Raw genomic sequence first — 56,216 nt, 5'->3', positions numbered from 1 at the left:
AGGCCATCCGCGACAAGGGCGTACGCGTCCTCTACGACCAGCCGCGCACCGGTTCGATGGGCTCGCAGATCACCTTCCTGCACCCCAAGGACTGCCACGGCGTGCTCACCGAACTCGTCACTTCCGCACCCGAGGGCACCACCACCCACTGAGCCCACACAGTGGAGGCCGGACCTCCGGATACTCGGCCCGGTACAGTGGGCGGTTCCGGGCCGGGGTCGGGTCGGGGCCTGGGACCCACGCCCCTGTTTTGATCTGACACCATTCACCGGGGGCCCGTCCGCTGTTACTCGCGGTCGGACGGCGCTCGTACGGGCAGTGTTCGCGACCAGGGGACGGATGGGACCGCGCAGTGCGGGGCTACGAACGCCAGGAGAGCCAGAGCCACCGGCCTGACGACCACCTCTCGCGGTTCGAGGCCGAGATGGAGCGGCTGAAGACCGAGCGGGAGAAGGCCGTTCAGCACGCCGAGGATCTCGGCTACCAGGTCGAAGTGCTGCGCGCCAAGCTCCACGAGGCGCGCCGCAATCTCGCGACCCGTCCCGCCTACGACGCGGCGAACGTCGGCTACCAGGCCGAACAGCTGCTCCGCAACGCCCAGATGCAGGCCGAGCAGTTGCGTACGGACGCCGAGCGCGAGCTGCGCGACGCCCGTGCCCAGACCCAGCGGATCCTCCAGGAGCACGCCGAGCACCAGGCCCGCCTCCAGGCCGAGCTGCACGCCGAGGCCGTCAACCGCCGCCAGCGCCTCGACCAGGAGCTGGCCGAGCGCCGGGCCACCGTCGAGTCGCACGTCAACGAGAACGTGGCGTGGGCCGAACAGCTGCGCGCCCGCACCGAGTCGCAGGCCCGCCGCCTGCTCGACGAGTCCCGCGCCGAGGCCGAGCAGTCGCTCGCCGCGGCCCGCGCCGAGGCCACCCGCATCGCCGAGGAGGCCCGCCAACGGCTCGGCGCCGAGGCCGAGTCGGCCCGCGCCGAGGCCGAGGCCACGCTGCTGCGCGCCCGCAAGGACGCCGAGCGGCTCCTGAACGCGGCCTCCGCACAGGCCCAGGAGGCCACCTCCCACGCCGAGCAGCTGCGCACGACCACCACCGCCGAGTCCGACCAGGCGCGCCAGCAGGCCGCCGAGTTGAGCCGGGCCGCCGAGCAGCGGATGCAGGAGGCGGAGGCCGCGCTGCGCGAGGCGCGCAGCGAGGCCGAACGGGCCGTCACCGAGGCCAAGGAGGCCGCAGCCAAGCAGCTCGCGAGCGCCGAGTCGGCCAACGAGCAGCGCACCAGGACCGCGAAGACCGAGATCGCCCGCCTGGTCGCGGAGGCCACCAAGGAGTCCGAGACCCTCAAGGCCGAGGCCGAGCAGGCTCTTGAGGACGCGAAGGCGGAGGCCGAGCGGCTGCGCACCGAGGCCGCCGAGTCGGCCCGCACCAGCGCCGCCGAGGACACCGCGGCCCAGCTCGCCAAGGCCGCGCGTACGGCCGAGGAGGTGCTGACCAAGGCGTCCGAGGACGCCCGGGAGACCACGCGCAAGGCGTCCGAGGAGGCCGAGCGGATCCGCCGCGAGGCGGAGGCCGAGGCGGAGCGGCTGCGCGGCGAGGCGGCCGAGCAGGCCGACGAGCTCAAGGGCGCGGCCAAGGACGACACCAAGGAGTACCGGGCCAAGACGGTCGAGCTCCAGGAGGAGGCCCGCCGGCTGCGCGGCGAGGCCGAGCAGCTGCGCGCCGAGGCGGTCGCCGAGGGCGAGCGGATCCGGGGCGAGGCGCGGCGCGAGGCCGTCCAGCAGATCGAGGAGGCGGCCAAGACCGCCGAGGAGCTCCTCGCCAAGGCGAAGGCCGACGCGGACGAGCTGCGGACGACCGCGGGCAACGAGTCCGAGCGCGTACGGAACGAAGCCGTCGAGCGGGCCACCACGCTGCGCAAGCAGGCCGAGGAGACCCTGGAGCGCACCCGCGCCGAGGCCGAGCGGCTGCGCGCCGAGGCCGAGGAGCAGGCCGAGCAGACCACAACGGGCGCCGAACAGGCGGCAGTTGAGCTGCGCGCGGAGACCGAGCGGGCGATAGCGGCCCGTCAGGCCGAGGCCGCCGAGGAACTGACCCGCCTGCACACCGAGGCCGAGCAGCGGCACGCCGCCGCCGAGCAGGCCCTCACCGACGCCCGCGCCGAGGGCGAGCGGATCCGGCGCGAGGCCGCCGAGGAGACCGAGCGGATCCGCACCGAGGCCGCCGAGCGCATCCGTACGCTCCAGGCGCAGGCCGAGCAGGAAGCCGAGCGGCTGCGCACCGAGGCCGCTTCCGATGCTTCGACCGCCCGTTCCGAGGCGGAGAACGCGGCGTCCCGGCTGCGTTCCGAGGCGTCCGCGGAGGCCGAGCGGCTCAAGTCCGAGGCGCAGGAGACCGCCGACCGGATGCGCGCGGAGGCCGCGGCCGCCGCCGAGCGGGTCGGCGCCGAGGCCGCCGAGGCGCTCGCCGCCGCCCAGGAGGAGTCCGCCCGGCGCCGCCGCGAGGCCGAAGAAACGCTCAACTCGGCGCGCGCTGAGGCCGATTCGGAGCGCGCCCAGGCCCGCGAGCAGAGCGAGGACCTGCTCGCCTCCGCCCGCAAGCGGGTCGAGGAGGCGCAGGCCGAGGCGCAGCGGCTCGGCGAGGAGGCCGACCGGCGCGCCACCGAGCTGGTGTCGGCGGCCGAGCAGACCGCCAAGGACGTACGGGATTCGGTGTCCGGGCTCCGCGAGGAGGCCGAGCAGGAGATCGCGGGTCTGCGCAGCGCGGCCGAGCACGCGGCGGAGCACACCACGACCGAGGCGCAGGAGGAGGCGGACCGGGTCCGCGCCGACGCGCACGCCGAGCGGGAGCGGGCGGGCGAGGACGCGGGCCGGGTCCGGGCGCGCGCCCAGGAGGAGTCCGAGGCCGCCAAGGCGCTGGCCGAGCGGACCGTGGCGGACGCCATGGCCGAGGCGGAGAAGGCCCGTTCGGACGCCTCCGAGTACGCGCAGCGCATGCGCACCGAGGCCTCCGACGCGCTCGCCTCCTCCGAGCAGGACGCGGCCCGCACCCGGGCCGAGGCCCGCGAGGACGCCAACCGGATCCGTTCCGACGCCGCGAGCCAGGCCGACCGCCTGGTCACCGAGGCGACGGCGGAGGCCGAGCGGCTCGCCGCCGAGTCGACCGCCGAGGCCGAGCGCCTCACGACCGAGGCCCAGCAGGTACGGGTCGAGGGCCAGGCCGAGGCCGACGCGCTGCGCGCCGAGGCCCGCGAGGAGGCCGACCGGGTCACCTCCGCGGCCCTCGCCGAGGCCGAGCAGGTCACGGCGGCGGCCCGGGAGCAGGCCGAGCGGGTCACCAGCAAGGCCGAGGCCGATGCCGAGCGCACCACCAACGAGGCCAACGCGTATGCCGAGTTGGTCACCACGGAGGCGCGCGCGGACGCGGGTTCCACCCTTGGCGCGGCGAGCGCCGAGGCCGAGCAGACCATAAACGAAGCCCGCGCCGAGGCCGACCGGGTCCTCGACGAGGCGCGCCGGGCCGCCGACAAGCGGCGTACGGACGCGGCCGCCCAGGCCGACCAGCTCATCGCGGAGGCGAGCGGTGAGGCCGAGCGGCTGCGTGCCGAGGCCGCCGACACGGTGGGCTCGGCCCAGCAGGCCGCCGAGCGGATCCGGGCCGAGGCCGAGAAGAACAAGGCCCGTACCGAGGAGGCCGCGGAGAAGACGCGCACCGAGGCCCGCGAAGAGGCGGACCGGCTGCTCGACGAGGCCCGCACGGCCGCGGCCAAGCGGCGTGCGGACGCGGCCGAGCAGGCCGACCAGCTCATCAACAAGGCCCAGGAGGAGGCGCTGCGCGCCGCCACCGAGGCCGAGGAGCAGGCCGACACGATGGTCGGCGCGGCCCGCAAGGAGGCCGAGCGGATCGTCGCCGAGTCGACGGTCGAGGGCAACTCCCTGGTGGAGAAGGCCCGTACGGACGCCGACGAGCTGCTGGCCGGCGCGCGCGCGGACGCCACCGCCATAAGGGAACGCACCGAGGAGATGCGCGCGCGCACCGAGTCGGAGGTCGAGGAGCTGCACGACCGGGCCCGCCGCGAGAGCGCCGAGCAGATGAAGTCGGCGGGCGAGCGCGTCGACAAGCTGGTGAAGGCCGCCACGGAGCAGGCCGCCGAGGCCGAGGCCAAGTCCAAGGCGCTGGTCTCCGACGCCAACTCCGAGGCGGGCAAGGTCCGTATCGCCGCCGTGAAGAAGGCGGAGGCGCTGCTCAAGGAGGCCGAGACCAAGAAGGCCGAGCTGATCCGCGAAGCCACCGCGCTGCGCGACGAGGCGGCCGCCGAGGCGCGCCGCACGGTCGAGGAGGGCAAGCGCGAACTCGACGTTTTGGTACGGCGGCGCGCGGACATCAATGCCGAGATCTCCCGCGTTCAGGATGTACTTGAGGCACTGGAGTCGTTCGAGGCGCCGACCGGGGGTGGCAAGTCCGCCTCCAGCGGCGGTTCCTCCGCAGGTGTGAAGGCGGGTGCGGCCGCTGGGTCAACTCGTTCGAGTGGCAAGTCCTCCGAGGGGTAGCCACTCAAAAGGCTGGACATTCTCCAGATCAAACGGGCATCCGCTCGATGACACGCCGCTTGGGCCCCTAGGATTCCCCCTATCACCTCACCGGTCTCATTCGACAGGAACCCCATGAGCGACACTTCCTCCCCCTTCGGCTTCGAGCTCGTGCGGCGTGGTTACGACCGCGGTCAGGTGGATGACCGCATTACCAAGCTCGTCGCCGACCGTGACAGTGCTCTGGCACGGATCACTTCTCTGGAAAAGCGCATCGAGGAGCTCCACCTCGAAACGCAGAACGCCCAGGCTCAGGTGAACGACGCGGAGCCGTCGTACGCGGGTCTGGGTGCGCGTGTCGAAAAGATCCTGCGGCTCGCCGAGGAAGAGGCGAAGGACCTGCGCGAGGAGGCCCGCCGGGCCGCCGAACAGCACCGCGAACTCGCCGAGTCGGCCGCTCAGCAGGTGCGCAACGACGCCGAGTCGTTCGCCTCCGAGCGCAAGGCGAAGGCCGAGGACGAGGGCGTACGGATCGTCGAGAAGGCGAAGGGTGACGCCTCTCAGCTCCGTTCCGAGGCGCAGAAGGACGCGCAGTCCAAGCGCGAGGAGGCGGACGCGCTCTTCGAGGAGACCCGCGCCAAGGCCGCCCAGGCCGCCGCGGACTTCGAGACGAACCTCGCCAAGCGCCGCGAGCAGTCGGAGCGCGACCTGGCGTCGCGTCAGGCCAAGGCCGAGAAGCGCCTCGCGGAGATCGAGCACCGCGCGGAGCAGCTCCGCCTGGAGGCCGAGAAGCTGCGTACGGACGCGGAGCGCCGGGCGCGCCAGACGGTGGAGACCGCCCAGCGCCAGGCCGAGGACATCGTGGCCGACGCCAACGCCAAGGCGGACCGGATCCGTTCGGAATCCGAGCGGGAGCTGGCGGCGCTCACCAACCGCCGCGACTCGATCAACGCGCAGCTGACCAACGTCCGCGAGATGCTGGCGACGCTGACCGGTGCGGCCGTGGCCGCCGCCGGTTCCCCGGTCGACGACGAGCCCGTCTCGCGCGGCGTCCCGGCGCAGCAGGCCCGCTAGTCCCCGCAGCCCTTCCCCCGTGGGCTGCGGTCGAAGGTCATGAAGCCCCCTGCCACTCCAGTGGCAGGGGGCTTTGTCCGCACTTAGCGTAGTCGCATGATCGAGCTAGAGGGCCTCACCAAGCACTATGGCAGCAAGGTCGCCGTCGATCACCTGTCCTTCCAGGTCAGACCCGGTGTGGTGACCGGATTCCTGGGGCCCAACGGGGCCGGCAAGTCGACGACCATGCGCATGCTGCTCGATCTGGACAACCCGACCAGTGGGACCGTACGCATCGACGGCAAGCACTACCGCGAGCTGGCCGAGCCGCTGAAGTACATCGGGGCGCTGCTCGACGCCAAGGCGATGCACGGCGGCCGTACCGCGTACAACAACCTGCTGTGTCTCGCCGAGTCCAACCGGATTCCGGCCGCGCGGGTCTCCGAGGTGCTCGACACGGTCGGGCTCTCCGCGGTGGCGAAGAAGAAGGCGAAGGGCTTCTCGCTGGGTATGGGGCAGCGCCTGGGAATCGCCTCGGCGCTGCTCGGCGACCCCGAGATCCTGATGTTCGACGAACCCGTCAATGGTCTGGACCCCGAGGGAATTCACTGGATCCGCAATCTGATGAAGCAGCTCGCGGGCGAAGGGCGAACGATCTTCGTTTCGTCTCACCTGATGAGCGAAATGGCGCTCACCGCGGATCACTTGATCGTTATCGGGCAGGGCCGACTGCTCGCCGATACATCGATGGCCGATTTCATCCGGCAGAACTCCCGGAGTTTCGTCAGGCTGCGTTCACCGCAGTGGGAGCGGCTCATGGACGTGCTGAACCAGAACAGCGTTCCCTTCCTCCAGACCGGCGACGGCGCCATCGAAATCGACAACGGCAAGATCGAGGCGCTCGGCGAACTGGCCGCCCGGCACCAGCTCGTGCTGCACGAACTGTCGGGTCAGCAGGCCTCCCTCGAAGAGGCGTTCATGCAGATGACGGCGGGTTCGGTGGAGTACCACGCGCACGGCGCCAGCACCCCCGCCGGGCCGACCGCGCCGCCGGACCGGGGCTCCGGGCGGCGGGCGCCGAACTGGGGCGCGCACGACCGGGGCCAGGGGGTCTGAGCCATGGCATCGGTACCCGCGGTCCTCAAGTCCGAGTGGACCAAGATCCGTACGGTCTCCTCGACGACCTGGACGCTGGCCTGCGCCCTGATCGTGACGGTCGCCATCAGCGCGGCGCTGTGCGCGCTGATGAAGTCGCAGTTCGACGACCTCGGGCCGGCCGAGAAGCTGACCTTCGACCCGACGTTCATCAGCTTCTCCGGGATGATCCTCGGTCAGCTGGCGATGGTCGTGTTCGGCGTCCTGGTGGTCGGCACCGAGTACAGCTCGGGCATGATCCGCTCCTCGCTCGCCGCCGTGCCGCGGCGGGGCACGTTCCTCTTCGCCAAGCTGGCCGTGGCGACGCTGCTCGCACTCATCGTGGGCATGGCGACCAGCTTCCTGTCGTTCTTCCTCGGCCAGGCGCTGCTCGGCCCGCACAGGACCACGATCGGCGAGCCCAACGTGCTGCGGGCGGTCGTCGGCGCCGGGCTCTACATGGCGCTGATCGCGCTGTTCTCGATGGGCGTCGCCACGATGCTGCGCAGCTCGATGCTGTCGCTGGGCATCCTGATGCCGTTCTTCTTCCTGATCTCGCAGATCCTGTCCGCCGTGCCGGGCGCCAAGAACGTGGCCCGCTACTTCCCCGACCGGGCCGGCTCGCAGATCATGCAGGTGGTGCCCGACGCGATGAACAGCGATCCGGCGCCGTACGGGCCCTGGGGCGGCCTCGGCATCATGGTGCTGTGGGTGATCGCGGCGCTGGCCGGCGGCTATCTCGTCCTCCGGAAGCGGGATGCCTGAGCGACCTGCGCAGACGCGACGACTTAGCCGGAACCGTCAAGGCCTGGATAAGCTCCTCACTCATACGGGGGCATGCCGGCCGCACGCCGGACACCGCCCCGACGACCCAAACCGTCGATGGGGCTGGAGAATGATCGAGGCAGTCGGCCTGACGAAGCGCTACGGCGCCAAGACGGCCGTATACAACCTTTCCTTTCAGGTACGACCCGGCGCGGTCACCGGATTCCTGGGGCCCAACGGCTCCGGCAAGTCCACGACCATGCGCATGATCCTCGGCCTGGACCAGCCGACCGCCGGCCACGTGACCATCGGCGGCCACCCCTTCCGCAACCTGCCGAACGCCCCGCGCCAGGTCGGCGCGCTGCTCGACGCGAAGGCCGTGCACGGGGGCCGCAGCGCCCGCAACCACCTGCTCTCACTCGCCCAGCTCTCCGGCATCCCGGCCCGCCGGGTCGACGAGGTGCTCGGCGTGGTCGGCCTCCAGGAGGTTGCCAAGCGCCGCTCCAACGGGTTCTCGCTCGGCATGGGCCAGCGGCTCGGCATCGCGGCGGCCCTGCTCGGCGACCCGCAGGTGCTGCTCTTCGACGAGCCGGTCAACGGCCTCGACCCCGAGGGCATCCTGTGGGTGCGCAACCTGATGAAGCAGCTCGCCGCCGAGGGCCGCACCGTGTTCGTGTCCTCGCACCTGATGAGCGAGATGGCACTGACCGCCGACCACCTCATCGTGATCGGCCGCGGCCAGTTGCTCGCGGACATGCGGATCACCGACTTCATCTCGCACAACTCCGCCGACTTCGCCCGGGTGCGCACCCCCGCCACCGAGCCCGCCCAGCGCGAGAAGCTGGCCTCCGCGCTGACCGAGGCGGGCGGCCAGGTGCTGCCCGAGCCGGACGGCGCGCTGCGCGTGACCGGCCTCCCGCTGCCCCGCATCAGCGACGTCGCCCACGAGGCGGACGTACGGCTGTGGGAGCTCTCCCCGCACCAGGCCTCGCTTGAGGAGGCGTACATGCGGATGACGCAGGGCGCGGTCGACTACCGTTCGACGGCCGACCAGAAGGCGGGCCTGCAGCCCGCCATGCCGCCCGGGTACGCGCCGGCGCCGGTCATCCCCGACGTGCCCCAGCAGGGCTGGTACGCCCCGCCGCCGCCCGGCCAGAACCCGTACGCGGCCGCACCCCAGCAGGCACCGGTGCACCAGCCGCCGGTCCAGCAGGCCCCGCAGCCGCAGCCGCCCGCCGCTCCCCCGGCTCCGCAGGCCCCGGCCGCGCCTGCCGCCCCGACCAAGCCCGAGGACGCCCGATGACCACCCCCTACCAGCAGCAGCCGCACCCGCAGCAGGCACCGGGCGGGCCGCTCGGCGCGTACACCTCGCCGATCGCCGTGCGGCGGGCCACCTTCGGTGACGCGCTCGCCTCCGAGTGGACCAAGATCCGGTCGGTGCGTTCCACGATGTGGACACTGGGCGTGCTGATCGTGCTCCTCCTCGGCCTCGGCCTGCTCGCCGGCATCGTCGTGCGGTCCAGCGACGCGCACATGGGCGACAACTCGGTCCTGCTGCTCGGCTTCTACGGAGTGCTGCTCGGCACGATCTGCGTGATCACGCTCGGCGTGCTGACCATCGCGTCCGAGTACGGCACCGGCATGATCCGTACGACCCTGACGGCCTGCCCGAGCCGGGGCCGGATCCTCGCCGCCAAGTCGGTCGTCTTCTTCCTGCTCGCGTTCGTGATCGTGACGGCCATGACGACGCTGGTCGCGGCCATCCAGAGCGCCCTGTTGCCGGACGCGGCGACGCCGAGCGGCGGCGAGTGGCTGCGCGCCACCGTGGGCGTGGGCCTCTACGTCGCGATGATCGGGCTGCTGTCCCTCGCGGTGGGCGCGCTGATCCGGCACTCCGCGGGCTCGATCACGATCATGATCGGCCTGGTGCTGCTGCCGCTGGTGCTCGCCCTGTTCATGTTCACCCCGTCCCTGGAGGGCGTGCGGAACTTCCTCCTGGAGTACTCGATCCCGAGCCAGCTGAGCGCCTTCTACGGGGAATCGATCTCGAACTCCGGGCCGAGCGGCTGGGAGCCGCTGTGGATCATCACCGGGGTCACCGCCCTCGCGCTCGGCGGCGCGTTCCTGTCGCTCAAGACGCGGGACGTGTGAGGGCGCTCAGTACCTCGGCGCGTTCCTGGACCGCTGCACCCGTGTGGTGCGGCGGTCCTTCGCGTTCCAGCAGGCCTTGTGCCAGTGGCGGCGCTCGTCGACGCCCGCATACTCGGGCCAGGCCACCAGGTGCGGGGCGCCCGACGGGATCTCCTGGTCGCAGCCGGGGCAGCGGTACCGCTTGCCCGCGGCACTGGCCCCCGCCACGTGCCGGACCGACCACTCCTCGCCCTGCCAGGACTCGGTGCCCTGAAGCCCGAAGCGATCGCCGCCCTCCGTCCGGCTCTCGGACTCGATCGGCTTCTCGCCGCCCTTGGGGCGGTTGCGGCGCGGGGACACGTAGACACCTCACGGGGCGGGTCGGACGTTTCTCCCCAGCCTAGGCCCACGCACGACGGGTACCCGCCGGGGTAGGGCGTGCCAGAGTCACCCGTTAGAGGGACTCTTAGCGGACAATCGCAAGAAGTTGGCGCCTGCCCGTGCCTTTGGCACTTGTCAGACGTTCTTGCCAGTAAGAGGGGGAGAGCCGCGTCGGCCGCAAGGAGGCAGAAGGCGATGCGTGTGGGAACTTTTGTACTGGCAGCCCAGTTCCCGGGCCAGGGGCAGGGAGAAACGCTCCATCGTGCGGTCAGGTCCGCCGAGGTGGCCGAGGAATCAGGGCTTGACTCGGTGTGGCTGGCCGAACACCACTTCGTACCGTACGGCGTGTGCCCGTCGGCTGTGACGCTGGCGGCGTTATTGCTCGGGCGCACGAAACGGATCAGAGTCGGCACCGCGGTCACCGTGCTGCCGACCGCACACCCGGTGGCGGTCGGCGAACAGGCCGCGCTGCTGCACCTCACCTCCGGCGGGCGGTTCACGCTCGGCGTGGGGCGCGGCGGGCCCTGGGTCGACCTGGAGGTGTTCGGCTCCGGCCTGAGGGCGTACGAGCAGGGCTTCCCGGAGTCGCTCGATCTGCTCCTGAGCTGGCTGCGCGAGCCCCGCGTGGCCGGTCTGGGGGAACGATTCACCTTCCGGGAGGTCCCGGTCGTGCCACGGCCCGACGAGATCCTGGACGGCGGTCCTGACGACGCCTGCCCCGAGGTGATCGTGGCCTGTACGTCGCCGAGGAGCGTGAAGCTGGCCGCGGACCGCGGGCTGCCGATGCTGCTCGGGATGCACTGCGGCGACGAGGAGAAGGCCGAGATGGTCGCGCTGTGGCGCCGCGAGGCGCTGGCGGCCGGCCACGCGCCGGAGAAGGTCGCGACGGCGGGCCATGTGTCGGCCGGCGTGGCCCAGATCGCCGACCGCCGGGCCGAGGCCGCCGAGACGCTGCTGAAGTCGATGCCGGGTTGGCTGAAGCAGGGGCTTGACGCCCATGTGACGGTCGACGGCCGCCATCGCGCGATGCGCGACCCGGTGGCGTACACCGAACTCCTCTGCGGACTGCACCCGGTCGGCACTCCGCGCCTCGCAGCGGACCGCCTGGCCGCCACGTCCGAGCGCACGGGCATCACCCGCTTCGCCCTGCTCGTGGAGGGCTCGGGCGACCTGGCCGCGACGGAGGAGAACGTACGGCGCCTCGGCGCGGAGGTGCTGCCGTTGCTGAGCTAGCGAATGAGGGCCGCCCTGGCCCAAGTGGCCACCGCCCCGCGTCAGTTGCACCTCCCGCGACGCGGAGCGGCAGCGAAGACCTCAGCAGTCCCGAAGCTCCGGAGACTGGTTCAGCAGCTGACCCCTGATCGAGGTGAAGCGGGCGAGCCGCTCATCGGATGAGGGGTCCAGAGGGAACACCGCGACACGGTGGCAGTTCTGGAACGCCAGACGGACACCGAAGTGCCGCTGGAGCGCACCGCGAATGGCGTCACTCGCAAGGGCACGCAGCAGCTGGCCGCGCGCCTGCTCGTCCGGCGGTGGCGTCTGGTTGTCGGCGAACTCTCCGCCGTCGACCTTCAGCTGGGCCACCAGAGAGCTGATCATCTCCCACGCGTAGGGCAGGGAGGTCCGGACGCAGTCGACGAAGGCGGCTTCGTCGACCTCGCCTCGCTCGGCCTGTTCGAGTAGGGCCGGTGAGACGTCGAGCGACATGGTTTCTCCTCTCGCGACCCCGGGGAGCGGGGCCTTACGGGCAGGGAAAGGGAGCATGACGGCCGTCTCTCCCGACAACGCTGCGTGCGCGGCCGACAACCTCCCGCTTCCACGGTAGGCGCGATGTCCGGCCCGTGGCAGGTACTTGGCACATAACCGGCCAATAACGAACAGTGCACTCCTGGGCGAATCGCGTTCGGCGGGGGGAGTCGAGTAGCGTTGCCCACCATGCGTCTCGTCATCGCCCGCTGCTCCGTCGACTACGCGGGCCGGCTCACCGCCCACCTGCCCTCCGCCCCCCGTCTCATCCTGGTGAAGGCGGACGGCAGCGTCTCCATCCACGCTGACGACCGGGCCTACAAGCCCCTCAACTGGATGTCTCCGCCGTGCACCCTCAAGGAGGGCTCGGGGGACGACGAGGGCGTCTGGACCGTCATCAACAAGGCGGGCGAGAAGCTCATCATCACGATGGAGGAGGTCATCCACGACTCCTCGCACGAACTCGGCGTGGACCCTGGCCTGATCAAGGACGGCGTGGAAGCGCACCTCCAGGAGCTGCTCGCCGATCGCATCGAGACGCTCGGTGAGGGATACACCCTGATCCGCCGCGAATACCCCACGGCCATCGGCCCGGTGGACATCCTGTGTCGCGACGGTGACGGCAAGACCGTCGCGATCGAGATCAAGCGGCGCGGCGAGATCGACGGCGTGGAGCAGCTGACCCGCTATCTGGAGCTGCTCAACCGCGACCCGCACCTCGCCCCGGTGCAGGGCGTCTTCGCGGCCCAGGAGATCAAGCCCCAGGCCCGCGTGCTCGCCACCGACCGCGGCATCGGCTGCGTCGTCCTCGACTACAACGCCCTGCGCGGCATCGAGGACGACAAGCTCCGGCTGTTCTGAGCGGCCGGTTCCGGTACGTACGAGAAGGGGCTCGCAGAGTGCTGCGGGCCCCTTCTCGCGCGGTATGGGGTCTTACGCGGGCCCGGTGGCGACCGAGGTGTCTAGGCCGCCGGGGCGCTCTTGGTGGGGCTGGTTGACGTCGTCGGCGGCTTGGAACCGGCCGGCGCGCCGGACGTCGGGGTTTTGGCGGCCGGGCTCGAAGCCGGCGGCGAATTGGTGGAGGGTGGCGGCGGGCTGCTGCCCCCGCTCGGCGGCGACGACGGAGTGGTCGGCGTCGAAGGCGGGGACGACGGGGTGCTGGACTTGCTCGGCGGCGAGCTGGGCGTCGTCGAGTGCGACGGCTTCCCCGGGGTCGAGGGCTTGCCCGGCGTGGACGGCTTGGAGGGCGTGGACGGCCCGGTGGACGGCTTGCCCGGGGTGCTCGGGCTGCCGCTGGTGCCCGGGACCGGCTGCCCAGAGGCGCCCGGCTTGCTGCTGGCGCCGGGCTTGCTCGGGCTCGCGGGACCGCCGCCCTTGTTGTCGCCCGGCTTGGCGCTGCTGCCCGGGTTGTTCGGGTCGGCGTTCAGGCCGCCGCTGCCGTCGTCCTCGTTGGCCGACTGCTGCTGCTTGACGTTGTCGCCCTGGCCGTCGCCGTTGTTGTTGGACGTCGCACCGAGGGTGACGACCGTGCCGAGCACCGCGGCGAGCAGCGCGCCGGCGCCGGCCGCGATGAGGTTGCGCCTGGCACCGCCGAACAGCGTGCGCCGCGCCTTGGGCATGGCGGCACCGACCGGGGTCTCCCGCCGGGTGATCAACGTGACGCCGGGGTCAGGGAGCTGGGCGGTCACCGCGGCCGGGGGAACGTCCCCGGGCGGCGCCTTGGGCTCCTCGTAGCGGGGCGGGGGCACCTCTTCCGCGGCGGGGGTCCGTCCGCCCGGGAGCAGCCCGCCGGAGCGGTCCTCGACCAGGGCGAGGGCCCGGCGGCCGGCGACGGTGCCACGCTTGTCGGCGAGCGCGCCGCGCAGGCCGATGGAGGCCTCCAGCTCGGCGCGGGCCCGGTCCAGGCCGCCGTTGCACAGGGCGAGGACGCCCAACTCGTGGTGGAAGTACGCCTCCTCGGCCACCTCGCCGGTCAGCCGGGCGGCCTCGGACCCGACGCGCAGCGTCCGCTCCCAGGCGCCCCAGTGCAGTCCCGCGGCGAAGGCGGGCGCGGCGGCGCGGGCCAGCCGGACCGCGGTGGCGGGGTGTTCGCCCTGGTCGCCGGGGACGAGCGCGCTCATCGAGGCGAGCACCGCGTCCGCTTCCACGGCGGCCCGCTCGGGGGTGACCGAGGGGTGCCCGGTCCACCAGGTGTAGTGCTGGGCGGCGGCGTGGGCCCGTTCGGCCGCGTCGGTGGCATACCCGGTGCTCTCCAGCTGGGCGAGGACGCCGGCGGCGAGCCGGTAGCGGGAGCCGACCGGGGACAGGAGTCCGCTGTCGAGGAGTTCGCCGAGGGCGGCGTCCGCGTGGGTGTCGCCGACCAGCGCGGGCAGGTGCGCCTGGTGCGGCACCTCGCCGCCGAGTGCGACCGCGAATCGCAGGGTGGTCCGGGCGGCCTCGCTCAGCCGGGAGGCGAGCAGCGCCGCGGGGGCCGCGCCCTCGCCGAGCGTGGGCAGCGGTATCTCGCGGCCCTCGCCCGAGAACACCGAGGCCTCGGCGGGCTCTTCCGCCGGAAAGCCGTACGGGTCAAGGGAGTTGGGCTCGCCGCGCAGGTGGTCGCGCTGGCGCAGCAGGGCGCCGGCCTGGACGAAGCGCAGCGGCAGGCCCTCGGACTCGAACCAGAGGTCGCCCGCCCAGTTGGCCTCCTCGTCGGTCAGCGCCCGGTCGACGGCCTGCTCCAGCAGTTCGAGCGAGGCGCTGCGGCCGAGGCCGGACAGGAAGACCTCTTCGACGTGCGAGTCGGACTGCGGCGCGGGTACGTCGGGGGTCGCGGCAAGGACATAGGCGCACTCGGGCGTGGCCATGAGCAGTTCTTCGAGGGTGGCCCCGCCGAATTCGAGGTCGTCGAGGACGACGACGGCGCCGATCTCGTGCACCCGCTCCAGGAGCTCGGCCCGGTCGGGGCGGTGCAGCGGCGCGTGGAACACCGTGGTGTACAGCTCGTGGAGCAGCTCGGTGGGGGTGCGGCGGTGGCCCGAGAGGCGTACGACGCCGTCGGGGGCGAGCTCGGCGCAGTCACCGGCGACGGCGTCGAGCAGGGCGCTGCGCCCGGAGCCGGCGGGACCGGTGAGCCGCACGGAGCGGCCGCGGCCGAGGAGGCGTACGAGCCTGGCGCGCTCCTCCTGCCGTTCGAGCAGAGCGGGGGTCGGTGTCATCAGGCCGGGTGGCAGCGGCGGCCGGGCGGCTCTCTCGCCCTCGGCCCGCTCGGCGGCGCTACGCCGCACCGCACGGCCGGGTATCGCGCCCGGCGGGCAGTTCTCGATCTCGCTGCCGTCGACCGGATTGACCGTGAGCAGGAAGTCGCCCGAGACGAGCTGGACGGTGCGGGCGAGGCCTGCCGCGCGCGGTCCGAAGTCGGGTGTGACGGGCTCCCTGTCGCGCGGCGGGCGCTGCGGTCCGGCGCCCGGTTCCGCGTGTGCGCCCGCAACGCCGACCGTGTCGTCGGCATGGTTGAACTCTTCCGGTCCCCGGTTCATCGGGTCCATGGTGAAAGCCCCCCAGATGCGTGGTGCGTAAGGAATGCCCCTCCCGGCCCTTACGCACTTCGCTCTTCGCTGTCGCTTCTGGTCCGGTGCCCGCCGTGTGGGTTCGTCGATCGGCGGGAAGCCGAACCCTAGACCTCCGGACAGTATCTACGAACAGGCGGGGTGCCGCCCCGCCCAAGACGTCACAGTCTCGTGAGGATTGCGCGCGGAGTCCGTTTCCCGCACTCCTGTCACGACAACTCCCGACCCGCTACACGCGGGGCAGGGCCTCGGCGGCGATGCCGCCCTCGATCGTGAGGATGCGGTGCAGCCGGGTGGCGACCAGGAGCCGCTGCATCTGGGGCGGTACGCCGCGCAGTACGAGGCGCCGGCCGCACCGCCCGGCCCGGCGGTGGGCCCCCATGATCACGCCGAGGCCGGTGGCGTCCCACGAGTCCAGTTCGGTGAGGTCGAGCACGAGGTCTCCGGCCCCGTCGTCGACCGCCGAGTGCAGGGCCGTACGGGCGTCCGCCGCGCTGCGGACGTCGAGGCGGCCCCCGACGACCAGCTCGACGTGGTCGCCCCTGATGTGCATATGCGCTCCCGAGAGTGCTCTGACTTTCCAACCGACTCAACAACTGACTGCCTCACGGCCACAGAAGTTGCCGCCCGTGAGCGAACCGATACCTAATTCACCCCTGGGAGTGAGGGCTTCGGGCGGTCGGCGGTTCAGTGCTTGTAGAAGCCCTGCCCGCTCTTGCGACCGATGTCACCCGCGTCCACCATCCGGCGCATCAGCTCCGGCGGGGCGAACTTCTCGTCCTGGGACTCCGTGTAGATGTTGCTGGTGGCGTGCAGCAGGATGTCGACGCCCGTGAGGTCTGCGGTGGCGAGCGGGCCCATCGCGTGGCCGAAGCCCAGCTTGCAGGCGAGGTCGATGTCCTCGGCCGTGGCCACGCCCGATTCGTACAGCTTGGCCGCCTCGACGACGAGCGCCGAGATGAGGCGGGTGGTCACGAAGCCGGCCACGTCGCGGTTGACCACGATGCAGGTCTTGCCGACCGACTCGGCGAACTCCCGCGCGGTGGCGAGGGTTTCGTCGCTGGTCTTGTAGCCGCGCACCAGCTCGCACAGCTGCATCATGGGGACCGGCGAGAAGAAGTGGACGCCGACGACTCGCTCGGGGTGCTCGGTGGCCGCCGCGATCTTGGTGATCGGGATGGCCGAGGTGTTGGAGGCGAGCACGGTGTCCGCGCGCACGATCTTGTCGAGCGTGCGGAAGATCTCGTGCTTGACCTCCAGCTTCTCGAAGACGGCCTCGACGACGACGTCGGCGTCGGCGACCGCGTCCAGGTCGGTGGTCGTGGTGATGCGGGCGAGCGCGGCCTCGGCGTCCTCGGCGGCCAGCTTGCCCTTGCTCACGAACCGGTCGTGCGAGGCCTTGATGCCGTCGGTGCCCCGGGTGAGGGCTTCGTCGGTGACGTCGCGCAGGACGACGTCCCAGCCCGCCTGGGCCGAGACCTGCGCGATACCGGACCCCATGAGTCCGGCTCCGATGACGGCGAGCTTCCTGGCCACGACACTTCCCTCCAACAGGTTTCCACCCAAGCCTTCTTGGCGGAGGCTATCGGCCGGGCGGCGTTCTGGGAGTGCTAAGAGATGCGCGTCACGTCTCGGATGACGGACATCACACCGGACGGCGTGAGGTGGGTCTCAGCGGGCGCCCCGTACGGCGTAGTTGAGCACCTTGTCCCCCAGGAGCCCCTCCATCTCGTCGATCAGGACGAGCACCTCGCGGGAGACCGCCTTGGGGTCGCGGCCGGCCATCATCTCGCGGCTGATGGCGGCCATCGCCGTCTGGTGGACCCAGTTGATCTGACCCGCGATCAGTGAGGGCAGCGCCTCGTCGACGGGTGCGCCGACCTCCTCGCGCAGGGTCGCGTCCAGGTTCTCCAGGACCTCCTGCCCCACCGCCCACAGCCGGGCCTTGAGCGCGGGCGAGTCGTGGATGACGGCCATGAACCGGCTGTAGCCCTCCATCAGGCCGACCCGGGGCGAAACCGACTCGACCTCGGCGCGCAGCTCGCGCAGGACCGCCTCAGCGGCCGACTCCCCCTCGTCGCGGCCGCGCACCCAGCGTGAGAGCCGGTCGACGATGCCTCTGCTGCGGTCGAAGAACAGGTCCTCCTTGGCGGGGAAGTAGTTGTAGACGGTGTTCACGGACACGTCGGCCACCTCGGCGATCTCGGCGATCGTCACCGCCTCGAAGCCGCGCTCTATGAAGAGCCCGGTGGCCAGGTCCGAGATCCGCTGCCTGGTCTCGCGCTTCTTCCGCTCCCTGAGCCCTTCTGCCATGGCTCCAGCGTAGGCGATCCTCCTGCACTCCCTTAAATTTTGGAGCCATTGCAAAATTTAAGTTCCTCTGTTTTTCTTGACCCATGGCAATCATCAGCACGGCCGGGCTCGCCCGGACCTTCCAGAGCAAGGCCGGCCCGGTCGAGGCGGTGCGCGGCATCGACCTGACGGTGCGGGCCGGCGAGATCCTCGGCTTCCTCGGCCCCAACGGCGCAGGCAAGACCACCACGCTGCGGATGCTCACCACGCTGCTCCCGCCGACCGGCGGCGCGGCGACCGTGACCGGCCACGACCTGCTGCGCGACCCTGGCGCGGTGCGCCGGGCCTGCGGATACGTGGCCCAGTCCGGCGGCGTCGACCCGAACGTCTCGGTACGCGAGGAGCTGGTGACCCAGGGCCGCCTCTACCGGCTCACCAAGGCCCAATCAGCCCTGCGCACAAGGGAGTTGGCGGCCGACCTCGGCCTCGACGGGCTCCTGGACCGCAAGACTTCGACGCTCTCCGGCGGCCAACGGCGGCGCCTCGACATCGCGATGGGCCTGATGCACCGGCCCGCGGTGCTGTTCCTCGACGAGCCGACCACCGGCCTCGATCCGGGCAGCCGGGCGGACCTGTGGGACCTGGTCCGCACGATCCGGGCCGACCACGGCACCACCGTCTTCCTCACCACCCACTACCTGGACGAGGCCGACGCGCTCGCCGACCGCCTGGTGATCGTCGACAAGGGCGTGATCGTGGCCGAGGGCACGCCCGCCGACCTCAAGACCCGGCACGCGGGCGGCCCCGACGCCTCGCTCCAGGACGCCTTCCTCGCCATCACCGGGCGCAGTGCCACCCCGCAGGAATCCACCCCCGTAGCCGTCTAGGACTCCCCCATGACCGCCTCACCGCTGCTGTCCGACACCGCGCTGATCTTCGGCAGGTACGCCCGCCAGACCCTGCGCTCGAAGTTCCAGATCCTCTTCGGCGTGCTGATGCCGCTGCTCTACCTGCTCTTCTTCGGCCCGCTCCTGACCCATATGCCCCTTGGCTCGGACGGCAGCTCCTGGCAGGTCCTCGTCCCCGGCCTGCTGCTCCAACTCGCCCTGTTCGGCGCCTCGTTCGCGGGCTTCGCGGTCATCATCGAGAGCAGCTGGGGCGTCGTGGAGCGCATGCGCGTCACCCCCGTCTCGCGCCTGGCCCTGCTGCTCGGCCGGGTCCTGCGGGACTCCGCGCTCTTCGTCTTCCAGGCAGTGCTGCTGGTGCTCACCGCCCTGGTGATGGGCCTGCGCGCGCCGCTCGCCGGGATCCTCATCGGCTTCGCCTTCGTGGCGCTGCTGACGCTGTCGCTGGCCTCGCTGTCGTACGCGCTCGCCATGAAGGTGCGCACCCCGCAGGGGTTCGGCCCGGCGGTCAACTCGATCGCCATGCCGTCGATGCTGCTTTCCGGCCTGATGCTGCCGATGACGCTCGCGCCCGCGTGGCTGAACGTGCTGTCGCACTTCATGCCGTTCCGCTATCTGGTGGACGCGGTGCGCTCCGCGTACCTCGGCTCGTACGCCACCACGACCATGCTCTACGGGGGCCTGGTGGCGGTCGGTTTCGCGGTGCTCGCCGTGACGGTGGGCACACGCGTCTTCCGGACGGCCGGAGCGTAACTACTCTGGCCGCATGGTCAATCTGACGCGCATCTACACCCGCACCGGCGACCAGGGCACGACCGCCCTCGGCGACATGAGCCGGACCGCCAAGACCGATCTGCGGATCTCGGCGTACGCCGACACCAATGAGGCCAATGCCGTGATCGGCACGGCCATCGCGCTCGGGCAGCTTCCCGAGGAGGTCGTGAAGGTGCTGGTCCGGGTCCAGAACGACCTGTTCGACGTCGGCGCGGACCTCGCCACGCCGGTCGTCGAGAACCCGGAGTACCCGCCGCTGCGGGTGGAGCAGTCCTACGTCGACAAGCTGGAGGCGGACTGCGACCGCTTCCTGGAGGAGCTGGAGAAGCTGCGCAGCTTCATCCTGCCGGGCGGCACCCCCGGCGCGGCCCTGCTGCACCAGGCGTGCACGGTGGTGCGCCGCGCGGAACGCTCCACGTGGGCGGCCCTGGAGGTGCACGGAGCCGTCATGAACACGCTGACCGCCACCTACCTGAACCGCCTCTCCGACCTCCTGTTCATCCTGGCCCGCGCGGCGAACAAGGAGGTGGGGGATGTGCTGTGGGTGCCGGGGGGTGAGAGGTAGGGCTCGGGGGGGTGGTGCGTGCGGGGGGTGACTCCCCGGGCCCTTTTGCGCAGTTCCTCGCGCCCCTTAAACCCGCTTTTCGCTGCGGGCCGTGCGTTGCTGAACCCGCTTTCGGCTGCGGGCCGTGCGTGGCTGGTCGCGCAGTTCCCCGCGCCCCTGGCGGCGCTGTTGCCGGCCAGCATCAGCATCTTCAGCCCGTCCGGCGATTGAGGACGAGCGCCCTTAACGCGCGAACGGGGGTGCAGGGGGCGGAGCCCCGGGGGTGGTTAGCGGTCCGCCTGCGTGTCCGCGTCCGCCGCCGCGGCGGCGGACTCCGCGTCGCTCACCTTCTTCTCCATCTGCTGCTCGGTGCCCGAGGACGCCCCGGACTGGGGCTGGGGGTGCGAGTGGGCGCAGCCCGTGGCGAGCGCGGCCGTCAGGGCCGCGGCCGCCACGGCGAGCGGCACGCCCCGGACCCGCATCACTTGGTCCCGTTGTTGTTGGCCGCGCACCAGGAGGCCACGTCCTTGAGGTCCTTCTGGCGCTGCTGAAGGGTCGTCACCAAGCCCTTGCGGTAGGTGAGTTTGTGGTCGAGGTAGGTGGCGATCGCGGTGTGGCCCTCCTTCTTCGCGTTGTCCTCCCGCTGCTGCATCCGGGCCACCGACCCCAGCGTGTCCGCTCCCCCGCCGAGGCGGTTCAGGGCGCGCTCGATGCGCTTCTCGGTCTTGGGCTCGCGCTTGCAGATGCTCTTGGCGCCGTCGCCGGTGGGGGCCTTCGCGGTGGCGGCCGGCGAGGGCGTCGAGTCCGCGAAGGCGCTGGGCGCGGTGACGGTCAGTACGGCCGTCGCGGCGAGGGCTGCCGCCGCGACCCGGCGGCGGTTGAAGATGGCGTTGCGCATGACTGGTGCCTCCGTGACGTACGGATTCGTGATGTACGGATTTCCGGTACGCCCGGAGGCTAGGAAGGCTCTTTGTGGGAACTCTGTGATCGCTCGGCGGTGACCGTCAACCAGTCCCGCCGGGCCGGAAGTTCGCCCTCCCGGTCCGGGTCCCCGGCGGGCAGCCCGACCGTGCACCGGGTGCCGGTCCCGCCCGGCCCCTCGCCGAGTTCGACGGTGCCGCCGTGCAGCGCGGCCTGCTGGGCGACCAGGGTCAGACCGAGCCCGGATCCGGTGCTGGCGGGCCCCCGGTGGAAGCGGCGGAACACCTCCTGGCGGTCGGCGGGGGCGATGCCCGGGCCCCGGTCGTCGACGGTGATCAGCACCTGGCCGCCCGCGAGGCCGACGGCGACCGCGATCTCGGCCCGGCCCTGAGCATCCCTTCCGTGGGCCAGCGCGTTGCCGAGCAGGTTGTCGAGCAGGATCCGGATGCCGGGCTCCCAGCCGTGCACCGGCGCGGGTCCGGCGTTCAGCGTGATCACCGCGTCCGGGGCGCGCCTGCGGGCCTCGGCGACGGCGGCGTCGGCGACTTCCGCCACGTCGAGCACCCGGAACGCGTCGGCCTCGACCAGGTCGCCGCGCCCCAGTTCGCGCAGCGCCACCAGCATGCCGAGCAGTCGCGCGTGCTCGCGGCGCAGGTCCTCGACGACCTCGGCGCGGTCGGCGTCGGGGAGCCGGGGGTGGGCCAGGACGTCGAGGTTGGTGCCCATGCTCATCAGCGGGTTGCGCATCTCGTGCGAGGCGGCCGCGGAGAAGGAGCGCGCCGTGTCGAGCGCCTGCGCGGTGCGGGCGGCCTGCTCGTCGTAGCGGGCCAGGACCGTCTGGAGGGTGGCTGCCAGGTCGTCGACCTCGGCGACGCGGGTCGGCCGGTGTTGCAGGCGTGCCGAGGTCGTCCGCGGGTCGAGCCCGGCCGCCGCCTTGCGGAGCCTGCCCAGCGGGCGGGTCGCGCTGCTCGCGATGGCCCAGGCAAGCAGCGCGGACAGCGGGGCGGCGAGCAGCGCGGTGGTGACGACGCGGTTGCGGACCAGGGCGAGCTGGGCGCGGCTCGCGGTGTCCGGCGCGAACACCCACAGCGTGCCGGAGACCTGCGCCCCCTTGACCGGCAGCGCGTACGCCCGCCAGCTGCGGCCGGCGGCGCGGATCGTCACCGGATTCCTTCCCACCGCGGGCAGCGCCACCGAGGCATCGGGCTGCGGGCCGCCGCTGAACGTGCCGTCGGGACCGATGAGCCGTACGCCGACGTCCAGCGCGGCGTTGAACAGGCGGCGCTGGCGGTTCTCCTCGGCGGTCGGCTGGTCGTTGGCGGCGGCCCGCAGCAGGGTGCGGGCGTCCTGGGCGATGGCGGTGGCCCGGGTCCGCAGGTGGCTGTCCTCCTCGCGGTGCAGATCGCGGGCGACCAGGGCGAACAGCAGCCAGCCGCAGGCCAGGACCAGGAGCGGGACGGTGACGCCGACGGCGAGCGCGATCCGGGTGGAGAGCTTCACGGCTGCTCCCGCAGGACGAAGCCGACACCGCGCACGGTGTGGACGAGCCGGGGCGCGCCGTCCGCCTCCAGTTTGCGGCGCAGATAGCTGACGAAGGTGTCGACCGCGTCGGTGCGGACGTCGAAGTCGTACCCCCAGACCCGTTCGAGCAACTGGTCGCGGCTGAGGACGAGGCCGGCGTTGCGGGCCAGGACTTCGAGGAGTTCGTACTCGCGCCGGGTGAGGTCGAGGGGGCGGCCCTCGCGCTCGGCGGTGCGTGCCGCCGGGTCGATGACGAGGCCGCAGGCGCGGACCACGTCGTGCGGGGCGGGCGGCCGGCGGCGCAGCAGGGCGTGCAGGCGCAGCACCAGCTCCTGAAGGGCGAACGGTTTGACCAGGTAGTCGTCGCCGCCCGCCTGGAGCCCGGCGATCCGGTCGGCGGTCTCGTCCAGCGCCGACAGCATCAGGACGGGCAGGTCGTGCCCGGCATCGCGCAGCGTCCGGCACACCTCGATGCCGCTCATCCCCGGCATGGACACGTCCAGGACGAGCACATCGGGCGGGCTCTGCCCGATCGCGGCGAGCGCGGCGCGGCCGCCGTCGGCGGTGCGGACCCGGAAGCCGTTGAGCCTGAGCCCCCGGTCGAGCGAGCGGCGCACCGCATCGTCGTCGTCGACGACCAGGACTTCCCCGGGACGGCTCGGCCCGCTCATCCGCGCTCCCTCACTTCGTCCGGCTACCGCCGGGTCAGCGTACGGTCCTCGCCTGTGTGCGCCCCGGACCGCTCCGACGCGGGCTTCAGGAGCCGGTCGAACGCCGAGGGCTTCGCCTTCGCCTCCTCCACCTTCTTCGGGAACAGCGTGTAGCTCAGCGCGATGATCACGTTGACGCCGATCACGTACAGCATCTTCTGCTGCCACATCCGGAGCGAGTCGGTGCTGCCGTCGCCGCCGACGTACCAGATCGCGGCCTGGAGCAGGGCGATCGCGAGCAGCGCCGCGACGGTGAAGCGGCCCGCCATCCTCCACTCGTACGCGGTCCTGGCGCTGCCTCCCCTGGGCGCCTTGGCGGGCTTGGGGCCGCCGGCGAAGCGGTAGGCGACCCAGGCGTCGGCGCGGGTCACCATGTAGTGGCCCATCCCCGCCGAGAAGCCGATGTAGACGGCGGCCAGGCCGTGCTTCCAGTCCGGCTGCGCGCCGTTCTTCAGGTCGACGGCCGTCACCACGAGCAGCACCACCTCCAGGAGCGGCTCGCACAACAGCACCGCCACGCTGGCCCTCCGCATCCTGGCCAGGTAGCGCAGGGCGAGGCCCGCGGCCAGCAGGACCCAGAAGCCGACTTCGCAGGCGATGATCAGCGTGACGATCACGGTGGTCTCCTTTCGTACTCCTCCAGGCTCGCCCGCGTCCGGCGCCCCTTCGTCGTCGCCAGTGACGAAACGGGACTGCATCCTTCGATGTAGCGGCACATCGCCCGGTGCGGTGAGGCCCGGCGCCCGGCCGCCGTGTTGGATGGGACCGTGAAGCCGCTCTCCCGACCAGACCGCGACGACGTCCTGATCGCCGGGGCCGGGCTGCTCGGCGGGCTCGTCCTGTGGGCCGTCGGCCTGCACACCCAGGGCGGCCGTCCGCTGGGCGGCGCCTGGGTGCTGCTGCCGCTGGCGGGGACGGCGGGCCTCGAACTGCTGCGCCGCACCGCCCCGCAGACCGCCCTGGTGCTCGGCACCTTCCTGCTGGTCCTCGACCAGTTCACGCTCGGCAGCCTGGCGACGGTCGTGATGTTCACCGACCTCGTGTACGCGGCCGTCGTGTACGGATCGCCCTCCGCCGCACGCCGCATCCCGGTCAGCACCGGGCTGATCACGGTCGGCGTGACCATCGGGTTCTACGCCTGGCTCCACCGACCGGAGGCCCTGCTCATCGGCGTGATCACGGCCATCATCTCGTTCGCGCCCGCCACCACCGGGGCCCTCGTGCGCAACCACCGCGAGGCCGCCGAGAGCGCCCGGCTGCGGGCCGGACAGACCGCGCTGCTCGCCGAGATGGACCGCAGCCAGGCCGTGGTCGCCGAGCGCGCCCGGATGGCCCGCGAGCTGCACGACATGGTGGCCAACCACCTCTCGGCGATCGCCATCCACTCCACGGCCGCGCTCTCCCTCGACGACCCGGCGACCACCCGGCAGGCGCTTTCGGTGATCCGCGAGAACAGCGTGGACGGGCTCGCCGAGATGCGCCGCCTCATCGGTCTGCTTCGCGACACCAGCGGCCGCGACGAGCCCACCGCCGCGCCCACCCTGGCCGGGCTCGACGCGCTGCTCGCCCAGGCGCGTACCAACGGGGCTGACAGCGGTCTCGACTTCACGCTCGACGACCGGCGTGCCGAGGACGGGCCTCTGCCCGCGCCGGTGGAGCTGGCGGCGTACCGGATCGTCCAGGAGTCCTTGACCAACGCGCTCAAGCACGCGGCGCCGGGCACCGTCGAGGTGGCGCTCGCCCATGCGGACGGTCTGCTCACGGTGCGCGTCACCAGCCCGTACGGCGACCGTCCCGGCCCGCGCGCGCCGGGTTCCGGGGCCGGGCTCATCGGGATGCGCGAGCGGACCGAACTGCTCGACGGAACCTTCGCCGCGGGCCCCGAATCGGCGGGGGACGGCACCAAGATCTGGCAGGTGCGGGCCCAACTGCCCGCCCACAACGAGGAGTTGACCACATGACGATCCGGGTCCTGGTCGCGGAGGACCAGTCTGCGGTACGGGCCGGGCTCGTCCTGATCCTCTCCAGCGCCGCGGACATCGAGGTGGTCGGCGAGGCGGCGGACGGCGAGCGGGCGGTCGCGCTCGCCCGCGAGCTGCGCCCCGACCTGGTCCTGATGGACGTCCAGATGCCGAAGCTGGACGGGGTCTCGGCGACCGCCGCCGTGACCGGCGAGCGGCTCGCCGACGTCCTGGTCCTGACCACCTTCGACCTGGACGAGTACGTCTTCGGGGCGCTGCGCGCCGGCGCCTCGGGCTTCCTGCTCAAGAACACGGACGCCAAGGACCTGATCGAGGCGGTGCGTACGGTGGCGCGCGGCGAGGGGCTGATCGCCCCGGCCGTGACCCGCCGCCTCATCGCGGAGTTCGCCTCGGCCCCGCACCCCGTGGCCCGGCGGCGCCCCGCCGCGCTCGACACCCTGACCCGCCGCGAGGGCGAGGTCCTTTCGTGCCTGGGCCGGGGCCTGTCCAACGCGGAGATCGCGGTACGCCTGGACATGGCGGAGGCGACGGTGAAGACGCACGTCAGCAGGCTGCTCGGCAAGCTGGAGCTGCGCAGCAGGGTCCAAGCGGCGGTACTGGCCCAGGAGTTGAGGATCTGAGGCCGGCATGTGTCGGAGGTCTGGACCTCTTGACGGTTGGTACAGACCTTTCTACGCTCACCGCACACTGCTGGTGGGCGCGCCGTCCCTGAGGCGCACGCACCGGACGGAGCAGGGTCCCACCCCCACCACCGTCGCACCATTCGGGAGCAGCCTTGAGAACCGCACGTCATCTCCGTACGCGCTTCAGATCAAGAGCCGCAGCAGCCCTGACCGCACTCGCCCTCCCCCTGGCCGCACTCGTGGGCCTCGCCTCCCCCGCCGAAGCCGCCACCTCGGCGACCGCCACGTACGCCAAGTCCTCGGACTGGGGCACCGGCTTCGGGGCCGGCTGGACCATCAAGAACACCGGCACCACCGCGCTCAGCTCCTGGACCGTGGAGTGGGACTACCCCTCGGGTACGTCCGTGACCTCGGCCTGGGACGCGGACGTCACCAACTCGGGCACCCACTGGACCGCCAAGAACAAGTCGTACAACGGCACCCTCGCCCCCGGCGCCAGCGTGAGCTTCGGCTTCAACGGCGCGGGCTCCGGCTCGCCCTCGGGCTGCAAGCTCAACGGCGGCTCCTGCGAAGGGGGTTCGGCCCCGGGCGACAATCCGCCGTCCGCCCCCGGCACCCCGACCGCGAGCGGCGTGACCGACACCGGCGCGACGCTGTCCTGGTCGGCCGCGACCGACGACAAGGGCGTCAAGAACTACGACGTCTACCGGGGCTCGGCCAAGATCGCGACCGTCACCGGCACGACGTACACCGACACGGGCCTCACGGCCGGGACCACCTACACCTACAGCGTGACCGCGCGAGACACCGCCGACCAGACGGGGCCCTCCTCGGGCTCGGTCACCGTCACCACCACCGGGGGCGGAGGCAACCCCGGCCCGGGCTCCACGGTCAAGCTCGGCTACTTCACCGACTGGGGCATCTACCAGCGCAACTACCAGGTGAAGAACATCGTCACGTCGGGCTCGGCGAGCAAGCTGACCCACATCAACTATGCGTTCGGCAACGTGACCAACGGCCAGTGCGCCATCGGTGACGCCTACGCCGACTACCAGAAGACGTACGACGCCGCCTCCAGCGTGGACGGCACCGCCGACACCTGGGACCAGCCGGTCGCGGGCAACATCAACCAGCTCCGCGAGCTGAAGAAGAAGTACCCGAACATCAAGGTCCTCTGGTCCTTCGGCGGCTGGACCTGGTCCGGCGGCTTCGGCGCGGCGGCCGCGAACCCGGCGGCGTTCGCCGACTCCTGCTACTCCCTGGTCAAGGACCCGCGCTGGGCCGATGTCTTCGACGGCATCGACATCGACTGGGAGTACCCCAACGCCTGTGGCCTGTCCTGCGACACGAGCGGTCCTGCGGCCCTGAAGAACCTGCTGGCCGCGCTGCGCGCCAAGTTCGGCAGCTCCGCGCTGGTCACGGCCGCCGTCACCGCCGACGGTTCGGCGGGCGGCAAGATGGACGCGGCCGACTACGGGGGCGCGGCGAGTTACGTCGACTGGTACAACGTCATGACGTACGACTTCTTCGGCGCGTGGGCCGCCCAGGGCCCCACGGCCCCGCACTCCCCGCTCACGTCGTACAACGGCATCCCGATCGCGGGCTTCAACACCGACGCGGCGATCCAGAAGTACAAGTCGAAGGGCGTCCCGGCGAACAAGCTCAACCTGGGCATCGGCTTCTACGGCCGCGGCTGGACGGGCGTGACGCAGGACGCCCCGGGCGGCACGGCGACGGGCCCGGCCCCCGGCACGTACGAACAGGGCATCGAGGACTACAAGGTCCTCAAGACCGCCTGCCCGGTGACCGGCACGATCGCGGGCACGGCCTACGCCCACTGCGGCTCCAACTGGTGGAGCTACGACACGCCGTCGACGATCACCGGAAAGATGACGTACGTGAAGAACCAGGGGTTGAGGGGGGCGTTCTTCTGGGAGTTCAGCGGGGATACGTCGAATGGTGAGCTGCTCTCGGCCATGTCCTCCGGCCTGAACTGACCGACACCCTGGAAGGCGGGCCCGTCCCCCGCCTTCTGGGGGCTCAGCCCCGGCCCGGTTGTCGCCCGCGGGTCGTGGACGGCTGGTCGCGCAGTTCCCCGCGCCCCTAGCAGGATTGGTGCTGGCCAGCACTGGCAACCTCAGCCTGTCCGGCACTTGAGGACGAGCGCCCTTCAGACGCGAACGGGGGTGCAGGGGGCGGAGCCCCTTGCGGGGGTTCGAGGGGCGCAGCCCCTCAGGGGGTCTGGGGGCAGAGCCCCAAGAGAAAACCCCACCCTTCTCCCTGCCCCCGGAGGGTCACGGGAAGGGGCGGGGTGGGGGAAGACCGGCTACGCCACGTTCACCCGTTGGCCCGGAGGGGCCGCCTCCAGCCAGGCGAGGAAGCCGGTCAGCGCGTCCTCGGACATCGCCAGCTCAAGCCGCGTACCCCGGTGCGTACAGCCAAGGATGATCGCGTCGGACAGCAAGGCCAGCTCCTCCTCGCCCTCGGGCAGACGCCGGGCCACGACATCGATCGCCGACCGCTCAAGAACCCGCCGCGGCCGAGGCGCGTAGGAGAAGACGCGGAACCACTCGATCCGGTCACCGTTGTAGCGGGCCACCCCGTACACCCAGCCCTTGCCGCTGGTGTCCGGCGTCTCCGGAAGCCCCCAGCGCAGACTGCAGTCGAACGTGCCGCCCGAGCGCTGGATCAGCCGCCGGCGCAGACCGAAGACGAAGAGTCCCACCAGTACCAGCGCGACGACCAGGCCACACACAAGCAGAGCGAGAGTCATCTACACCGACCTCCTCGCTCAACCAGTAATCCAGCAACGGAAAAATCTGCCTGCATCGCCTCAGCCGCGACCGGCTCCGGAAAATTCCGGACCGAGCCGCGGCTGAGGGAAATCTCCGGCGGGGGTGCTAGCGCACCGCCACCGCACGCAGTCGTACATCGGCGCGTCGCTCAGCGGCGGCGTCCGACTCCGACTTCGCGCTCTCCAGCGCACGCTCGGCACGCTGGACATCGATCTCGTCCGCCAGCTCGGCGATCTCCGCCAGCAGCGAAAGCTTGTTGTCGGCGAAAGAGATGAATCCACCGTGCACCGCCGCGACGACGGTGCCGCCCTCGCTCGTACGGATCATCACCGGGCCCGACTCCAGCACACCAAGGAGCGGCTGGTGACCGGGCATGACGCCGATGTCGCCGGACGTGGTGCGCGCGACGACCAGGGTGGCCTCGCCGGACCAGACACTGCGGTCCGCGGCGACGAGCTCGACGTGCAGCTCAGTAGCCATGGTTGGCTCCTCGGGTCACCACCCGGCGGTTCGGCCGGGTGTTGGGTCGAATTCTAGTAGGCGTACGCAGAGGGGCGGGACACACCCGCCCCTCTACGCGGTCGGGCGCGTCAGGAGACGCCCAGCTCCTTGGCGTTGGCCTTGAGGTCTTCCAGGCCACCGCACATGAAGAACGCCTGCTCGGGGAAGTGGTCGTACTCGCCGTCGCAGATCTGGTTGAACGCCGTGATCGACTCGTCCAGCGGGACGTCCGAACCGTCGACGCCGGTGAACTGCTTGGCGACGTGCGTGTTCTGCGACAGGAAGCGCTCCACGCGGCGGGCGCGGTGCACGACCAGCTTGTCCTCTTCGCCGAGCTCGTCGATGCCGAGGATGGCGATGATGTCCTGGAGGTCCTTGTACTTCTGCAGGATCGTCTTGACGCGCATGGCGGCGTCGTAGTGCTCCTGCGCGATGTAGCGCGGGTCCAGGATCCGGGACGTGGAGTCCAGCGGGTCCACGGCCGGGTAGATGCCCTTCTCGGAGATCGGACGGGAGAGAACCGTCGTCGCGTCGAGGTGGGCGAAGGTGGTGGCCGGCGCCGGGTCGGTCAGGTCGTCCGCGGGGACGTAGATCGCCTGCATCGAGGTGATCGAGTGACCACGGGTCGAGGTGATGCGCTCCTGGAGGAGACCCATCTCGTCGGCCAGGTTCGGCTGGTAGCCCACCGCGGAGGGCATGCGGCCGAGCAGGGTCGACACCTCGGAACCCGCCTGGGTGTACCGGAAGATGTTGTCGATGAAGAAGAGGACGTCCTGCTTCTGGACGTCACGGAAGTACTCCGCCATCGTCAGACCGGCCAGGGCGACCCGAAGACGCGTGCCCGGCGGCTCGTCCATCTGACCGAAGACCAGGGCGGTCTTGTCGATGACGCCCGAGTCCTGCATTTCCTCGATGAGGTCGTTGCCCTCACGGGTGCGCTCGCCGACACCGGCGAACACCGACACACCGTCGTGGTTGTTGGCCACGCGGTAGATCATTTCCTGGATGAGGACGGTCTTGCCGACACCGGCACCACCGAACAGGCCGATCTTTCCACCCTTGACGTACGGGGTGAGAAGGTCGATGACCTTGACGCCGGTCTCGAACATCTCGGTCTTGGACTCAAGCTGGTCGAAGTTGGGCGCCTTGCGGTGGATCGGCCAGCGCTCGCCGATGTTGGCGTTCTCCTCGGGCTTGTTCAGCACCTCGCCGAGGGTGTTGAACACCTTGCCCTTGGTGAAGTCGCCGACCGGCACCGTGATGCCGTCGCCCGTGTCGGTCACCGGGGCCTGGCGGACCAGACCGTCGGTGGGCTGCATCGAGATCGCGCGGACGATGCCGTCACCCAGGTGCTGGGCGACTTCGAGCGTCAGCGTCTTGAGCTTGCCGTCCTCGGCCGGGTCGGCCACCTGGACGTGCAGCGCGTTGTAGATGTCCGGCATCGCGTCGACGGGGAACTCCACGTCGACGACCGGGCCGATGACCCGGGCGACGCGGCCCGTGGCAACGGCCGTCTCAACAGTGGTCGTCATTACTTGTCACTCCCCGCGGTCGCGTCGGCCAGCGCACTGGAGCCACCGACGATCTCGCTGATTTCCTGGGTGATTTCGGCCTGGCGGGCCGCGTTGGCAAGCCGGGAGAGGCTCTTGATGAGCTCCCCGGCGTTGTCGGTCGCCGACTTCATCGCGCGGCGACGGGCGGCGTGCTCGGAAGCAGCCGACTGCAGCAGCGCGTTGTAGATGCGGCTTTCGACGTAGCGCGGCAGCAGGGCGTCGAGGACGTCCTCCGCCGACGGCTCGAAGTCGAAGAGCGGAAGGATCTCGTCCTTGCCACCCGTCTCCTCCTGAGCCTTCTCCAGCGACAACGGCAGCATCCGGTTGTCGACCGGCGTCTGCGTCATCATCGACACGAACTCCGTGAAGACGATGTGCAGTTCGTCCACGCCGCTCTCGGCCGCCTCCGTCTGGATGGCCTCGATCAGCGGCGCGGCCACCTGCTTGGCGTCCGCGTACGTGGGGCTGTCGGTGAAGCCCGTCCACGACTCCGAGACCTTGCGCTCACGGAAGCCGTAGTAGGCGACACCCTTGCGGCCGACGATGTACGTGTCGACCTCCTTGCCCTCGCCGCGCAGCCGCTCCGTCAGCCGCTCCGCCGCCTTGATGGCGTTGGAGGAGTAGCCGCCGGCCAGACCGCGGTCGCTCGTGATGAGCAGGACCGCGGCGCGGGCCGGGGCCTCGGCCTCGGTGGTGAGCGGGTGCTTGGTGGTGGAGCCGGTCGCCACCGCGGTCACCGCACGGGTGAGCTCGGTCGCGTACGGCGTGGAGGCCGCCACCTGGCGCTGCGCCTTGACGATGCGCGAGGCGGCGATCATCTCCATCGCCTTGGTGATCTTCTTGGTCGCGGTGACGGATCGGATGCGACGCTTGTAGACCCGGAGCTGCGCTCCCATGAGTCAGGTCCCTTCCGTCGTCGTCACTTGCTGGTGCTGACCGGCGTGTCGTCGCCGAGGAGCTTGCCGTCCGAGGTCTCGAACTGACGCTTGAAGCCGGCGATGGCGTCGGCCACCGACTGCAGGGTGTCGTCCGACATCTTCGCGCCCTCGGCGATCGAGGTGAGGAGCTCCTTGCGCTCGCGGCGCAGGTACTCCAGGAGCTCGGCCTCGAAGCGGCGGATGTCCTCGACCGGGACGTCGTCCATCTTGCCGGTGGTGCCGGCCCAGATGGAGACGACCTGCTCCTCGACCGGGAACGGCGAGTACTGCGGCTGCTTCAGCAGCTCGACCATGCGCTTGCCGCGCTCAAGGGAGGCCTTGGAAGCGGCGTCCAGGTCGGAACCGAAGGCGGCGAACGCCTCCAGCTCGCGGTACTGGGCGAGGTCGACACGCAGTCGGCCGGACACCTGGCGCATGGCCTTGTGCTGCGCGGAACCACCGACTCGGGAGACGGAGATACCGACGTTCAGCGCGGGGCGCTGACCGGCGTTGAACAGGTCCGACTCCAGGAAGCACTGGCCGTCGGTGATGGAGATGACGTTGGTCGGGATGAACGCCGACACGTCGTTCGCCTTGGTCTCGACGATCGGCAGACCCGTCATCGAACCGGCGCCCATGTCGTCCGACAGCTTCGCGCAGCGCTCAAGGAGGCGCGAGTGCAGGTAGAAGACGTCACCCGGGTAGGCCTCGCGGCCCGGCGGACGGCGCAGCAGCAGGGACACGGCGCGGTAGGCGTCGGCCTGCTTCGACAGGTCGTCGAAGATGATGAGGACGTGCTTGCCGTCGTACATCCAGTGCTGGCCGATGGCCGAACCGGTGTACGGGGCAAGGTACTTGAAGCCGGCCGGGTCGGACGCGGGCGCGGCGACGATCGTCGTGTACTCCAGCGCGCCGGCCTCTTCCAGGGCGCCACGCACGGAGGCGATGGTCGAGCCCTTCTGACCGATGGCGACGTAGATGCAGCGGACCTGCTTCTTCGGGTCGCCCGAGCGCCAGTTGTCGCGCTGGTTGATGATCGTGTCGACGGCCAGAGCGGTCTTGCCGGTCTGACGGTCACCAATGATCAGCTGACGCTGGCCACGGCCGATCGGCACCATCGCGTCGACGGCCTTGTAACCGGTCGCCATCGGCTCGTGCACCGACTTACGGACCATGACGCCCGGAGCCTGCAGCTCCAGGGCGCGGCGGCCGTCGGTCTCGATCTCGCCGAGGCCGTCGATCGGGTTGCCGAGCGGGTCGACGACGCGGCCGAGGTAACCCTCGCCTACGCCGACCGAGAGCACCTCACCGGTGCGCTGCACCGGCTGGCCCTCTTCGATTCCGCTGAACTCGCCGAGGACGATCGCACCGATCTCGCGCTCCTCAAGGTTGAGGGCGAGACCAAGGGTTCCGTCCTCGAACCGCAGCAGCTCGTTCGCCATGGCCGAGGGAAGACCCTCGACCTTCGCGATGCCGTCGCCGGCAACGCTGACCGTACCGACCTCCTCGCGCGAGGCCGCGTCCGGCTGGTACGACTGGACAAAGGTCTCCAGCGCGTCCCGGATCTCCTCCGGCCGGATCGTGAGCTCCGCCATCTGGGTTCCCTGCTCTCCTTGTTGGGCCCGAAGTTTCTAAGGGGGTCTGGGGGCCGACCCCCAGGAATCTTCTGCAATTTCTGCACGGCCCAACCGGGCCGCTGGTGTTGCTAATTCAGTTGCTGTGCCGACCGTGAGGTCAGCGCGCCAGCCGCCGGTTCGCCTCTTCGAGGCGCTCCGCGATGGTGCCTTCGATGACCTCGTCGCCGACGCGCACCGAGATCCCGCCGAGGACCTCGGGGTCCACGTCGAGGTTCAGGTGCATCTGGCGGCCGTAGATCTTCGCCAGAGCCGCACCGAGGCGCTGCTTCTGGACGTCGGTCAGCGGAACCGCCGAGGTGACGACGGCGACCATCCGGTCCCGGCGGTGCGCGGCGAGCTTGGAGAGGGACTCCAGTCCCGCTTCCAGGCTACGGCCACGCGGCCGGGTCACAAGACGGCCGACCAGACGCTCGGTGACCGGGTTCGCCCTGCCGCCGAGCAGGCTGCGCAGCAGCTCGCTCTTGGCCGCGACCGTGGCGGTGCGGCTGGTGAGCGCGGAGCGCAGCTCGGTGCTGGAGGTGACGATGCGGCCGAACCGGAACAGCTCGTCCTCGACGTCGTCCAGCGCGCCCGACTGCTGCGCGGCGGTGAGGTCGGCGGTGGCCGCCAGTTCTTCCAGCGAGTCCACCAGGTCACGGGACTGCGACCAGCGGGAGCGGACCATGCCGCCCACCAGGTCGACGGTCTCGCCGCCCACCTGGCCGCCGAGCAGACGCCCGGCCAGCTCGGCCCTGGCCTCGCCGGCCTGCGCCGGGTCGGTCAGGACCCGACGCAGCGAGACCTCGCGGTCGAGCAGCGTGGTGACGGCGGCCAGCTCGTCGCCGAGCTTCGCCGCGTCGACGGACGTGTTGTCCATCAAGGCGTCGAGACGCTCGCGTGCGGCGGCCAGTGCCTCGCGGCTCGCGCCGTTCATCGGACGGCCTCGGCCTTCTCCTCGAGCTCGCCGAGGAAACGGTCGATGGTGCGGCTCTGGCGGGCGTGGTCCTCAAGGGACTCGCCGACCAGCTTGCCGGCCAGGTCGGTCGCCAGCTTGCCCACGTCCTGACGGAGCGAGTGCGCGGCGGCCTTGCGGTCGGCCTCGATCTGGGCGTGGCCGGCAGCGATGATCTCCTCACGCTGCCGCTGGCCTTCCGCCCTCATCTCCTGGATGAGCGCGGTGCCCTGCTCGGTCGCCTCCTGGCGCAGGCGGGCAGCCTCGTGGCGGGCCTCGGCGAGCTGCGCCTTGTACTGCTCAAGGACGCTCTGGGCCTCGGTCTGAGCGGCCTCGGCCTTCTCCATCCCGCCTTCGATGGCCTCGCGACGCTCGTCCAGAACCTTGTTGATGTTCGGGAGGAGCTTCTTGGCGAGGAAGCCGAAGACGATGACGAAGGCGATGAGGCCGATGACGAGCTCAGGCCACGGCGGAACGAGGGGGTTTTCCTTGCCCTCGGCCGCCAGCTGAACCATGGTGAGGTTCACATCAGTGCCTTTCGTCGGTCGGTCTGGTCGTGGTTCGTCTTAGTAGACGAACGGCATGACGAGGCCGATCAGGGCCAGCGCCTCACAGAACGCGAAACCGAGGATCTGGTTGGCGCGGATCAGGCCGGCCGCTTCGGGCTGACGGGCGAGAGCCTGCGTGCCGTTACCGAAGATGATGCCGACGCCGACGCCGGGGCCGATCGCGGCGAGGCCGTAACCGATGGAGCTGAGCGAGCCGGTGACGCCATCGGAGGCAGCGAGGATCTGGGACATGCCAGTTCTTCCTTCTCTTTCACGGACCGGTGGGGGTTGGCCACCGGACGACTGGGGGTATGGAGGGTGCGGGCCGTCAGTGGTGCTCGGCGACGGCGCCCTGGATGAAGACGCAGGCCAGCAGGACGAACACGTACGCCTGGACAGCCTGGATGAAGAGCTCGAACGCGGTCATCACGACGACCATCACGAAGGAGACGCCGGAGTACGCGATGCCGATGCCGTTGAGCATGTACCAGCTGGCGATCGTGAACAGCAGCAGCAGGGTGTGACCGGCGAACATGTTCGCGAAGAGTCGCACCGCGTGCGTGAAGGGACGGACCAGCACGTTCGAGAAGAACTCGATGACCATGACCAGCGGCAGCACGCCGCCCAGGGACTTGTCATAGCCGGTCAGGTTCTTGAAACCGCCGACGAAGCCGTGACGCTTGAACGTGAGCGTCATCCAGATCACGTAGACGACCAGGGCGAGCACCGCGGGGTACGCGATGATCGACGTCACCGGGAACTGGGCGACCGGGACGATCGACCAGAGGTTCATCATCCAGACGAAGAAGAAGATCGAGACCATGAGGGGGACCCACTTCTCGCCCTCCTTCTTGCCGATGGTCTCGTAGACGATGCCGCGGCGTACGAAGTCGTAACCGGCCTCGGCGACCATCTGGAGCTTGCCGGGAACGAGCTTCGGCTTGCGGAAGGCCGACCAGAAGAAGCCGACGATGATGAGCGAGCCCAGCAGGGCCAGCAGCATCGGCTTGTTGAAGTACAGGCCGTTGGTGTCGCCCCAGAGCGGCTCGAAGAGGAACGAGTGCAGGCCGGGACCCTCGAAGCCACAGCCGTTCGACTGGAAGATGTGGCAGCTCGGATCGAAGGCGAGCACCTGCGTCGGGTCAGCACTCACCGCGGGCTCCTTCAGCGTGGCGCATAGGTACGGCAACCTCGTTGTGTCGGCGCGGCGCGCAGCCGCGGTTCGGCACTGGACTGGTGTTACGGATGATGGGGCGGCGGTCGGGCATCAAGCCTCGCGATCGAGCAGGCGTCAGCTCAGATGCCCGCGTCCGCAGTGCCGCAGTTGGCACCGGACGATAGCAGGGTCCTGAACTCGCATTTATTCCGGCCCTACCGTTCACGACGACGGCCCCGTCTTTTCGGGCTTATTGCCCTCAGCGGTATCCGGTTCGACGTAAAGGATCTTCGCCTTCATGTGCGCACGCGCCTGCGCGCCGATCCAGACGAGGGTCAGCGCGACGAGGGTCGCGGCGAAGCATTTGGGGTTGAACAGCGTCGTGTTCTTGAAGACCGCGACAAAGATGAAGAGCAGGAGCAACTGCGCGGTGTACAGCATCAGTCCCATGGCCTGGAACAGATGCGGAAGCGATTTGGCAGTGCGTTCCAGGACGACGAGTCCGATGCCCATGAAGAGGATCACGACCAGCGTCGCGACGATGGCACCCACCGCTCCCTTGCCGCCCGCGACCACACCGCTGATCACGGCGGCAACAGCGCCCGCGGCAGCGGTGGGTAGGGCGGTCTGGAGAAGAGTGCGTGCGTCGTTGGACGGCATGGCGGCAGCTCCGCTTGCTGGTGGGGGCAAAGTGGTGTCGTCATGGACGAGCGTAAGCCCGGGCCGAGTTGGTCCCTCGGGCCAACGGACCGTCGCACTACGGTCCTTCGGCTCTGGCGCCGGGTCTCGTGAACCGTATCACAAACTATTTGATGAGGTCTTTACCATGGAAGTGTGCTGCCCATCACACTTGAGAGTGATGCTGCGCGTTTGTGCGCAACGGGCGGCGAGATGTCTGGTATTGGGCGTCGACGCGGCAATTCGTCAGCGCGACGCACCGGTCTTCCGTCGGTCGGGGAAACGCGAACGGGGGCCGATCGCGGTCGCCCCGTTGACGCCGGAGACCCCAGCGGCCACAGGAGTGCGCTCGCCTCGCACCTCGTCGTCCTCCGCGGAGGCAAGCGAGTGCACCGTCTCCGGCTCGCCCCGCACGCGCCGGTAGCGCGGCGGCACGAACCGCTCGGCCCACTGCGGGGTGCGCGGCGCGAACCGCGGCAGCAGCAACAGGACGAGCCCGACCGCGCTCAGCGCGACGATCACGAGCACGATCCACATCGACGCCGAGTGCACCGAGTAGGCGACCGCACCGAACGCGATGAGGGCCGACCAGAAGTACATGATCAGCACCGCCCGGCTGTGCGAGTGCCCGATCTCCAGGAGCCGGTGGTGCAGGTGCCCGCGGTCCGCGGCGAACGGCGACTGCCCGTTCCAGGTCCTGCGGACGATCGCGAGTACGAGGTCGGCCATCGGGATCGCGATGATCGACAGCGGCATGAGCAGCGGGATGAAGACCGGCAGCATCGCGTGGGTGGCATCGCGGGTGCCGCCGAAGTTGAGCTTCATCGCGTCCGGGTCGACCTGGCCCGTGATGGAGATCGCGCCTGCCGCGAGCACCAGGCCGATCAGCATCGAGCCCGAGTCGCCCATGAAGATCCTGGCCGGGTGCATGTTGTGCGGCAGGAAGCCCACGCACATGCCCATGAGGACAGCGGCGAACAGGGTGGCGGGGGCGGCCGCCTCGATTCCGTATCCGTACCAGAGCCGGTAGGCGTACATGAAGAACGCCGCCGACGCGATGCACACCATGCCGGCGGCCAGGCCGTCGAGGCCGTCCACGAAGTTCACCGCGTTGATGGTGATCACGACGAGCGCGACCGTGAGCAGGGTGCCCTGCCAGGAGGTCAGCGAGACCGAGCCGATGCCGGGGATGGGCAGCCACAGGATGGTCAGGCCCTGCATGACCATGACGCCCGCGGCGATCATCTGGCCGCCGAGCTTGATCAGGGCGTCGATCTCGAACTTGTCGTCCAGGACGCCGATCAGCCAGATCAGCGCGGCGCCGGACAGCAGGGCTCGCGGTTCGTTGGACTGGAAGACGGGGTTGAGGCCGTCGAGGTGGTCGGCCACGAGGAGGCCCGCGCACAGGCCGCCGAACATGGCGATGCCGCCGAGCCTCGGCGTCGGTTCCCGGTGCACGTCGCGCGCGCGGATCTCCGGCATCGCACCGACGGCGATGGCGAACTTCCGCACCGGCCCGGTGAGCAGGTAGGTCACCGCGGCCGTGACGCAGAGCGTCAGCAGGTATTCACGCACGGGCTGCCCCAGAGGTATCGCTGGCCATCTCAGCCCCACACCCTAGCTTCGCGCGCATGTTGTTGAGGACATTCGGATCCGGCGGATGGTTGCAGGTACCCCGCCGAAGCGGGGATAAGCCCGCATTTCTTCCTTTATGCGAACCCTGTGAAACGGTCCCGAGGCGCTGAAAACAGGACCCTTATCCAGGCTCAAGGAGGGGGGAATCTCTCCGCCAGTTCCCTTGCCTCCGCCCGCGCCTTGGGATCCTCTCGCATCGCCATCGCGAACAGCACCGCGATTCTGGCCATCTCCGCCTCCCCCATGCCCTGGGTGGTGACGGCGGCGGTGCCGAGCCGGATGCCGCGGGCGTCCACATGCGGCAGGGCGCAGCTGTCGAGGACGAGCCCGGCGCCCGCGAGCCGGCCGCGCGCGGTGCGGCCGTCGATGCCGAACGGCGCGGGGTCGGCGAGCAGGAGGTGGGTGTCGGTGCCGCCGGTGACCACGCCGAACCCCTCGGCGAGCAGCCCCTCGGCGAGGGTGCGCGCATTGGCGACCACCTGATGGGCGTACGCCGCGAAGGCGGGGGTGGACGCCTCGCCGAAGGCGACGGCCTTGGCGGCGATCGTGTGCATCTGGGCGCCGCCCTGGGTGAACGGGAAGACGGCGCGGTCGATGCGGGCGGCCAGGTCGCTGCCGCAGAGGATCAGCCCGCCGCGCGGCCCGCGCAGCACCTTGTGGGTGGTGGCGCACACGACGTCGGCGTACGGGACCGGGCTGGGCGCCGCTCCCCCGGCGACCAGGCCGATCGGGTGCGCGGCGTCCGCGATGAGGTAGGCGCCCACGTCGTCGGCGATCTCGCGGAAGGCCTGGTAGTCCGGGTGGCGGGGGTAGGCGATCGAGCCGCACACGATCGCCTTGGGCCGGTGCTCGACCGCCAGGTCCCACACCTCGCCGTAGTCGATGAGCCCGGTGTCCGGCTCGACGCCGTACCCGACGAAGTCGAACCAGCGCCCGGAGAAGTTGGCGGGCGAGCCGTGCGTGAGGTGTCCGCCGAAGGGGAGCCCCATCGCCAGAACGGTGTCTCCCGGCTTCAGGAGCGCCGCGTAGGCCGCCAGGACCGCCGAAGTCCCCGAATGCGTCTGTACGTTGGCGTGGGCGGCCCCGAACAGGGCCTTGGCGCGGTCGACGGCGATGCGCTCGGCGACGTCCACGACTTCGCAGCCGCCGTGGTGGCGGGCGCCGGGATATCCCTCGGCGTACTTGTTGCCCAGCTGCGAGCCCAGGGCCGCGCGCACGGCCGGCGAGGTGAAGTTCTCGGCGGCGATCAACTGCAGCGAGGCGGCCTGCCGCTCGGCCTCGCCGAGCAGCACGTCGGCCATTTCGGGGTCCTGCCGCCTGAGGGCGTCGAACCCCGCGAGTTCAGTGCCAACTGCGGAGGTGACGGACATGCACCCAGCGTAGGTCTCGGCTGCCCCGCGCGCCCGGTGTGATGGCGCGTCTCAGTGGTGGGTCGGAACGCCCGTCAGGGCGGTGACCACCGGGTCCAGGGCCTGGTTGATCTCGTCGCCGATGGAGCGGAAGAACGTGATCGGGGCGCCGTACGGGTCGTTGACCTCGTCGGCCTCGGCGCTCGGGGCGAGCAGCCAGCCGCGCAGCGCGGCCGCGGCCCGCACCAGCGCCCTCGCCCGCTCGACCATGCCCTCCTGGAGGGGGTCGGGCAGCGTGGCCGGGTCTATGGCCCGTACGAGCCGGGTGAACTCCTTCAGGGTGAAGGTGCGCAGGCCCGCCGAGTGGCCCATCGAGATGACCTGGGCGCGGTGGTCGCGGGTGGCGGTGAGCACCAGGTCGGCGGTGATGACGTGCTCGTCGAGGAGTTCGCGCCCGGTGAAGCCGGTGGCGTCCGCGCCGAAGTCGGCGAGGACGGCGGCGGCGTTGGCCTCCATCGGGGCGCCCTCGTGCCCCCAGGTGCCGGCGCTCTCCACGATGAGGCCGCCCGTGTACGGGTCCCCGAGCCGGTCGCTCAGGGCATGGCGGGTCAGCCGCTCGGTGATCGGCGAGCGGCAGACGTTGCCGGTGCTGACGTGGAGGATGCGGAACGAGTTCCCCGCGGGGTGAACCGTGCCTATGCCACGCCCCTCAGGGGCGGTCAATTGGCCACCTCAAGATCGGGTACCACCTTGCGCAGCTCGTCCGCGTCCAGGGCGCCCGCGCGCAGCAGGACCGGGACCTTGCCGGTCACGTCGACGATCGAGGACGGGACGATGCCCGGGGTCGGGCCGCCGTCCAGGTACACGGAGACGGAGTCGCCGAGCATGCCCTGGGCGGCGTCGCAGTCCTCGGGCGCCGGGTGGCCGGTCAGGTTGGCGGAGGAGACGGCCATCGGGCCGACCTCGGTGAGCAGCTCGATGGCGACCGGGTGCAGCGGCATCCGGATCGCGACGGTGCCCCGGGTGTCGCCGAGGTCCCACTGCAGCGACGGCTGGTGGCGGGCGACCAGGGTCAGGGCGCCCGGCCAGAACGCGTCGACGAGCTCCCAGGCCTGCTCGGTGAAGTCGGTGACCAGGCCGTGCAGGGTGTTCGGCGAGCCGATGAGCACGGGCGTGGGCATGTTGCGGCCGCGGCCCTTGGCGGCGAGCAGGTCCGTGACGGCCTGCGAGCTGAACGCGTCGGCGCCGATCCCGTACACGGTGTCCGTCGGCAGCACCACGAGCTCGCCGCGGCGTACGGCGGACGCGGCTTCGCGCAGACCGGTCGTGCGGTCGGTCGCGTCGTTGCAGTCGTATCGCCGAGCCATTAGCGGGCCTCCTCGTACACATACACGGTCTGGGTGTCGCGGCTGATCACGGTGTGGCCTTGCGGGCCGTGGCGAAGCGCGGGCGGTTGTTGAGGTCGGGGTGGTCAGCCGCGTCCGCCCAGCCGGCCTCCTCGTTGAAGATCCACGGCACTTGGCCGCCCTGGGTGTCGGCGTGCTCGATGACGACGAGCCCGCCGGGCCGCAGGAGGCGGTGCGCGGTGCGTTCGATGCCCCGGATGGTGTCGAGACCGTCCTCACCGGAGAACAGCGCGAGCTCGGGGTCGTGGTCGCGCGCCTCGGGGGCGACGTACTCCCACTCGGTGAGCGGGATGTACGGCGGGTTGGAGATGACCAGGTCGACCTGGCCGTCCAGCTCGGGCAGCGCGGTGAGCGCGTCGCCCTGGTGGAGAACGACGCGGGACCCCTCGACGTTCTTCCGCGTCCACTCCAGGGCGTCCTCGGACAGCTCGACGGCGTGCACGCGCGAGCGCGGCACCTCCTGCGCCATGGCGAGCGCGATCGCGCCCGATCCGGTGCACAGGTCGACGATGAGCGGCTCGACGACGTCCATCGCGCGCACGGCGTCTATGGCCCAGCCGACCACAGACTCGGTCTCCGGCCGGGGCACGAACACCCCTGGCCCCACTTGGAGTTCGAGGTAGCGGAAGAAGGCGCGGCCGGTGATGTGCTGGAGCGGCTCGCGGGCCTCGCGGCGGGCGATCGCCTCCCAGTAGCGCGCGTCGAAGTCCGCGTCCTTGACGTTGTGCAGCTCTCCCCGCTTGCAGCCGTGGATGTGCGCGGCGAGCTCCTCCGCGTCGAAGCGCGGGGAGGGCACACCGGCGTCGGCCAGCCGCTGGGTGGCCTGGGCCACCTCGGCAAGCAGCACGCTTCGGGGGCCTGGGGGTCGCCCCCCAGAGTTTTGCTGCACGCTGGTCCTCCGGCAGTCGTACGGGGGTGGAATTACTGGGCGGCCGCGAGCTTGGCGGCGGAGTCCGCGTCGACGCAGGCCTGGATCATCGCGTCCAGGTCACCGTCGAGCACCTGGTCCAAGTTGTACGCCTTGAAGCCGACCCGGTGGTCCGAGATGCGGTTTTCCGGGAAGTTGTACGTCCGGATCTTCTCGGAGCGGTCGACGGTGCGCACCTGGCTGCGGCGGGCGTCGGCGGCCTCCTGCTCGGCGGCCTCCTGAGCTGCGGCGAGGAGCCGGGAGCGCAGGATGCGCATGGCCTGCTCCTTGTTCTGGAGCTGGCTCTTCTCGTTCTGGCAGGAGGCGACGACGCCGGTCGGGACGTGCGTGATGCGGACGGCGGAGTCGGTCGTGTTGACGGACTGGCCGCCGGGGCCCGAGGAGCGGTACACGTCGATGCGGAGGTCGTTCATGTTGATCTCGACGTCGACCTCCTCGGCCTCGGGCGTGACGAGCACGCCGGCGGCGGAGGTGTGGATGCGGCCCTGCGACTCGGTGGCCGGCACGCGCTGCACGCGGTGCACGCCGCCCTCGTACTTCAGCCGCGCCCAGACGCCCTGGCCGGGCTCGGTCGCGCCGTTGCCGCCCTTGGTCTTCACGGCGACCTGGACGTCCTTGTAGCCGCCGAGCTCGGACTCGGTGGAGTCGATGATCTCGGTCTTCCAGCCGACCCGCTCGGCGTAGCGCAGGTACATGCGCAGGAGGTCGCCGGCGAACAGGGCCGACTCGTCGCCGCCCGCACCCGCCTTGATCTCCAGGAGTACGTCCTTGTCGTCGCTCGGGTCGCGCGGGACCAGGAGCAGGCGGAGCTTCTCGGTGAGCTCCTCGCGCTGCGCGGTCAGGTCCTTGACCTCGGCGGCGAAGTCGGGGTCGTCGGCCGCGAGCTCGCGGGCCGTCTCGATGTCCTCACCCGTCTGCTTCCAGGCGCGGTAGGTCCCGACGATCGGCGTCAGCTCGGCGTAGCGCTTGTTCAGCTTGCGCGCGTTGGCCTGATCGGCGTGGACCGAAGGGTCGGCGAGCTTCGTCTCAAGATCGGCGTGCTCGCCGATAAGGTCCTCGACCGCTTCGAACATCGGTGGCTCCTGGGGTTCAAACGAAGAAGTAGGGCTGGACGGCAAAGCGCCGGTCGCAGCGCCCCCGGAACGGAGGCGCCGCGGACCGGCGCAGTTGGCTCGCTACTTCTGGGCGGAGCCGGCAGCAGCCTTGCCGAAGCGGGCCTCGAAGCGGGCCACACGGCCGCCGGTGTCCATGATCTTCTGCTTGCCCGTGTAGAACGGGTGGCACTCGGAGCAGATTTCGGCGCGGATGGAGCCGCCGCCGATCGTGCTACGGGTGGTGAAAGCCGCGCCACAGGTGCAGCTGACCTGGGTCTCGACGTACTCGGGGTGGATGTCGCGCTTCAAGGTGTCTCCTAGGTTCGGGAGGGCGCCGGGTCGCAGGCGCGGATTGCGCATACGTGAACCGGGGCCGACGTACCAGTCTGCCAGGACTGGCCGCATCTCCCAAAACCGGGGTGGATGCGCATCTATTCCCGGAGCGTCCGAAAACCGCCAAGGGGCGGCGGCGGGCGCTACTGGCTCGCGACGTAGCCGCCCGCGGTGCCCTTGTCGCCCGCCGAGTCGGCGGTCGCGGACGCCGGGATCGGCTGGTCCTTGGCGAGGGCGTCCCAGACTTCCTGGGACTCCTTGGCGAGCGGGCTGACGCGGTTGGGGTCGACCTTGTCGTACTGCACCGGCATCGTGATCATCTTGACGTTCGCGGCGTCCAGGCCCTTGAGGCCGTTGGCGAAGCCGATCAGCGAGTTGATCGAGCTCAGCTCCGAGTCGGTGGTGATCGCCTTGGTGGCGGCGTCGGCGAGCCCGTACAGCTTGGCCGGGTTGCTGAACACGCCCACGCTCTTGATCTGGCCGATCAGCGCCTTGATGAAGGCCTGCTGGAGCTGGATGCGGCCGAGGTCGCTGCCGTCGCCGACCACGCCGTGCCGGGTGCGCACGAGGCCGAGGGCCTGCTCGCCGTTGAGGGTGTGCTTCCCGGCCGGGAGGTTCAGGTGGCTCTTGTCGTCCTTGATCGGCTTGTTGGTGGTGACGGGCACCCCGCCGAGCTGGTCGATGAGCTTCTTGAAGCCGGTGAAGTCGACCTCGATGTAGTGGTCCATGCGGATGCCGGACATCTGCTCGACGGTCTTGACCGCGCAGGCCGGGCCGCCGACCTCGTACGCCGTGTTGAACATCTGGCGCTTGGCGCCCGGGTCGGTCTTGCCGCCGGGGGCGGTGCACGAGGGGCGGGTGATCAGGGTGTCGCGCGGGATGGAGACGACGCTCGCGGTCTTGTGGCCCTTGTAGACGTGGATGACCATCGCGGTGTCGGACCGGGCGCCGCCTTCGTCCTGGCCGTACTCCTTGTTGGCGCCGGCCCGCGAGTCCGAGCCGAGGACCAGGATGTCCATCGAGCCGTTGTCGACGTTCTGCGGGCGGTCGGTGCCCAGCTGGGCGTTGATGTCGACACCCTTGAGGTTGCCATTGAGCTTGAAGTACACGTAGCCGAGGCCCCCGCCGCCGACGAGGATGACGCCTGCCGCGCTCCAAGCGGCTATCTTCACGGCGCGACGGCGCGTGCTGGGCCGCTTGCGGCGCTTGCCCGCCCCGCGTATTCGGCTGCTGCGTGTGCCCTGCTCGCCCATGGTCTCCTCAGTTCTCGGTGCTCCTCCGGATACCCCCTGCCCAGGCCTTCAGGCACGGATTGTCGACACTTGTACGACGCCGAAGCACCAAGCAGGGTTGCACAGGGTTCTAAGAAGGCCATAAGAGCGCATCGGGCCCGGCCCGCAAGTCGGCCTTGAGCCCACCGCTCTCACCTGCACGTTCGCGGCGGCTCCGGGCTGTGCCCGGAGCCGCCGCGAACGTGGGGCGTGTGGCGAACGCCTCAGCCGATGAGGCTGTAGCCGTTCCAGCCGCCGCCGACCTGGTAGCGGTCGCCGAAGGCGCCGCGCCCGTTGCCCGGGTAGAGCCAGAGCACCCCCGCGCCGTCGCGCGCGAAGAGGTCCGCCCTGCCGTCCCCGTCCACGTCGCCGGTGGCCGCGTACGCCGGGAAGGTCCAGCCCGCCGAGCCCGCGAGGGAGCGGTTGCCGAAGGCGCCTCGGCCGGTGCCCGGGTAGAGCCAGAGCTTGCCGGAGGTGTCCTGGGCCAGCAGGTCGGCCTTGCCGTCCCCGCTGTAGTCGCCCTTGCCGACCAGGACCAGCGGGGCCCAGCCGCCGCCGAGGGCGGAGCGGTTGCCGAAGGTGCCGTCGCCCTTGCCCGGGTAGAGCCACAGCTGCCCGCTCGTGTCGACCGCGAGCAGGTCGGTCAGGGTGTCGCCGTTGAGGTCGCCCGGCAGCACGATCGACTTCATCGCGCCCCAGCCGCCGCCCAGGTCCTGGTGAACCGTGGCGTTGGCGGCCGCACTGTAGTGGTACCAGTCGAGGTGCCCGCCGGTGGTGCGCAGGACGAAGTCCTGGCGCTGGTCCCGGTCGAGGTCCGTCTGACGGACCAGGTCGTAGCCGCGCCAGTCGCCGAGCGAGTACCGGTTGCCGATGGTGATGCCCTGCGAGTAGTACGCGAAGCCCTCGCCGGTGGCGTCGTTGCGGGCGAACAGGTCGGCGCGCCCGTCGAAGTTCAGGTCGGTGTCGTCGATGCGCGGGCCGACGAGCCCGGCGAAGGTGCTGAGCTTCGAGTAGACGCTGTACGAGCCGGCCGCCACGCAGTCCTCGCGGCCCCAGGACACCACGCCCACGATGCGGTTGCCCACGATCAGCGGGCCCCCGGAGTCGCCGTTGCAGGGCGAGACGGTGCCCGCGTCGGCGCCGCTCGCCGGGTTGCCCGCACAGGCCATCTGACCCGCGACGAAGGAGTTCTCGGGCGCCTGGTTGTAGTACGCGGCGCAGGTGGCGTCGGCCTGCACCGGGATCGTCGCCTTGAGCAGCGACATCGAGACGTCCTGGTTGGTGGAGCTGATGCGGCCCCAGCCGTACACGGTGGCCGGGGTGCCCGGCTGGTAGGCGACGCTCTCGTCGGACGCGGCCGGCTGGAGCGTCTGGTACGGCAGCGGCGCGGCCAGTGTGAGGACGGCCACGTCCCCGGTGAGGGCGCCCGCGTCGTACGCGGGGTTCGACCACTGGCGCGCCACGTTGACGAGCTGGCCGCCGTGCAGGTCGCCGTTCAGCGGGTATTCGGTGGTGCCGCCCAGGATGACGCCGTTCTTCGTCCAGTCCCGGCCCGCCACGCAGTGCGCGGCGGTGAGCACCTTGCCGGGGGCGACCAGGGTGCCGCCGCAGAACATGCCCTGGTTGGTGACCGGGTCGTTGTAGAAGAGCTGAACCATCCAGGGCGCCTCGCCGACCGCGGCGGGCGTACCGCCGATGATCTTCGGGTCCTGGCTGGAGGGCGCCTTGGAGGCACCCGGCGCGGGGCTCTTCGCAGCCGGTTTGAAATGGCTGGTTGCGCTCTTGAGCCGGGCCTTCAGTTCTGCTTGGGAGGCCGGGGCCGGTGGTGCCTGGACGCTCTGCTTGCCCGGCACCGGTGGAGCCTGCGATGCCTGGGCCGGTGCGGCCCCGAGGGCCAGCGATCCCAGTGCGAATACGGCGGTCGCCGCAGGGAGGGCATTGCGCACCCTCCGCCTGCCAGATGTCATTCGATCTCCCCATGGGTTGACCCGCAAATGCGAAGGGGAGCAGGCGCGCCAAAAAGCGAAAAGCCCTGCCCGGCGGTAGCCCAGGGCAGAGCTCGGCGGCTCAGTGGCGTATCAGTAATACGTTCCCCCCACTTACGGCCCGCTGATAGTACTGCGCAAAAAACGCCCCCGTCACCGAAATGACGGGGGCGCTCTCAACTGGCCCTGGTGGAGCGGGAATTGCTAGTCGTTGCCGTTGCCCGGACCCGGAGTCGTCTTCTGGATCTGGAGCAGGAACTCGGCGTTCGACTTCGTCTGCTTCATCTTGTCGAGGAGCAGCTCGATGGCCTGCTGCTGGTCGAGCGCGTGCAGCACCCGGCGCAGCTTCCAGACAACCGCGAGCTCGTCGCTGCCGAGCAGGATCTCTTCCTTGCGGGTGCCGGACGCGTCCACGTCCACCGCCGGGAAGATGCGCTTGTCGGCGAGCTTGCGGTCGAGCTTGAGCTCCATGTTGCCGGTGCCCTTGAACTCCTCGAAGATCACCTCGTCCATGCGCGAGCCGGTCTCCACGAGCGCGGTGGCGAGGATGGTCAGCGAGCCGCCGTCCTCGATGTTGCGCGCGGCACCGAAGAAGCGCTTCGGCGGGTAGAGCGCGGTCGAGTCGACACCACCGGACAGGATGCGTCCGGAGGCCGGGGCCGCCAGGTTGTACGCACGGCCCAGACGGGTGATCGAGTCGAGCAGCACGACCACGTCGTGACCGAGCTCGACGAGACGCTTGGCGCGCTCGATGGCCAGCTCGGCGACGGTGGTGTGGTCCTCGGCGGGGCGGTCGAAGGTCGAGGAGATGACCTCGCCCTTCACCGACCGCTGCATGTCGGTGACCTCTTCCGGACGCTCGTCGACCAGGACGACCATCAGGTGGCACTCGGGGTTGTTGTGGGTGATCGCGTTGGCGATCGCCTGCATGATCATGGTCTTGCCGGTCTTCGGCGGGGCCACGATCAGGCCTCGCTGGCCCTTGCCGATCGGCGACACGAGGTCGATGATCCGCGTGGTCAGCACGCCCGGGTCGGTCTCCAGACGGAGCCGGTCCTGGGGGTACAGCGGGGTCAGCTTGTTGAACTCCGGGCGCCCGCGGCCCGAGTCGGCCGCCATGCCGTTGGACGAGTCGAGACGCACCAGGGCGTTGAACTTCTCGCGGCGCTCGCCGTCCTTGGGCTGGCGGACGGCGCCGGTGACGTGGTCACCCTTGCGCAGACCGTTCTTGCGGACCTGGGCGAGCGAGACGTACACGTCGTTCGGGCCCGGCAGGTAGCCGGACGTCCGGATGAACGCGTAGTTGTCGAGGATGTCCAGGATGCCCGCGACGGGGATCAGGACGTCGTCGTCGGCGACCTGCGGCTCGGCGCCGAACTCCTCGCGTCCACCACGGCGGCCACGGCGGTCGCGGTAGCGTCCGCGCCGGCCACGGCGGCTGCCGTCGTCGTCGAAGTCGTCCTGCGGGCCGTTGTTCTGCTGCTGGCCCTGCTGTTGGCCGCCCTGGCGCTGCTGGCGCTGGCCGCCCTGCTGGTCCTCGCCCTTGCCGCCGCGCTCGCCGCGCTGACGGTCCCCGCGCTCGCCCCGCTCACCGCGGTCGCCGCGCTGACGGTCGCGGCGGTCTCCGCGGTCGCCGCGCTCACCGCGGTCGCCGCGCTGGCGGTCGCGGCGGCCTTCGGCGGACTCGACCGCCTCGGTGGCCTTCGCCTCGGGCTGAGCCTCAGTCTTGACCTCGGCCTTGGCCTCCGTCTTGGTGACGGTCTCGACAGCGGCCGAGGCGGACTCGGGGCTGCCGGAGGGCGCGGTCGCACGGCGGCGACGACGCTCGCCGACGGGCTGGTCGTCGCTGGCGGGCTGGCCGGGGATGTCGATCTGCTGCTGCGCGGGCTGCTTCTCGGCGGGCGCGGCGGCCTCCTCGCCCGTACGGGCCTTGGAGGTGGCACGGCGCTTCGGCTTGGCCTCGGCGTCCGCGGAAGAGGCAGCGCCCTTGGCCGGAGCCGCGGAACCGCCTCCGGCCTGCGCCTCCTTGATGACCTCGATCAGCTGGCTCTTGCGCATGCGCGCGGTGCCCCTGATGCCGAGGCCGGACGCGACCTGCTGCAGCTCGGCCAGGACCATGCCGTCGAGGCCGGTGCCGGAGCGGCGGCGCCGTGAGGTGGTGCCAGAGGCAGCACCTGCGGCGGGCGCGGCGGTGTCGACAGAGCTGTCGGCAGTCACGCCCATCAGATCGGTGGTGTCGCTCACGAAGGGTCCTTCCCTGGAGCGGACGTCGGCCTGTCTGGCTCGGCGACCGGTTGTGCTGTCCGGCTGCGGCCTGTGATCTTGTCGACCACGGATCGTGCCGGGGCGGTGGTCCGCCGCGTACGGCGGAGAGGTAAACGTGCGTGGGTTCCGGCCCGAGATCCCCCTACTCGGCCCCTGCTGGGAAAAAGCGTGGGGTGTCGTGCCGGTTCCGGAGCGTGCTCGAAACTGCTCAGGCAGGCTGCGCAGGCAGTTGGGGAGGCTCTCGGAAGAATGGCGGTCCCTGAAGGGGACACGAAGCACCGCGCCACGAAGACGACCGATGCAGACTTGAGGTTAACACTACCGGATCCAACAAACATTCCCCCTCTCGTTCACCGGCAAGCCGTGCTCCCTGCGCCCGTACCTACGATCCGAGCGGCAGGACGCTCGCACCCGCGGCGTCGAGACTGAGCCGGTTGGCGGCCCACCCCTCCCCCGCCAGGCGTGCGACCTTGTCGGCCGCACCGTCCTCGACCAGCGCGAGCACCGTGGGCCCCGCGCCGGAGATGACTGCGGGGACGCCGTCCGCGCGCAGCCGGTTGACCAGTGCCACGCTCTCCGGCATCGCCGGTGCGCGGTACTCCTGGTGGAGCCGGTCCTCGGTGGCCGCGAGCAGCAGCTCGGGACGCCTGGTCAGGGCCTCCACGAGCAGGGCCGCCCGGCCGGCGTTGGCCGCGGCGTCGACGTGCGGAACGGTGCGCGGAAGCAGGCCGCGGGCCGTCTCCGTCAGGACCGCCTTGCCGGGCACGAAGACCACCGGAACGACGGAATCCGCCGGGTCCATCCTGATCGCGCGGGCCGCTCCGCCGTCCATCCAGGACAGCGTGAACCCACCGAGCAGACAGGCGGCCACGTTGTCGGGGTGTCCCTCGATCTCGGTCGCGAGCTCAAGCAGGGCCGCGTCGTCGAGGCGGGCGTCACCGCCTATGGTCACGGCGCGCGCGGCGACGATGCCCGCGCAGATGGCGGCGGAGGAGGAGCCGAGGCCGCGGCCGTGCGGAATGCGGTTGGCGCAGACGACCTCAAGACCGCGCGGCTGCCCGCCGAGCAGGTCGAACGCGGTGCGCAGGGACCGTACGAGCAGGTGGCTCTCGTCGCGGGGCAGCGTCTCGGCGCCCTCGCCCGCGATGTCGATGGCCAGGCCGGAGTCGGCGACGCGGACGACCACGTCGTCGTACAGCCCCAGCGACAGGCCCAGGGAGTCGAAGCCCGGGCCGAGGTTGGCACTGGTGGCGGGGACGCGCACCCGTACGGCGGCGGCGCGGAATGCGGGACCGGCCATCGCTCTGATGACTCCTTGTGAGGCTGCTGCTGGTGTCTGCTGCGAGATTTTCGAAGACGTACAAAACACCCGAGGGCCACGTGGGCAACTGCACCACGGCATATGCGGCGGGGCGGGTTGAGTACAGCCTATCGAAGGAAGGTTCTGTGGCGACATAGGGCGCACAGGAGGCGCACGATGCGTGTCGCGAGCCCCCTGTGCCCCTACGTGCGGGCTTGTCCGGCTTTACGTATGCGTCCCGGCGATGCGGGACGCATACGCGACGCCGATGCGTAAGGGAACTACGCCAGACCGAGGCGTTCAGCCGCGGCCGCCGCGTCGACCGGGACAGTGACGGGCTGCGGGGCGCCCGCGACGGCCCAGTCGGGGTCCTTGAGGCCGTTTCCGGTCACCGTGCACACGATCTTCTGGCCCGGGTCGACGAGACCGCGCTCGGCGGCCTTGAGCAGCCCGGCCACCGAGGCGGCCGAGGCGGGCTCGACGAAGACGCCCTCCTGCGAGGCGAGCAGCCGGTACGCGCGCAGGATCTCACGGTCCGTCACTTCGTCGATGAAACCGCCGGATTCGTCCCGCGCGGCCAGCGCGAACTGCCACGAGGCCGGGTTGCCGATGCGGATCGCGGTGGCGATCGTCGAGGGGTCCTTGACGACCTCCCCGCGCACGATCGGCGCCGAACCCGACGCCTGGAAGCCCCACATGCGCGGGGTGTGCGTCGAGATGCCGTCGGCGGCGTACTCCTTGTAGCCCTTCCAGTACGCCGTGATGTTGCCGGCGTTGCCCACGGGCAGGACGTGGATGTCGGGGGCGTCGCCGAGCGCGTCCACGATCTCGAACGCGGCCGTCTTCTGGCCCTCGATGCGCACTGGATTGACCGAATTGACCAGCGCCACCGGGTAGTTGTCGGACAGCGAGCGGGCCAGCGTGAGGCAGTCGTCGAAGTTGCCGTCGACCTGGAGGATCTTGGCGCCGTGGATGAGCGCCTGGCCCATCTTGCCGAGCGCGATCTTGCCCTGCGGCACGAGCACCGCGCACACCATGCCGGCGCGCACCGCGTAGGCGGCGGCCGAGGCCGAGGTGTTGCCGGTGGAGGCGCAGATGACGGCCTTCGCGCCCTCCTCCTTCGCCCGGGTGATCGCCATCGTCATCCCGCGGTCCTTGAAGGAACCGGTCGGGTTCGCGCCCTCGACCTTGAGGTGCACCTCGCAGCCCGTGCGCTCGGAGAGCACCTGCGCGGGCACGAGGGGCGTACCGCCCTCGCGGAGGGTGACGACCGGCGTCGTAGCGGAGACGGGGAGCCGGTCCCGGTACTCCTCGATGATTCCGCGCCACTGGTGGGTCATTGCTGGTTACTCCCCTTCAACACGCATGATGCTGGCGACACCACGCACGGTGTCGAGCTTGCGCAGGGCGTCCACGGTCCCGGTGAGGGCCGCGTCGGCCGCGCGGTGGGTGACGACGACGAGGGAGGCCTCGCCGTCCTTCCCCGACTGGCGGACGGTGTCGATGGACACCCCGTGCTCGGCGAAGACCGTCGCGACCTGGGCGAGCACGCCCGGCTTGTCGGCCACGTCGAGGCTGATGTGGTAGCGGGTCACGACATCGCCCATGGGGCTCACGGGCAGCTGCGTGTACGCCGACTCACCGGGCCCGGTGGAGCCGCTGAGCTTGTTGCGGCAGACCGCGACCAGGTCACCGAGGACGGCCGAGGCGGTCGGAGCGCCGCCCGCGCCGGGCCCGTAGAACATGAGCTGTCCGGCGGCCTCGGCCTCGACGAACACCGCGTTGTACGCGCCGCGCACGGACGCCAGCGGGTGGTCGAGGGGGATCATCGCCGGGTGGACGCGGGCGGTCACCGAGCCCCCGTCGGCGGCCCGCTCGCAGATCGCGAGCAGCTTGATGGTGCAGCCCATCTGGCGCGCCGAGGAGAAGTCGGCGGCGGTCACCTCGGTCATGCCCTCGCGGTACACGTCGTCGAGGCGGACCCGGGTGTGGAAGGCGATCCCGGCCAGGATGGCGGCCTTGGCGGCGGCGTCGAAGCCCTCGACGTCGGCGGTCGGGTCGGCCTCGGCGTAGCCCAGCGCGGTGGCCTCGTCGAGGGCCTCCTGGTAGCCGGCGCCCGTCGAGTCCATCTTGTCGAGGATGAAGTTGGTCGTGCCGTTGACGATGCCGAGCACGCGGTTGACCTTGTCGCCCGCGAGCGACTCGCGCAGCGGGCGGATCAGCGGGATCGCGCCGGCGACGGCGGCCTCGTAGTACAGGTCCCGGCCGTGCTCGACGGCGGCCGCGTGCAGCGCCGCGCCGTCCTGGGCGAGCAGCGCCTTGTTCGCCGAGACGACGGAGGCGCCGTGCTCGAAGGCGGTGGTGATGAGCGTGCGGGCGGGCTCGATGCCGCCGATGACCTCGACGACGACGTCGATGTCGCCGCGTTTGACCAGGGCGGTGGCGTCGGTGGTGACCAGGGCGGGGTCGATGCCCTCGCGCACCTTCGAGGGCCGGCGGACCGCGACCCCGGCGAGCTCCACGGGAGCGCCGATGCGCGCCGTGAGGTCGTCGGCGTGCGTCGTCATGATGCGCGCCACCTCTGAGCCGACCACTCCACAGCCCAGCAGCGCCACCTTCAGCGGACGCGTACGCATCATCCGACCTCGTTTCCTCTTCAAACCTGGAATGCGAACCAGTCTCACTCACCGGACCGGGGTTTCTGCCCCCGGTCCGGATCCTGAGACAACTATTTCATCTACCCGACATCGAGACGCAGGAGATCTTCCTCCGTCTCGCGCCGGACGATCACCCGCGCCGATCCGTCGCGCACGGCGACGACGGGCGGGCGCAGCGCGTGGTTGTAATTGCTGGCCATGGAGCGGCAGTACGCACCGGTGGCCGGCACGGCAATCAGATCACCCGGCGCGAGATCCGCGGGCAGGAACGCGTCACGGACCACGATGTCACCGCTTTCGCAGTGCTTTCCGACCACCCTGACCAGCATCGGCTCGGCGTCCGAGGTGCGCGAGACGAGGGAGACCGAGTACTCGGCGTCGTACAGCGCGGTCCGGATGTTGTCGGACATGCCACCGTCGACGCTCACGTACGTCCGCAGCCCTTCGAGCGGCTTGATCGTGCCGACCTCGTACAGCGTGAACGCGGTCGGCCCGACGATCGCCCGGCCCGGCTCGACGGAGATGCGGGGTGCGCGAAGGCCGGCCGCGTCGCACTCGCGCGTGACGATCTCGGTGAGCGCCTTGGCGATCTCGTGCGGCTCGCGGGGGTCGTCCTCGGAGGTGTACGCGATGCCGAGCCCGCCGCCGAGGTCGATCTCGGGCAACTGGACGCCGTGCTCGTCGCGTACTTCGGCGAGGAGCTGTACGACGCGGCGCGCGGACACCTCGAAGCCGGCCATGTCGAAGATCTGCGAGCCGATGTGCGAGTGGATGCCCGTCAGTTCGAGCCCGTCGAGCTTGAGGGCGCGCCGCACGGCCTCGGCGGCCTGGCCGCCGGCCAGCGCGATGCCGAACTTCTGGTCCTCGTGCGCGGTGGCGATGAACTCGTGGGTGTGCGCCTCGACGCCGACGGTCACCCGGATGAAGGCCTTCTGTACCTTCCCGAGCTCCTGGGCGATGTGCGCGACGCGCACGATCTCCTGGAACGAGTCGAGCACGATCCGCCCGACCCCGGCCTCGACGGCCCGCCGGATCTCGGCCTCGCTCTTGTTGTTGCCGTGGAAGGCGATGCGCTCGGCGGGCATTCCCGCGTCGAGCGCGGTGGCGAGCTCGGTGCCGGAGCACACGTCGAGGTTGAGCCCCTCCTCGTGCAGCCAGCGCACCACGGCCCGCGACAGGAACGCCTTGCCGGCGTAGAACACGTCGGCGTCCCGCCCGAACGCGTCGGCCCAGGCCCGGCACCGGGAACGGAAGTCGGCCTCGTCCAGGAAGTAGGCGGGCGTCCCGAACTCCTCGGCGAGCCGCGACACTTCGAGCCCGCCCACGGTCAGCTCGCCGCCCTTGTCACGGGTGACGGTGCTCGACCAGACCTTCGGGTCGAGGGAGTTGAGGTCGGCGGGCGGCGCGGAGTAGTGCCCTTCGGTCAGCACGTCGGCGTGACGGGGGCCGGCGGGGTGCGCGGATCGGCTCATGTTCTCTACGTCTCTTCTCTTACACGTCTGCGGTCATGTGTGCGCCTGACGGGCCGTGTCTGCGCACGTCACAGAAACTCGGGGGCGTCGATGCCGAGCAGGGACAGGCCGCCGGCCAGCACCGTCCCGGCGGCCTCGGCGAGGGCGAGCCGGTTGCGGTGGGCGGCCGAGGGTTTCTCGTCACCGAGCGGCAGCACGCCGTGCTGGAAGCGGAGCAGTCCGTCGGCCACGGCTTCGAGCTGCCGCGCAAGCCGGTCCGGGGCCTGGTGCCGGGCGGCGCTTTCGAGCACCCCGGGGTGATCGGAAAGCAGCCCGAGCAGAATCTCGCCGTCGGGTACGGGCCCGACCTCACCCCGAAACCCCAGCTCAAGGGCGTTGCGCGTGAGGGCACGACTCCGGGCGTACGCGTACCGCACCCGAAAAAGCGCATTGCTCTCCCGCTGAGCGAGCAACTCGTCGACCTCGATACGGGGCCGATCGTGCCGGGCGGGCCGGAGCATGGCCCAGCGAGCGGCATCGACGCCGACGAGCTCGCGGAGCCGGGGCTCGGGGCAGGCGACGAGGGGAAGCACCTGTCCCCCGTGCTCGACGGTGCGGGCGAGGGCCCCCTGGGACCGCAGCAACCGCACGACGACGTCGGTGACGACCCGGGCCCGCTCCTCGCGAGCCTCGGCGAAGTCGTAGCTCTGCCCGAGCAGTGCGTCCCCGTGTCCGTACGAGGCCGTCGCTTCGAGCACGCGCCGTACGACGCGGTCCTTGCCGCCACGGTCAAGAGTGATGTTGAGGAACCCGGGCCCGCTGATCTCGACGAGGGCGATCCCGGGCTGGTCGGCGATCCGCCGGCGCAGCACTTCGGCGACCCGGCGGGGCGGCAGTCCGGCCGCGGCGGCGAGCTTGAGGGCGACCCCGCTGGCGTAGTCGCCGCCGCCCCCCGGCCTCGGCCGCTCGACCTTGACGGCGTCGGGCACCACGTCGCCCGCCACGCTCAGGGCACCCTCGTCGACCGCGCTGCGCACGACGCGCACGACGGTACGGGAGAGCTCTGCGGGGGTCACGGGACCAGCGTATGGGAGAAGGGGGGTCCCTCCGCGAACCGGTTTCGCCATACGGGCAGGGCGGGCGCGCGGGGCCGGCGGAGCGTGGGTCAGCCCCGCGTGCTGCCGGCCCGCCCGGGCTCCCTGCTGCCGTCGGCAGACGGCGGAGCCTCCCGGTGCAGCAACTGCCGTACGACACGGACCAGTTCGGCAGGCTCGAAGGGCTTCGCGAGAAAGGCGTCGACCCCGGCGGCGAGCCCGGTCTCCACCTCGTACTGGGTGCAGGCACTGATGATCGCCACGGGCAGCCGGCTCGTACGGGGGTCCGAGCGCAGCCGCGCGGCCGTACGGAGCCCGTCGAGCCGGGGCATCACGACGTCGAGGGTGACCACGTCGGGGCTGACCCGGTGGACGACTTCCAGGCACTCGGCACCATCAGCCGCGGTCACGACCTCGAAGCCCTCCAGCTCAAGGTTGACCCTGATCAGCTGCCGGATGACCTTGTTGTCGTCGACAACAAGAACCCGGCCGGACACGCCTGACACACCTTGAGGTTAGGTCCGAGGACGCCGCCGCGTCCGGGTTTTCCCGACTTCCACCCCACCCGGGGGACACGGTCCGCCGGAGGGACCGAAATACCTGTTCACAGCCACCCCGGGAGAGCTGGTAGGGTTCTACCCGTCGCCGCCGAACGCGGCGGACGCCCCCGTAGCTCAGGGGATAGAGCAACGGCCTCCGGAGCCGTGTGCGCAGGTTCGAATCCTGCCGGGGGCACAGAAGCCGGACAGTGTGGTCAAACCACTGATCGGCCGAAGTGCCAGACTTCAAGAGCCGGACCCAGTTCAACTGGGTCCGGCTCTTCGTCGTTTCCGCGTCGTTGTCCTTTCCGCGCCCTCTCCGGCGGCCTCTGTGTGTCGTCTCCAGAGCGGGGCCGGGCCTCCCACGCATCAAGAGGCCCTGCAGGACGGCCTGCTGGCCCTTCCTCCGCCTTCTGCGGCCAGAACTGGGAAGAGGGGCCGAGGGGGCTCAAGGGCCCCGTACGCGGCCTCCGCGCCGGCCACGGTCGGTACCTGCACGTATTCCGGTATTCCACTCGCGGGCCCCGAAACGCTTGCCCTGAAACACGAAAAAGCCCCGCACCGTGACCGTATTCCTACGGTCTGGTGCGGGGCTTTCCCCACAATTTGTTCGGCGGCGTCCTACTCTCCCACAGGGTCCCCCCT

Annotated in this window: 52 protein-coding genes and 1 tRNA gene (1 of these 53 running past the window's edge); 16 read left to right on the top strand and 37 right to left on the bottom strand. The window is 70.7% G+C overall.

Going from position 1 to position 56,216, the window contains the following annotated elements:
* The 7 genes from mce to ADK54_RS19905 all read left to right on the top strand — a co-directional run.
* Positions 1-152, top strand: partial view of a methylmalonyl-CoA epimerase gene (gene mce, locus ADK54_RS19935; protein ID WP_053727023.1) — the end only. It extends 289 nt beyond the left edge of the window; the window shows 152 of its 441 coding nt (coding positions 290-441); the start codon falls outside the window, past its left edge; its stop codon occupies positions 150-152.
* A 200-nt stretch (positions 153-352) separates the two neighbouring features.
* Positions 353-4,543: a polarized growth protein Scy gene (gene scy / locus ADK54_RS19930; protein WP_053727022.1), complete on the top strand. Its 4,191-nt coding sequence runs from the start codon at positions 353-355 to the stop codon at positions 4,541-4,543.
* A gap of 114 nt (positions 4,544-4,657) precedes the next feature.
* Entirely contained in the window at positions 4,658-5,596 is a 939-nt protein-coding gene (locus tag ADK54_RS19925) for a cellulose-binding protein (protein ID WP_053727021.1), read from the top strand.
* A gap of 96 nt (positions 5,597-5,692) precedes the next feature.
* Positions 5,693-6,691 carry an ABC transporter ATP-binding protein gene (locus tag ADK54_RS19920; protein WP_053727020.1) on the top strand — a complete coding sequence of 333 codons (999 nt, stop codon included), beginning with the start codon at positions 5,693-5,695 and terminating at the stop codon, positions 6,689-6,691.
* A gap of 3 nt (positions 6,692-6,694) precedes the next feature.
* Positions 6,695-7,474, top strand: coding sequence for an ABC transporter permease (locus ADK54_RS19915; RefSeq protein ID WP_053727019.1), 780 nt, complete (start codon positions 6,695-6,697; stop codon positions 7,472-7,474).
* 130 nt (positions 7,475-7,604) lie between these two features.
* The gene (locus ADK54_RS19910) at positions 7,605-8,777 is read left to right on the top strand and encodes an ABC transporter ATP-binding protein (protein ID WP_053727018.1); all 1,173 of its coding nucleotides are present in this window, start codon (positions 7,605-7,607) and stop codon (positions 8,775-8,777) included.
* The gene (locus ADK54_RS19905; protein ID WP_053727017.1) at positions 8,774-9,625 is read left to right on the top strand and encodes an ABC transporter permease; all 852 of its coding nucleotides are present in this window, start codon (positions 8,774-8,776) and stop codon (positions 9,623-9,625) included. Before ADK54_RS19910 ends, ADK54_RS19905 begins: the two co-directional genes overlap by 4 nt.
* Before the next feature lie 6 nt (positions 9,626-9,631).
* On the opposite strand, the gene ADK54_RS19900 is transcribed toward ADK54_RS19905, so the two are convergent.
* Positions 9,632-9,964, bottom strand: a complete 333-nt coding sequence (locus ADK54_RS19900; protein WP_053727016.1) for a hypothetical protein — start codon at positions 9,962-9,964, stop codon at positions 9,632-9,634.
* 216 nt (positions 9,965-10,180) lie between these two features.
* Between ADK54_RS19900 and ADK54_RS19895 the strand changes: the two genes are divergently transcribed.
* Positions 10,181-11,218: an LLM class flavin-dependent oxidoreductase gene (locus ADK54_RS19895; RefSeq protein ID WP_053727015.1), complete on the top strand. Its 1,038-nt coding sequence runs from the start codon at positions 10,181-10,183 to the stop codon at positions 11,216-11,218.
* 81 nt (positions 11,219-11,299) lie between these two features.
* Here ADK54_RS19895 and ADK54_RS19890 read toward each other — a convergent pair whose 3' ends face one another.
* The gene (locus ADK54_RS19890; protein WP_053727014.1) at positions 11,300-11,692 is read right to left on the bottom strand and encodes an SCO5389 family protein; all 393 of its coding nucleotides are present in this window, start codon (positions 11,690-11,692) and stop codon (positions 11,300-11,302) included.
* Positions 11,693-11,920: 228 nt separating this feature from the next.
* On the opposite strand from ADK54_RS19890, the gene nucS reads away from it, so the two are divergent.
* Entirely contained in the window at positions 11,921-12,592 is a 672-nt protein-coding gene (gene nucS, locus ADK54_RS19885; RefSeq protein WP_053727013.1) for an endonuclease NucS, read from the top strand.
* A 101-nt stretch (positions 12,593-12,693) separates the two neighbouring features.
* Here nucS and ADK54_RS19880 read toward each other — a convergent pair whose 3' ends face one another.
* The 4 genes from ADK54_RS19880 to ADK54_RS19865 all read right to left on the bottom strand — a co-directional run bounded on the left by ADK54_RS19880 (position 12,694) and on the right by ADK54_RS19865 (position 17,589).
* Positions 12,694-15,255, bottom strand: coding sequence for an ATP-binding protein (locus tag ADK54_RS19880; protein ID WP_053727012.1), 2,562 nt, complete (start codon positions 15,253-15,255; stop codon positions 12,694-12,696).
* Positions 15,256-15,505: 250 nt separating this feature from the next.
* Positions 15,506-15,829, bottom strand: a complete 324-nt coding sequence (locus tag ADK54_RS19875) for an STAS domain-containing protein (protein ID WP_053727011.1) — start codon at positions 15,827-15,829, stop codon at positions 15,506-15,508.
* Positions 15,830-15,963: 134 nt separating this feature from the next.
* Positions 15,964-16,812: a 3-hydroxyacyl-CoA dehydrogenase family protein gene (locus ADK54_RS19870; protein ID WP_053727010.1), complete on the bottom strand. Its 849-nt coding sequence runs from the start codon at positions 16,810-16,812 to the stop codon at positions 15,964-15,966.
* Positions 16,813-16,947: 135 nt separating this feature from the next.
* Positions 16,948-17,589, bottom strand: coding sequence for a TetR/AcrR family transcriptional regulator (locus ADK54_RS19865; protein ID WP_053727009.1), 642 nt, complete (start codon positions 17,587-17,589; stop codon positions 16,948-16,950).
* Positions 17,590-17,672: 83 nt separating this feature from the next.
* Here ADK54_RS19865 and ADK54_RS19860 point away from each other — a divergent pair, with 83 nt between their 5' ends.
* Genes ADK54_RS19860 through ADK54_RS19850 form a run of 3 tightly spaced genes read left to right on the top strand, consistent with a single transcriptional unit; the run spans position 17,673 to position 19,812 of the window.
* Positions 17,673-18,455: an ABC transporter ATP-binding protein gene (locus tag ADK54_RS19860; RefSeq protein ID WP_053727008.1), complete on the top strand. Its 783-nt coding sequence runs from the start codon at positions 17,673-17,675 to the stop codon at positions 18,453-18,455.
* A gap of 9 nt (positions 18,456-18,464) precedes the next feature.
* Positions 18,465-19,226 (top strand): ABC transporter permease, encoded by a 762-nt coding sequence (locus ADK54_RS19855; protein ID WP_053727007.1) that lies wholly within the window; start codon positions 18,465-18,467, stop codon positions 19,224-19,226.
* A 13-nt stretch (positions 19,227-19,239) separates the two neighbouring features.
* The gene (locus ADK54_RS19850; RefSeq protein ID WP_053727006.1) at positions 19,240-19,812 is read left to right on the top strand and encodes a cob(I)yrinic acid a,c-diamide adenosyltransferase; all 573 of its coding nucleotides are present in this window, start codon (positions 19,240-19,242) and stop codon (positions 19,810-19,812) included.
* Positions 19,813-20,078: 266 nt separating this feature from the next.
* Here the strand turns inward: ADK54_RS19850 and ADK54_RS19845 are convergent, their stop codons facing one another.
* From ADK54_RS19845 to ADK54_RS19825, 5 genes are read right to left on the bottom strand one after another with little or no spacing between them, the layout of a single operon-like run.
* Positions 20,079-20,273: a hypothetical protein gene (locus tag ADK54_RS19845; RefSeq protein ID WP_053727005.1), complete on the bottom strand. Its 195-nt coding sequence runs from the start codon at positions 20,271-20,273 to the stop codon at positions 20,079-20,081.
* Entirely contained in the window at positions 20,273-20,689 is a 417-nt protein-coding gene (locus ADK54_RS19840; protein ID WP_053727004.1) for a hypothetical protein, read from the bottom strand. Before ADK54_RS19840 ends, ADK54_RS19845 begins: the two co-directional genes overlap by 1 nt.
* A 59-nt stretch (positions 20,690-20,748) precedes the next feature.
* Positions 20,749-22,212: a sensor histidine kinase gene (locus ADK54_RS19835; RefSeq protein WP_053727003.1), complete on the bottom strand. Its 1,464-nt coding sequence runs from the start codon at positions 22,210-22,212 to the stop codon at positions 20,749-20,751.
* Positions 22,209-22,904: a response regulator transcription factor gene (locus ADK54_RS19830; RefSeq protein ID WP_053727002.1), complete on the bottom strand. Its 696-nt coding sequence runs from the start codon at positions 22,902-22,904 to the stop codon at positions 22,209-22,211. The genes ADK54_RS19835 and ADK54_RS19830 overlap by 4 nt, the downstream gene beginning before the upstream one ends.
* 23 nt (positions 22,905-22,927) lie before the next feature.
* Entirely contained in the window at positions 22,928-23,560 is a 633-nt protein-coding gene (locus ADK54_RS19825) for a hypothetical protein (RefSeq protein WP_234392138.1), read from the bottom strand.
* A 150-nt stretch (positions 23,561-23,710) separates the two neighbouring features.
* Between ADK54_RS19825 and ADK54_RS19820 the strand changes: the two genes are divergently transcribed.
* The 3 genes from ADK54_RS19820 (at position 23,711) to ADK54_RS19810 (ending at position 27,545) form a co-directional block, all read left to right on the top strand.
* Complete coding sequence (locus ADK54_RS19820) at positions 23,711-24,904, top strand: sensor histidine kinase (protein ID WP_053727000.1); 1,194 nt, start codon at positions 23,711-23,713, stop codon at positions 24,902-24,904.
* On the top strand, positions 24,901-25,545 hold the full coding sequence (locus ADK54_RS19815) for a response regulator (protein WP_053726999.1): 645 nt from the start codon (positions 24,901-24,903) through the stop codon (positions 25,543-25,545). The genes ADK54_RS19820 and ADK54_RS19815 overlap by 4 nt, the downstream gene beginning before the upstream one ends.
* Positions 25,546-25,700: 155 nt before the next feature.
* On the top strand, positions 25,701-27,545 hold the full coding sequence (locus ADK54_RS19810) for a glycoside hydrolase family 18 chitinase (protein WP_053726998.1): 1,845 nt from the start codon (positions 25,701-25,703) through the stop codon (positions 27,543-27,545).
* Positions 27,546-27,874: 329 nt separating this feature from the next.
* On the opposite strand, the gene ADK54_RS19805 is transcribed toward ADK54_RS19810, so the two are convergent.
* The 26 genes from ADK54_RS19805 to ADK54_RS19680 form a co-directional block, all read right to left on the bottom strand.
* Positions 27,875-28,321, bottom strand: a complete 447-nt coding sequence (locus ADK54_RS19805; protein ID WP_053726997.1) for a DUF2550 domain-containing protein — start codon at positions 28,319-28,321, stop codon at positions 27,875-27,877.
* A 127-nt stretch (positions 28,322-28,448) separates the two neighbouring features.
* Positions 28,449-28,823, bottom strand: coding sequence for a F0F1 ATP synthase subunit epsilon (locus tag ADK54_RS19800; RefSeq protein ID WP_053726996.1), 375 nt, complete (start codon positions 28,821-28,823; stop codon positions 28,449-28,451).
* A 110-nt stretch (positions 28,824-28,933) separates the two neighbouring features.
* Positions 28,934-30,376 (bottom strand): F0F1 ATP synthase subunit beta, encoded by a 1,443-nt coding sequence (atpD, locus tag ADK54_RS19795; protein WP_053726995.1) that lies wholly within the window; start codon positions 30,374-30,376, stop codon positions 28,934-28,936.
* Positions 30,376-31,293, bottom strand: a complete 918-nt coding sequence (locus tag ADK54_RS19790; protein WP_053726994.1) for a F0F1 ATP synthase subunit gamma — start codon at positions 31,291-31,293, stop codon at positions 30,376-30,378. Before ADK54_RS19790 ends, atpD begins: the two co-directional genes overlap by 1 nt.
* Before the next feature lie 23 nt (positions 31,294-31,316).
* Positions 31,317-32,909, bottom strand: coding sequence for a F0F1 ATP synthase subunit alpha (gene atpA, locus ADK54_RS19785; RefSeq protein ID WP_053726993.1), 1,593 nt, complete (start codon positions 32,907-32,909; stop codon positions 31,317-31,319).
* Positions 32,910-33,048: 139 nt separating this feature from the next.
* Entirely contained in the window at positions 33,049-33,864 is an 816-nt protein-coding gene (locus ADK54_RS19780) for a F0F1 ATP synthase subunit delta (RefSeq protein ID WP_053726992.1), read from the bottom strand.
* Positions 33,861-34,397 (bottom strand): F0F1 ATP synthase subunit B, encoded by a 537-nt coding sequence (locus tag ADK54_RS19775; protein WP_063802014.1) that lies wholly within the window; start codon positions 34,395-34,397, stop codon positions 33,861-33,863. Before ADK54_RS19775 ends, ADK54_RS19780 begins: the two co-directional genes overlap by 4 nt.
* A gap of 51 nt (positions 34,398-34,448) precedes the next feature.
* Positions 34,449-34,682, bottom strand: a complete 234-nt coding sequence (gene atpE / locus ADK54_RS19770; protein WP_053726990.1) for an ATP synthase F0 subunit C — start codon at positions 34,680-34,682, stop codon at positions 34,449-34,451.
* Between the two features lie 76 nt (positions 34,683-34,758).
* Positions 34,759-35,583, bottom strand: a complete 825-nt coding sequence (gene atpB / locus ADK54_RS19765) for a F0F1 ATP synthase subunit A (protein ID WP_053726989.1) — start codon at positions 35,581-35,583, stop codon at positions 34,759-34,761.
* 225 nt (positions 35,584-35,808) lie between these two features.
* Positions 35,809-36,246 (bottom strand): hypothetical protein, encoded by a 438-nt coding sequence (locus ADK54_RS19760; RefSeq protein WP_053726988.1) that lies wholly within the window; start codon positions 36,244-36,246, stop codon positions 35,809-35,811.
* A 264-nt stretch (positions 36,247-36,510) separates the two neighbouring features.
* Complete coding sequence (locus tag ADK54_RS19755) at positions 36,511-37,851, bottom strand: MraY family glycosyltransferase (RefSeq protein ID WP_199826999.1); 1,341 nt, start codon at positions 37,849-37,851, stop codon at positions 36,511-36,513.
* Between the two features lie 179 nt (positions 37,852-38,030).
* Positions 38,031-39,269 carry a serine hydroxymethyltransferase gene (glyA, locus tag ADK54_RS19750; protein ID WP_053726986.1) on the bottom strand — a complete coding sequence of 413 codons (1,239 nt, stop codon included), beginning with the start codon at positions 39,267-39,269 and terminating at the stop codon, positions 38,031-38,033.
* A gap of 51 nt (positions 39,270-39,320) precedes the next feature.
* Positions 39,321-39,971, bottom strand: coding sequence for a low molecular weight phosphatase family protein (locus ADK54_RS19745; protein WP_053726985.1), 651 nt, complete (start codon positions 39,969-39,971; stop codon positions 39,321-39,323).
* Complete coding sequence (locus ADK54_RS19740; RefSeq protein ID WP_053726984.1) at positions 39,968-40,615, bottom strand: L-threonylcarbamoyladenylate synthase; 648 nt, start codon at positions 40,613-40,615, stop codon at positions 39,968-39,970. Before ADK54_RS19740 ends, ADK54_RS19745 begins: the two co-directional genes overlap by 4 nt.
* A 46-nt stretch (positions 40,616-40,661) precedes the next feature.
* Positions 40,662-41,543: a peptide chain release factor N(5)-glutamine methyltransferase gene (gene prmC, locus ADK54_RS19735; RefSeq protein ID WP_053726983.1), complete on the bottom strand. Its 882-nt coding sequence runs from the start codon at positions 41,541-41,543 to the stop codon at positions 40,662-40,664.
* 32 nt (positions 41,544-41,575) lie between these two features.
* A complete protein-coding gene (gene prfA, locus ADK54_RS19730; protein ID WP_053726982.1) occupies positions 41,576-42,655 on the bottom strand; it encodes a peptide chain release factor 1 in 1,080 nt (359 codons plus the stop codon).
* A gap of 102 nt (positions 42,656-42,757) precedes the next feature.
* A complete protein-coding gene (gene rpmE, locus ADK54_RS19725; protein ID WP_053726981.1) occupies positions 42,758-42,985 on the bottom strand; it encodes a 50S ribosomal protein L31 in 228 nt (75 codons plus the stop codon).
* Between the two features lie 167 nt (positions 42,986-43,152).
* Positions 43,153-44,262, bottom strand: a complete 1,110-nt coding sequence (locus tag ADK54_RS19720) for an LCP family protein (protein WP_053726980.1) — start codon at positions 44,260-44,262, stop codon at positions 43,153-43,155.
* A 242-nt stretch (positions 44,263-44,504) separates the two neighbouring features.
* Positions 44,505-46,247 (bottom strand): trypsin-like serine protease, encoded by a 1,743-nt coding sequence (locus ADK54_RS19715; RefSeq protein WP_053726979.1) that lies wholly within the window; start codon positions 46,245-46,247, stop codon positions 44,505-44,507.
* A 222-nt stretch (positions 46,248-46,469) separates the two neighbouring features.
* A complete protein-coding gene (gene rho, locus ADK54_RS19710; protein ID WP_053726978.1) occupies positions 46,470-48,509 on the bottom strand; it encodes a transcription termination factor Rho in 2,040 nt (679 codons plus the stop codon).
* 403 nt (positions 48,510-48,912) lie between these two features.
* On the bottom strand, positions 48,913-49,830 hold the full coding sequence (gene thrB / locus ADK54_RS19705; RefSeq protein ID WP_053726977.1) for a homoserine kinase: 918 nt from the start codon (positions 49,828-49,830) through the stop codon (positions 48,913-48,915).
* 281 nt (positions 49,831-50,111) lie between these two features.
* On the bottom strand, positions 50,112-51,170 hold the full coding sequence (gene thrC, locus ADK54_RS19700) for a threonine synthase (protein ID WP_053726976.1): 1,059 nt from the start codon (positions 51,168-51,170) through the stop codon (positions 50,112-50,114).
* A gap of 6 nt (positions 51,171-51,176) precedes the next feature.
* Positions 51,177-52,469 (bottom strand): homoserine dehydrogenase, encoded by a 1,293-nt coding sequence (locus ADK54_RS19695; protein WP_053726975.1) that lies wholly within the window; start codon positions 52,467-52,469, stop codon positions 51,177-51,179.
* Between the two features lie 98 nt (positions 52,470-52,567).
* A complete protein-coding gene (gene lysA, locus ADK54_RS19690) occupies positions 52,568-53,959 on the bottom strand; it encodes a diaminopimelate decarboxylase (RefSeq protein WP_053726974.1) in 1,392 nt (463 codons plus the stop codon).
* A 68-nt stretch (positions 53,960-54,027) separates the two neighbouring features.
* Positions 54,028-55,014: an ArgS-related anticodon-binding protein NrtL gene (gene nrtL / locus ADK54_RS19685; protein ID WP_053726973.1), complete on the bottom strand. Its 987-nt coding sequence runs from the start codon at positions 55,012-55,014 to the stop codon at positions 54,028-54,030.
* An 89-nt stretch (positions 55,015-55,103) separates the two neighbouring features.
* Entirely contained in the window at positions 55,104-55,529 is a 426-nt protein-coding gene (locus ADK54_RS19680) for a response regulator (protein WP_053726972.1), read from the bottom strand.
* 166 nt (positions 55,530-55,695) lie between these two features.
* On the opposite strand from ADK54_RS19680, the gene ADK54_RS19675 reads away from it, so the two are divergent.
* Positions 55,696-55,767 (top strand) — tRNA-Arg (locus ADK54_RS19675).
* Positions 55,768-56,216: the final 449 nt, after the last annotated feature.

This window comes from Streptomyces sp. WM6378, from assembly GCF_001279695.1.
GTDB lineage: Bacteria > Actinomycetota > Actinomycetes > Streptomycetales > Streptomycetaceae > Streptomyces.
Note: the sequence above shows the minus strand (reverse complement) of the source record. Positions and strands in the feature narration are given on the sequence as shown.

Excerpts from the sequence above, each read along its gene's own strand:
- ADK54_RS19925 (WP_053727021.1), top strand. The coding sequence starts at position 4,658 with ATGAGCGACACTTCCTCCCCCTTCGGCTTCGAGCTCGTGCGGCGTGGT.
- ADK54_RS19920 (WP_053727020.1), top strand. The coding sequence starts at position 5,693 with ATGATCGAGCTAGAGGGCCTCACCAAGCACTATGGCAGCAAGGTCGCC.
- ADK54_RS19915 (WP_053727019.1), top strand. The coding sequence starts at position 6,695 with ATGGCATCGGTACCCGCGGTCCTCAAGTCCGAGTGGACCAAGATCCGT.
- ADK54_RS19910 (WP_053727018.1), top strand. The coding sequence starts at position 7,605 with ATGATCGAGGCAGTCGGCCTGACGAAGCGCTACGGCGCCAAGACGGCC.
- ADK54_RS19905 (WP_053727017.1), top strand. The coding sequence starts at position 8,774 with ATGACCACCCCCTACCAGCAGCAGCCGCACCCGCAGCAGGCACCGGGC.
- ADK54_RS19895 (WP_053727015.1), top strand. The coding sequence starts at position 10,181 with ATGCGTGTGGGAACTTTTGTACTGGCAGCCCAGTTCCCGGGCCAGGGG.
- ADK54_RS19890 (WP_053727014.1), bottom strand. The coding sequence starts at position 11,692 with ATGTCGCTCGACGTCTCACCGGCCCTACTCGAACAGGCCGAGCGAGGC.
- nucS (WP_053727013.1), top strand. The coding sequence starts at position 11,921 with ATGCGTCTCGTCATCGCCCGCTGCTCCGTCGACTACGCGGGCCGGCTC.
- ADK54_RS19880 (WP_053727012.1), bottom strand. The coding sequence starts at position 15,255 with ATGGACCCGATGAACCGGGGACCGGAAGAGTTCAACCATGCCGACGAC.
- ADK54_RS19875 (WP_053727011.1), bottom strand. The coding sequence starts at position 15,829 with ATGCACATCAGGGGCGACCACGTCGAGCTGGTCGTCGGGGGCCGCCTC.
- ADK54_RS19865 (WP_053727009.1), bottom strand. The coding sequence starts at position 17,589 with ATGGCAGAAGGGCTCAGGGAGCGGAAGAAGCGCGAGACCAGGCAGCGG.
- ADK54_RS19860 (WP_053727008.1), top strand. The coding sequence starts at position 17,673 with ATGGCAATCATCAGCACGGCCGGGCTCGCCCGGACCTTCCAGAGCAAG.
- ADK54_RS19855 (WP_053727007.1), top strand. The coding sequence starts at position 18,465 with ATGACCGCCTCACCGCTGCTGTCCGACACCGCGCTGATCTTCGGCAGG.
- ADK54_RS19850 (WP_053727006.1), top strand. The coding sequence starts at position 19,240 with ATGGTCAATCTGACGCGCATCTACACCCGCACCGGCGACCAGGGCACG.
- ADK54_RS19845 (WP_053727005.1), bottom strand. The coding sequence starts at position 20,273 with ATGCGGGTCCGGGGCGTGCCGCTCGCCGTGGCGGCCGCGGCCCTGACG.
- ADK54_RS19840 (WP_053727004.1), bottom strand. The coding sequence starts at position 20,689 with ATGCGCAACGCCATCTTCAACCGCCGCCGGGTCGCGGCGGCAGCCCTC.
- ADK54_RS19830 (WP_053727002.1), bottom strand. The coding sequence starts at position 22,904 with ATGAGCGGGCCGAGCCGTCCCGGGGAAGTCCTGGTCGTCGACGACGAC.
- ADK54_RS19815 (WP_053726999.1), top strand. The coding sequence starts at position 24,901 with ATGACGATCCGGGTCCTGGTCGCGGAGGACCAGTCTGCGGTACGGGCC.
- ADK54_RS19805 (WP_053726997.1), bottom strand. The coding sequence starts at position 28,321 with ATGACTCTCGCTCTGCTTGTGTGTGGCCTGGTCGTCGCGCTGGTACTG.
- ADK54_RS19800 (WP_053726996.1), bottom strand. The coding sequence starts at position 28,823 with ATGGCTACTGAGCTGCACGTCGAGCTCGTCGCCGCGGACCGCAGTGTC.
- atpD (WP_053726995.1), bottom strand. The coding sequence starts at position 30,376 with ATGACGACCACTGTTGAGACGGCCGTTGCCACGGGCCGCGTCGCCCGG.
- ADK54_RS19790 (WP_053726994.1), bottom strand. The coding sequence starts at position 31,293 with ATGGGAGCGCAGCTCCGGGTCTACAAGCGTCGCATCCGATCCGTCACC.
- atpA (WP_053726993.1), bottom strand. The coding sequence starts at position 32,909 with ATGGCGGAGCTCACGATCCGGCCGGAGGAGATCCGGGACGCGCTGGAG.
- ADK54_RS19780 (WP_053726992.1), bottom strand. The coding sequence starts at position 33,864 with ATGAACGGCGCGAGCCGCGAGGCACTGGCCGCCGCACGCGAGCGTCTC.
- ADK54_RS19775 (WP_063802014.1), bottom strand. The coding sequence starts at position 34,397 with ATGGTTCAGCTGGCGGCCGAGGGCAAGGAAAACCCCCTCGTTCCGCCG.
- atpE (WP_053726990.1), bottom strand. The coding sequence starts at position 34,682 with ATGTCCCAGATCCTCGCTGCCTCCGATGGCGTCACCGGCTCGCTCAGC.
- ADK54_RS19760 (WP_053726988.1), bottom strand. The coding sequence starts at position 36,246 with ATGCCGTCCAACGACGCACGCACTCTTCTCCAGACCGCCCTACCCACC.
- glyA (WP_053726986.1), bottom strand. The coding sequence starts at position 39,269 with ATGTCCGTCACCTCCGCAGTTGGCACTGAACTCGCGGGGTTCGACGCC.
- ADK54_RS19740 (WP_053726984.1), bottom strand. The coding sequence starts at position 40,615 with ATGGCTCGGCGATACGACTGCAACGACGCGACCGACCGCACGACCGGT.
- prfA (WP_053726982.1), bottom strand. The coding sequence starts at position 42,655 with ATGTTCGAAGCGGTCGAGGACCTTATCGGCGAGCACGCCGATCTTGAG.
- ADK54_RS19720 (WP_053726980.1), bottom strand. The coding sequence starts at position 44,262 with ATGGGCGAGCAGGGCACACGCAGCAGCCGAATACGCGGGGCGGGCAAG.
- ADK54_RS19715 (WP_053726979.1), bottom strand. The coding sequence starts at position 46,247 with ATGACATCTGGCAGGCGGAGGGTGCGCAATGCCCTCCCTGCGGCGACC.
- thrB (WP_053726977.1), bottom strand. The coding sequence starts at position 49,830 with ATGGCCGGTCCCGCATTCCGCGCCGCCGCCGTACGGGTGCGCGTCCCC.
- thrC (WP_053726976.1), bottom strand. The coding sequence starts at position 51,170 with ATGACCCACCAGTGGCGCGGAATCATCGAGGAGTACCGGGACCGGCTC.
- ADK54_RS19695 (WP_053726975.1), bottom strand. The coding sequence starts at position 52,469 with ATGATGCGTACGCGTCCGCTGAAGGTGGCGCTGCTGGGCTGTGGAGTG.
- lysA (WP_053726974.1), bottom strand. The coding sequence starts at position 53,959 with ATGAGCCGATCCGCGCACCCCGCCGGCCCCCGTCACGCCGACGTGCTG.